Source organism: Paenimyroides ummariense, assembly GCF_900115115.1.
Classification (GTDB): domain Bacteria; phylum Bacteroidota; class Bacteroidia; order Flavobacteriales; family Flavobacteriaceae; genus Flavobacterium; species Flavobacterium ummariense.
Genome location: NZ_FOVI01000018.1, coordinates 1 through 54,475, shown reverse-complemented (window position 1 = coordinate 54,475; position 54,475 = coordinate 1). Strand labels below are relative to the sequence as shown.

The following is a 54,475-nucleotide window of genomic DNA, read 5'->3' as shown; positions in this document are numbered from 1 at the left end:
TGGTTGCTTCCAATCGGTGCTCATCCAGTTGTTTTTTGCCGAACCGTAAACCGAAGGGAAATCTAGCTGCCATTCTTCCGCACCTAATTCAAACATTAAATCAAACACTTTTTCGTGTACTTCGTCTGGGGTACAATTTTCTTTATCAACTTTATTAATAACCACGCAAGGTTTTAAACCTAATTCAATAGCTTTTTGTAATACAAAGCGCGTTTGTGGCATTGGTCCTTCAAATGCATCAACAATTAGCAATACACCATCTGCCATGTTTAATACACGCTCAACCTCTCCACCAAAATCCGCGTGTCCAGGAGTATCGATAATGTTAATTTTTGTTCCCTTGTACTGAACCGAAACGTTTTTAGATACAATTGTAATTCCACGCTCACGTTCTAAGTCGTTGTTATCAAGGATTAAATCTCCAGTATTCTCATTCTCTCTAAACAATTGACAATGATACATAATTTTGTCTACCATGGTGGTTTTACCATGGTCTACGTGTGCAATAATTGCGATATTTCTTATTTGGGTCATAAAACTAAAGTTTCTCTTATTTTGCAGATGCTATTTAACAACAAAAAGCTCTCGGTTTAGGAGAGCTTAAGTGTTATATATCTCAAAACATTAACTAATTAAAGTGCGTTAACGTGTTTTGTTAATTTAGATTTTAAGTTAGCTGCTTTGTTAGAATGAATGATATTCTTTTTAGCTAATTTATCGATCATTGAAGTAACAACAACTAATTTTTCAGCAGCTTCTGTTTTGCTTTCAATTAAACGTAAAGCTTTAATAGCATTACGAGTTGTTTTGTGCTGATACTTGTTTAATACTCTCTTTTTTTCGTTGCTTCTGATTCTTTTTAAAGCTGACTTGTGATTTGCCATTTTTTAATCTTTTTAATTGTAATTAATTATTTTTAAAACTTTTAGTTAAAAAAGAAAAACCTCCCACATTAGCCAAGGCAAACACTTTGGTTTTAACTAATAAAATAATAACCGAGACACTGACTACTATTTTACAAAACTTATTTACAACTAACTGTAGCCCGTAAGGGAATCGAACCCTTCTTACCAGGATGAAAACCTGGCGTCCTAACCGATAGACGAACGGGCCATCGTTTTTTAGGTTTGATGGAAACCTTGTAGCCCGTAAGGGAATCGAACCCTTCTTACCAGGATGAAAACCTGGCGTCCTAACCGATAGACGAACGGGCCATCGTTTTTTAGGTTTGATGGAAACCTTGTAGCCCGTAAGGGAATCGAACCCTTCTTACCAGGATGAAAACCTGGCGTCCTAACCGATAGACGAACGGGCCATCGTTTTTTAGGTTTGATGGAAACCTTTGTAGCCCGTAAGGGAATCGAACCCTTCTTACCAGGATGAAAACCTGGCGTCCTAACCGATAGACGAACGGGCCATTGTTTTTAGGTCAATGGAAAACCTTTGTAGTCCGTAGGGGAATCGAACCCCTGTTACCAGGATGAAAACCTGGCGTCCTAACCCCTAGACGAACGGACCATTATTTAGTATTTGCGGTTGCAAAAGTATTAATATTTTTAAAACCTACAAATTATTTTTTACTTTTTCTATATTTAATAAGAACTTGTTGCTTTTTATTAGCGAGTGCAAATATCAACATAAATTTTTAATTCGCAAACTAAAATCTCAAAACAAATACAATATTTTCTAATTAAATTCTATCTTAATTATTAGAATCTACGTAATTATTTCAATTCTAAAATAATAAGGTACGGTATTTGATAAAATACAAAACTAACTTTAACGCTATGCATAAAAAACTACTTCCTTTTTCAATATCATTATTTTGTCTTCTTGGCAATATTACAAAAAGCCACGCACAACGTGAGATACATCCATTGGACCCCATGTTTACGTATGACTATGCGTTGAAATATTATGGAAATTTGACTTTGTATGGTTTTTGGTCTTTAGAAAATTTTAAAGCACCTAAAGATGTTCAAAGAATTGAACAATATGAAAGTTTTTATGATTGGAATGATTTTTACAGAAATAGAGATCGCATGCTGAATGGAGAAAAAAACATCTATTATTATAACAAAGAAACTGGTTTTTTAGAGCGTTCGATATATTTAGATAGAAACCATAAGATGAAATCCACTCATTTTTATAGTTACAAAACCGATAGTTTGCATTTAACCATTAGTATTAAAAACAACTACTTTGCACGTGATTTTACTACTAACACTATGCAGTACATTTACGATGTAAAAACAGAAAACTTGTTAGAAATTAGACACAATAATGATAACAAAGATTTTATTAAATATACTTATGATAAAAACCAAAAAGATTTAACAGGAGTTGAAGATAATAGCAATTGGCGAAGACAGGAAATAACAATATCTTATGATACACTTAAGCCTATAGATAAAATAAAATATTTCTACGAAATTGGTAATAATTATAAATTTAAGAACGATAGTGTTTATCTTAATAAAGAACACAACTTTGTTAACGTATATCAAAGAAAATTTGAACTTAAGACATTTGCTACAGGACACAGATTTGTTAGAGGACAAAGGGAATACTATGATAATCTCTCTAAAATAGAAACTGGTTATAATAATTTTAGTCCTAATCATATATTTTTTAGTGTGGGACATAATGAAAACTATCCTGCTCAACAAAAAGTCAACCCTTCCTCTATTTATTATCCTCAAACAGGAACATTTTTGTTTGATGAAGACGGAAAATTGTTTTTTGTAGAAGCACCTTATAAAACTATATATCGAAATATATTTTCGAGTTTTCATTCGCCTGAATATGGAGATGAAGAAAGTTTAAGTATTCTTGAGAAAAAAAACGATAATCAATGGGGATCGAATACTTATAACAAGGTTTATCTAAAAAAGAATCCATTAAGTTTTAAGAGGTTTTCTTACCATTTTAAAACAAAAAGGAAACAAAAAAAGAATTACAAAATCAAAAACGGTAGTATTTATAAAGATAATAAACCAATAATCATTTACAATTATTACAATTAAAAAACTCCGACGAAGTTTGAAACTTCGTCGGAGTTTTTGATTTTAGCTTATTACTTAAAACTTATAATTAATCTAAACGTTCAATTTTTGCGCCTAAAGCTAATAAACGCTCGTCGATATTTTCGTAACCGCGATCTATTTGATCTATATTTTGAATAACACTTGTTCCTTTTGCTGATAATGCTGCAATTAACAACGAAATACCAGCGCGAATATCTGGCGATGACATTTTGGTTGCTTTTAACTGCGATTTAAAGTCATGACCAATGATTACGGCACGGTGCGGATCGCACAAAATAATTTTTGCGCCCATATCAATTAATTTATCAACAAAGAACAAACGCGATTCGAACATTTTTTGATGTATCAATACTTCTCCCCTCGCTTGTGTTGCCACTACCAAAAAAATACTCAACAAATCGGGTGTTAAACCTGGCCAAGGAGCATCAGCTATCGTTAAAATAGATCCGTCTATATCACCTTTAATTTCGTATCCGTTGGTATGTGCAGGAATAAAGATATCGTCTTCGTTTACTTTTTCAATGGTAATTCCTAATTTTCTAAAAGCTGTTGGTATTACACCTAAATTTTCCCAACTTACGTTTTTTATGGTAACCTCGCTACGCGTCATTGCTGCCAAACCTATCCAAGATCCAATTTCGATCATATCCGGTAAAATCTGATGCGTACATCCTCCTAATTTTTCAACACCTTCTATGGTAATCAAATTAGAACCTACACCCGTAATTCTAGCTCCCATAGAATTTAACATTCTACAAAGTTGCTGTAAATAAGGTTCGCAAGCTGCATTATAAATGGTGGTAGTTCCCTTCGCTAAAACGGCTGCCATTAATATGTTTGCTGTTCCGGTTACCGAAGCTTCGTCTAACAACATATAAGCGCCGGTTAAACCATTTGGAGCCTCTACACCGTAAAAATATTCTTCGCGGTTGTATCTGAATTTCGCTCCTAAATTTATAAATCCTTCAAAATGGGTATCTAACCTACGACGACCAATTTTATCGCCCCCCGGTTTTGGGATAAATCCCTTGCCAAAACGCGCTAATAACGGACCTACGATCATAATAGAACCTCGTAATGATTTTCCTTCCTCGCGGAATTTATCGGATTCTAAATAATCTAAATCAATATTATTTGACTGAAATGTATAAGTATTTCGGTTTAATTTTTCTACAGCAACTCCTAAATTCTGCAACAAAGCAATAAGTTTGTTAACATCTATAATATCGGGAATATTAGAAATTGTAATTTTTTCATCGGTTAACAAAACTGCGCATAAAATCTGTAGTGCTTCATTTTTAGCCCCTTGTGGTTGTACAACACCGTTTAAAGTATGTCCGCCTTCAATTTTAAAAGTTCCCATTAATTTGAATTTCTATTTGTATTTTTAGATGAATTGTTACCGTTATTGTTGTTTGTATTTGATTTTTTCACAAACCTGTTATTTGCATTTTGCGTATTTGCCTGCTTGTTGTTAGGGTTGTTACGCTGCTGATTTAGGTTATTATTTCCTGAATTATTCCGGTTTTGAAACTGATTATTTCTATTGTTTGAATTCTGTGTTGATGTATTTCGATTTTGAAACTGGTTGTTACGAACATTCGGTTTCATTAAATTAACCGTATTGTTGCTGTCATCTAAATTCGATTTTAGATCGATCTTTCCACCCGATAATTCTTTTAAATGCTGGAAAATAACAGCATCGTCAATAGACTCGTTATTCCAGTTCACATAACTTTTTTTCATGTGGTTGGCAATTACCATAATCAGCGCTTCTTTGCGTTCGCCTTCTTCCCAAGTAACTGCTTCGTTGATCATATCAACAATATTAGATCCATAAAAACGATATTTATGATTGTTTCTTGGATATTCAATTAAGATAGGTTCGTTAAAATTGGTAACTGCTTTCGGCTTTTCGTAAGGCGAATCAACATCTAACTGAAAACGAGACATTTTAAAAAGCTGATCCCACAGTTTATGCTGAAAATCTAAAACATCACGCAAATGCGGATTTATAGTTCCCATGATATCAATTACTGCACGAGCCGCTTTGTTACGTTCGGCACTGTCTTCAATTAAAATAACCTGATCGATCAGTTTTTGTAAATGACGACCATATTCCGGCAACACCAAATCTTTACGATCGGTATTGTATTCCAAATTATTTATTGCTTCGGTTGGCTTAAATTTCATAAAATTTTATAAGGAAATAATTCCTTCTATAGTTGAAACTTCTTTGTATTTATCAATAATGGCATCGGCACTTGGCATTACCACGTTTATTGATACACTTGAATAGTTTCCGTTTTTAGATTTGTTTGTTGTAATCACTGCTCCCATATCATTAAAAGCTTTTTCAATTAAAGCAATTTTCTCTTCACTGGCAGGAACAATAAATTTATATAGATATTCTGCAGGCCACTTTTCGGTTGTATTTTCTAACTCGGTTTTAAGGCGCGTATAGAATTCTTCGGTTTTCTTGTCCATAAAATAAAATTATCTACAAATATACATTAGATTAAGGTAAATATACTAATATCCGTTTTAATTGAACAATTTAATTTTTCTGTGTAAATTTGCCCTTTGATTTTTTAAGGTGGATACTAAAACTATTTTACTTATTGGAGGTCCCGGCTCTGGGAAAACATCAATTATTAACGCACTTACAGCAAAAGGATACGTTTGTTATCCCGAAATTTCACGTCAGGTTACTTTAGAAGCACAAAAAACAGGCATTGACCAATTGTTTTTAAAAGAACCACTTTTGTTTAGTGAATTGCTTTTAAAAGGACGTATAGATCAGTTTAACAACGCCGTGAAAGAAGACACAACCTGTGTTTTTATAGATCGCGGTATTCCCGATGTTTTGGCGTATATGCATTACATTGGAGATGCCTACCCACCTGCTTTTGATGATGCCTGCAAAAACCACCGCTACACCAAAATTTTTATACTGCCGCCTTGGGAAGATATTTACGTGAGCGATAATGAGCGTTACGAAAATTTTGAACAGGCAAAACTGATCCACAACCATTTGGTAGAAACCTACGAAAGTTACGGTTACCAGCTAACCGAAGTGCCAAAAGCCGATTTGGATACAAGAATTACTTTTATATTGAATAATTTATAATTTTTCTTTATTTTTAAAGAAAAAACACCGCATTTTGTTTGAAGCTTTACATATTTTAAAAAAACATTGGGGTTATGATTCTTTTAGAATTCCGCAGGAAGAAGTAATAGAATCTGTTTTTCAGGGAAACGATACCCTTGCTTTGCTGCCAACCGGTGGCGGAAAAAGTATTTGCTTTCAGATACCGGCTTTAATGACCGATGGAATTTGTCTGGTAATTTCGCCTTTAATTGCGTTGATTGAAGATCAGATTAACCAGCTAAAAGATCGAAACATTAAGGCTTTATCCATATCGGGAAATTTATCAACAGAAGAAATTTCGAATTTGTTGGATAATTCGCTCTACGGAAATTACAAATTTCTGTACATTGCTCCCGAACGTTTAAAAAATGAATGGATTTTAAGCAGAATCATTCAGTTACCAATAAATTTAGTTGCTATTGATGAAGCGCACTGCATATCGCAATGGGGGCACGATTTTCGTCCGGCTTATTTAGATATCGGTAAGTTAAAAGAGTGGTTGCCCAATGTTCCGTTTATTGCACTTACGGCATCGGCAAACAACCGAGTTCAGCAGGATATCATAAATATTCTTCAACTTAAAAATCCAAAAGTTTTTAAAAAGACTTTTTTACGAAACGAATTGTACTACGGCGTATATCAGCAGGAAAATTCGGAAGAATTGTTGTTTCAAATCCTAAAAAAAAATCCTTCACCTGCAATTATCTATGTAAAAAGCAGAAAAGCTACCATTGAAGTGGCGCAGAATTTAAAATCGTACGGAATTTCTGCCGATTTTTTTCACGGTGGGTTGGATTTTAAATCGAAAAAACAAAAACTGAATGATTGGTTGAACGAAACCGTTTTGGTCATGGTAGCGACCAACGCATTCGGTATGGGAATTGACAAACCGAATGTTCGCAATGTTATTCACTTGCATATTCCCGACAATTTGGAAAGTTATTATCAAGAAGCAGGCCGTGCCGGTCGTGATGGCGAAAAAGCGTTTGCAACCCTATTATTGAGTTCAAACAGTATTCATCAGGCAAAAGGTTTTCACGATCTGAACAATTTGGAAATCGATTTTGTAAAAATGGTGTATAAACGTTTCGTAAATCATTTTCAAATTGCTTATGGCGAAGGTTTTAATGAAACGATTCGTTTTAATTTTAAAGATTTTTGTCAGAAATACAATTTACCGGTAAGCAAAACGTTTCATGCGTTTGAATTTTTAGATCGACAGTCGGTTTTAAGTTTTGAACAAGCATTTAAGTACAAAAACTATATTCATTTCTTAATAAATTCAAACGATGCCATTGCTTATTTCAGTAATCATTCGTTAGAAGAAATTTTGTTTTTAAGCATTTTGCATCATTACCGCGGCATCCAAGACGGCGATACGGCTATTGATATCGATGTTTTATCGAAACATACAAAAATGCCCAATCAAAAGATTATCGAAACCATAGAATCTTGGGTTTTAAAAGGATTTTGCACGTTTACACAGGCTCCAAACGACACCAACGTTATTTTAACCGAAGTACGCGAAGACGATATTACCATTAACCGCGTTGCAAAAAATCTAACACAGTTTAATGCCATAAAAGATCAGCAATTTAAAGCGATGTTGCAATATGTTACCAACACAAACGTTTGCAAAAACAAAATCCTTTTAAATTATTTCGATGAAGATTATAACGAAGACTGTGGTAAATGTTCAACTTGTATTCAAAATAAAAATTCAAAAAACAGCAGCAATTTAGTCGACGAAATAAAAACGGAACTTAAAAATTATCCAAAAGATCATGTTTTTGAATTGGCAGATTTAAAGTCGATCTATATTCATAAATCAAATTATTTAGCACAGGCATTAAAAGAATTAGTCGAAGAAGGCGAATATCTGTACAAAAATGCCACATACATAAAATTATAATGGAAAAATTACGAATTGTTTTTATGGGAACACCCGATTTTGCGGTGGGAATTTTAGATACTATTTTAAAGAATAACTACGAAGTTGCTGCAGTTGTAACAGCTCCGGATAAACCAGCTGGTCGCGGACAAAAGTTAAACCAGTCTGCAGTTAAAGTTTATGCAGAAGAAAACAACCTGAAAGTTTTACAGCCAACCAATTTAAAATCAGAAGATTTTTTGGCAGAATTAGCAGCATTAAACGCTAACCTGCAAATTGTTGTCGCTTTTAGAATGTTGCCAAAAGCCGTTTGGCAAATGCCAAAATTAGGTACATTTAACCTGCATGCGTCTTTATTACCCGATTATCGTGGTGCTGCACCAATTAACTGGGCTATTATTAACGGAGAAGAAAAAACAGGTGTATCTACCTTTTTTATTGATGAAAAAATTGATACCGGTGCCATTATTTTAAAGAACGAAACAGATATAGTCGAAACCGAAACTGCTGGTGAATTACATGACCGTTTGATGTTTTTAGGTGCAGAAACAGTTGTTGAAACATTAAAGTTAATTGAAAACAATCAGGTTAAAACAACTATTCAACCTGCCGAAGAAACAAAAACGGCTTATAAATTAAACCGTGAAAACTGCAAAATCGATTTCAACAAATCAAGCAAAGAAGTTTACAATTTAATTCGCGGGTTAAATCCGTATCCATCGGCATATACTATTTTAAGCGATAACGGTAACGAATACAATATTAAAATTCACGATGTTACTTATATTATAGAAGAACACGATTTTAAACCTGGCAAATTTATCGCATCAAAAAAGACCATTCGTATTGCAACAAATGATGGATTTATCGAAATTTTGTCGTTACAATTCCCCGGAAAAAAGAAAATGAAGACCGCAGAATTGCTTAACGGAATGCAATTTTCTGACAACGCAAGCTGTAATTAGCCATTTTAGTAGCTTTTTTTTGCTATTTTTCGCACTTTTTCACAAAAAAAAGTTGTGTAAATCAATTTAACTTTTAAATTTGTATATGTTAAGATTAACTCAATTAAAAAAATTATTATGAACAAAACACAATTAATCGACGCAATTGCGGAAGATGCAGGAATCACAAAAGCAGCTGCTAAATCAGCATTAGAATCATTTTTAAAAAATGTAGGTGAAACTTTAACAAAAGGAGACAAAATTTCTTTAGTTGGTTTCGGATCATGGTCTATTTCTGAAAGAGCAGAAAGAGAAGGAAGAAATCCACAAACTGGAAAATCTATTAAAATTGCTGCTAAAAAAGTAGTTAAATTTAAAGCGGGTGCTGATTTAGATGGTGCTGTTAACACACCAGTTAAAGCTGCAGCTAAAAAGAAAAAATAATTTTCTTTTACAAATAATGAAAAACCACCTGCAAAGCGTGGTTTTTTTTATTTTTTTATTTATTTTTAAATAAAAAATTTTTATGAAGCAGCTAACACCCACTAAAGGAAAGCTATTAATATCGGATTCTTCGATTTTATTAGATGCGGTTTTTAGTAGAACGGTTTTACTATTAGCTGAACACAACGCGAAAGGCAGCGTAGGTTTTATCTTGAATAAGCCTTTAAATTTGTCGTTACAAGACATTATTCCAGAAGCACATACCAATTTCAGAATTTACAACGGTGGTCCGGTTGAACAAGACAATCTGTATTTTTTGCACACTATTCCTTCACTCATTCCGAACAGTATCGAAATTAAAGACGGTATTTTTTGGGGTGGAGATTACGAAGCTTTGTTTGATCTTTTAAAAAGCAATAAAGTTGCACAGACAGATATTCGCTTTTTCTTGGGATACAGCGGTTGGGAAGAAAGTCAGCTACAAGACGAAATTAACCAGAAAGCATGGACCTGCATTGAAAACCAGTATGGTGATCATTTATTAGAAAAAACTCCTTCCAAATTATGGAAAGAGTTAATGATTGATCTTGGGGATGAATTTATTATTTGGGCAAATGCACCTGAAGATCCCGTTATGAATTAAATTTTATCTGAGCGTTCAGTTTCATCAATAAACTATTTGCGATTGTATTCGCGAACATTTTCTTGCGATATTGCGTAATTGATTGAATTCCGACAGCAATATTGGTTAAAAAGATTTCATCTGCCTTCTGTAATTCAAAAGGTGAAATTGAACGTTCTTCAAAGGTAAGATTCTCCGTTTTATTTATAATCTCAATTAATTTCTTTCTTATAATTCCGTTTTTACAGCCATCGGCAATTGGTGGCGTACTTATAACATTATCTTTAATTAAAAAGATGTTTCCGTTAATCGCTTCAATAACATTTTTTTCATCGTTAATCAGCAAACAGTTTTCGTAACCATTTTCTTGAGCAAAAATACTGGCAGTAATATTTATTAAACAACTTGTAGTTTTCAAGGTGCTTAACAAATGTTTAGATATGTGGAAATCTTTAAAAAGTTCAACTTCGTACTTACCCGTTGTATTTACATAAACCGAACCTGTACTTTCTGCAACAATTACAAAACTCACGGTTCTTTGTTCAGGTTTGTATCTGCCCTCGCCGTTTCTAAATACGGTTAAACGTACACGTGCATTGGTTAGATTTAATGCATTAATGGTTTTTAAAATCTCGCTTTCAAGATATTCCAACGTAAATTCAAGCGGAATCTCCATGCGTAAAATACGCATAGATGCCATCAGCCTAAAATAATGATCTTCTAAAAAAAGTACTTTTCCGTCTAAAACCTTCAATGTTTCAAAAACGGCATCGGCGTATAAAAAGCCTCTATTTTGTTCAATATTTTCGTTTGACTGCGCTACTAAATTTCCATTAAAATTAATCATAAAAAAAGCTCTGAAATTTTCAGAGCAAATATAAGGCTTTAATTATGCAGACCCTAACACTTTTTTTAAATCGGCAATTTGGTTGTCCCACAATTGCGTTTGATCTTTTATTTCGCTGTCCTCGGCAAAATCGGTTACCATTAAGGTTACGTCTTTTGTAAGTTCGTCCAAAACAATTCTTAATTCAAAAAAATAGTCGGTTTCTTCTTCGTCTTCTTCCAACCAACGGAATTTTACTTTTTCATCGGTTTTCTTTGTAACTAATTTTGCTTTCTCTTCACTATCGCCCCAAATAAAAGTAAAAAATTCTCCGCGCGAATTTACATTATCGGCAAACCATTCTGTAAGTCCAGATGGTGTTGAAATATACTGGTACAATAACTGCGGTGAGGCAGTTATAGGATACTCTATATCAAATTTTGTTTTCATAGCTTATTTTTTCGAAATATATAAAAAATAAAGCTATTACCAAATATTTTTGTTAAAAATAAATCAGCCTAAATAAAACAAGCGTAATTGTTTAAAATTACGCTTGTTTTTGTCTCTTTTTTATCTAAAATTAAAATGTATAACGTGCTGTTACTCCGCCGTTAAAGAAAAAACCGTGATGATGATTAATTCCTTCTGTAATATGAGCAGTTGGACGTAGATCTACGGAAAATGCAAATGGAGCACTTTTCAACTTATAATCTACACCACCGGTTGGAAAAATCCCTACACTTAAGCCTGAATAATCATCATGATCAGAAAAAGAGTTTGCGAAAACCAAACCACCACCAACATACCATTTAAATCCATCGATATCGCCAATAGGAAAATGGTGTTGATACGCTCCAGAAAGTGAAACATTGGTCCATTTATGTTTCCCATTCCAATAAGAATTTGAATAAGGTCTAAATGCTAAATTAAATTCCAACGCTCCCGGCTGTGTAATGAATGTTTTAAATGAAGCCCCTACAGCATCATAATAACCCGATCCTAAACGAATACCAATTGAATTCTTGTAATCTTGTGCAAAAGCACCACCGGCAATCATTAAAGATGCCATTAATAAAATCTTTCTCATAATATTTCTTTTTAAAATTTAAACCAACTAGCATATTGGTACTAAATCTGCAATTTATAATTTTAAAAATAATAAAAATTCGTCATATTATGTCGCCTTTCTCACTTATTTTTACAATAAAATATAATATGACCGGCTTTTTAATTTCCGTTAGCGTGCTTTTAAGTGCAATTTGTTTGTACTTACTTTATAAAAATTCACTATTAAAACGACATTCAATTTCTTCTGAAAACGCTATTAACCAAACAAATGAACAGTTAATAAATCAAAAAAGTTTGAATCAAGATTTAAAAATTCGAAATGAAATTTTATCGAATGAACTTATCGTTTTCAAAGAAAATCAACACATATTATCAAATGATTTAAAAGTACTGATAGAAGAAAAACTGAATATTGTAGCAGAAAATAGTGTTTTAAAAGAAAAATTATTATTTCAAAAAACAGAAATCGAACATTTACACAACCAGACAACATTACAGTTTGAAAATATCGCGCAGAAATTACTGGAAGAAAAATCGGAACGGTTTACCGCTGCCAACAAACAAAATATTGATGCCATTTTACAGCCTTTGAGTGAAAATATCGAACGGTTTAAAAAGCAGGTGGAAGAAACTTATGATAAAGAATCGAAAATTCGGTTTTCTTTAGACGAACGCATTAAAGAATTAATGCTGCAAACCAATAAAATTAGTACTGAAGCTACCAATTTGGCAAATGCACTAAAAACAAACCATAAAAAACAAGGCGATTGGGGCGAACTTATTTTAGAGAATATCTTACAAAAATCGGGCTTGGTTAAAAATCGTGAATATCGTACGCAAAGTAATTTGGTTACAAACGAAGGTAAAAATGTACGTCCGGATATTATTATTGATTTACCAAATAACCGTTCTATAATTGTAGATTCAAAGGTTTCGCTGAATGCTTATGATGCTTACTGCAATAGCGAAAGTACTGAAGAACAGACTATTTATCTGAACAATCATTTAAAGGCTTTGCGTTTGCATATTGATGAATTAAGTGCGAAGAATTATAATGATTTAATTGACGGATTGGATTTCACGATGTTATTCATTCCTATTGAACCTGCGTATTTACTGGCATTACAAACCGACACTAATTTATGGAATGATGCGTACAAAAAGCGTATTTTATTGATTAGTCCCACAAACTTGATTGCTTGCTTAAAATTGATTTCAGATTTATGGAATAAAGACAAACAAGATAAATCGGCACAAAAAATTGTAAAACAAGCCGAAAAAATCTATGAAAAAACAGTTCTTTTTACCAAAAGTTTTGAGCAGGTTGGCAAGCAAATTCAACAGGCACAGGATTCGTATTTAAAAGCACAGAATCAGTTAAAAGATGGCAGAGGAAACATTCTTTCACAAACAAATCATTTGTTGAAATATGGAATTTCGCCTAAAAATGTTCTGAATGATTTTAATGATGAAGATGATTCTGAATTTATAGCATAAAAAAAATCGAACATTATGTTCGATTTTTTTTATTGTGATATTTTGTAAACTACACGTGTAACGCTCTATTTTCTGTAGCAGCCAAAGCAGCTTCTTTAATAGCTTCTGCAAAAGTTGGGTGTGCATGTGACATACGAGAAATATCTTCTGCCGATGCGCGGTATTCCATTGCAACAACTGCTTCTGCAATTAAATCTGCAGCACGAGCACCAACAATGTGGAAACCTAATATTTCGTCGGTAGTTTTATCTGCCAAGATCTTAACAAATCCGTCTAAATCAGAAGATGCACGTGCGCGACCTAAAGCTTTAAATGGAAACTGACCAACTTTGTATTCTTTGTTTTCGGCTTTTAATTGCTCTTCTGTTTTTCCAACAGCAGCAACTTCTGGCCAAGTATATACAACACCAGGAATCAAATTATAATCGATATGTGGTTTTTGACCTGCTAATTGTTCAGCAACCATAACACCTTCTTCTTCTGCCTTGTGCGCCAACATTGCTCCACGAACAACATCGCCAATTGCATAAATATTTGAAGCTGATGTTTGTAAATGATCGTTTACTTCAACCTGACCTCTTTCTGTAATTTTAACTCCGGCTTTATCAGCATTCAATCCATCAGTGTACGGACGACGACCAACGCAAACCAACGCATAATCTCCATCTAAAGAAATCACTTCGTTTTTAGTGTTTAAAGCTTCAACCAAAACAGCATCGCCGTTTCTTTCAACTTTTTGAACTTTATGCGAAGTGTAGAATTTCATTCCTGCTTTCTTCAACACTTTTGTCAATTCTTTAGAAACAGCTCCGTCCATAGTAGGTAACACGCGGTCTGCGTATTCTACAACAGAAACTTGTGCGCCTAAACGTAAATAAACCTGACCAAGTTCTAAACCAATGACACCACCACCAATAATGATTAAGTGTTTAGGTATTTCTTTTAACTTTAATGCTTCGGTAGAAGTAATAACACGTTCTTTATCGATAGTAATAAAAGGTAAAGAAGATGGTTTAGATCCTGTTGCAATGATGGTATTTTTTGCAGAAATCTGCTCTACAGAACCATCATTTTTTGTAACATTAATTGTAGTTGCATTTTCAAAAGATCCAACACCCTCAAAAACGGTAATCTTGTTTTTATCCATTAAAAACTTAACGCCACCACAAGTTTGATCAACAACTGCCTGTTTGCGGGCAATCATTTTTTCTAGATCGATTTTTACATCACCCGGTAATTCAATTCCGTGATCTGCAAAATGTTTAATTTCATCAACATGGTGCGATGATGCCAATAAAGCTTTAGAAGGAATACATCCAACATTTAAACAAGTACCTCCTAAAGTTGCGTATTTTTCAATGATTGCAGTTTTCATTCCCAATTGTGCGCAACGAATTGCCGAAACATATCCGCCCGGACCAGAACCTATTACAACTACGTCAAATGAATTCATATTTTATATTTTTTAGTGTAAAATTAAAAGTTGTACAAAAGTACGATTTATTATTTTGATTGATAATTAAATAACTGTTTTTACAGCTTTACCATATTTTGAGCCAACGTTTCAATGAACTTACCAATTGGTCCTTTAATCATCATTGCCATCATTGGGTTAAAATCGCCTTCGAAAAACAACTGAACATTAGTTTCTTCTGCAGATTTTTCATCTAATTTGGCAATTAAGGTAAATGGCAGTTTACTGCTTGCCGCACCTAAAACAACTTCGGTATTTGGTGTAGCACTTTTTTTAACCAGCTTAATTTCGGGCATTCCTTTTAAAGCAAATTCAAAGCAGTTTTCATCTATCACTTCAAACTTTGCAATGTTTTCGGGCATTAACTTTTCGAAATTTTTAATATTGCCTAAAGCATCAAACAAATACGCTGATGATTTTTGAACAGTTACTATCGGACTTTCTAAATTCATAATTTATATCTTTTTAAACTCCCCAAACAGAAGGATCTTTACTCCAATCACTCAAAGTAGCAACTTCTTCTTGCGAGATATAATTTTTTTCTACCGCCGCTTTTAACAACGTTGGATAATTGCTTAATGTTACCAACTGTATGTCTGCATTTTTAAAATTTTCTGCAGCAACATCAAATCCATACGTAAAAATAGCAGCCATTCCTAAAATATTGGCATCGGCAGCACGTAACGCATCAACTGCCTGCAAACTGCTCTTTCCGGTGCTGATTAAATCTTCAACCACAACTACGCTTTTACCAGCTTCAAACTGACCTTCGATCTGATTTTGGCGACCGTGCTTTTTTGGTTCCGGGCGAACGTAAACAAAAGGCAGTTCTAACGCTTCGGCAACCAACAAACCAATACCAATGGCACCGGTAGCAACGCCTGCGATATAATCTGGCTTACCAAATTTCTCTACAATGTTTGCAGCAAATTCGTTCTTTAAAAATTTTCTAATCTCTGGAAATGAAAGAGTTATGCGATTGTCGCAATAAATTGGCGATTTCCATCCTGAAGCCCATGTAAAAGGATTTTTAGGATTTAATTTAATTGCGTTTATTTGTAAAAGCAATTCGGCCGTTTTCTGTGCTGTATTGTCGTTAAAAATCATACTATATTATTTTTACCCCTAAGTCAATTTTGCTTTTTAAACAACTGATATTCTTTTACTTACAATTGTTGGTAGTAAATTTATTTTATCTTTCTAATTGCTTTTTATACTTTTATTGTAATTAAATTACACTATTTTACAACAAAAGTACAATAAAACTCCAATATGAAAATCGTAATAAAACTTAACAAATCAAACGGAGATCGTGGCAATGGTTATGAACTTATAATTTACTGCAATCATCTTCGTGAACGAAAGCAAAAAGTGATTGGGTTTTCAAAATTAGAACATTTTAACGAAGAAATGCAACTAATAAATGAAAAACATCCCGATTACGAAGAATTATTGCCGCGTTTAATGGATTTAAAGCTAAAAGCCCGAAAATTGCTTGCGAAAGGTTGTGTAAATGTAAATGAAGCAATGGCGGTTTTGTTTGACGAAGAGGTTGATGAAATTTCTTTTATTAAGTTTTGTGAAGATTTTATTGCCGAAGATTTAAAAGCGGTTGCCGAAGCCGAAAAGCGTGGTGATTTAATTTTACGGAACCGTATTAAGGGAAATGCAGATGCGAATAAAAACTCATTGAATCAGTTTAAGAAATTTTACCCGGATATTAAATTTGCCGAAATTGATTATAACAAGATTATGCAGTTTAGAAAACGGTATGAAAATGCCGGAGCAACCCGTAAAACCATACAGCATTATATTAGTCATTTAAAGGCAATGTATAATAAAGGAATCCGCAAATACAATTTAGAAGATAAAACACCCTTTAAAAATACTATGGACAACTTAAAGGTAAAGAGTTTTGATTCTAAAAAGAAGTACCTGGATATAAAAGATATTGCGCGTTTTGAAAATTACCAGACAGATCTGCCTGCACGCCGTAGGTATATGGATATTTTTTTGCTGCAGTTTTATTTCGGCGGTTGCGATTTGACTGATTTATACTTTTTAAAGAAAACAGCTTTATTTAAGGACCGTGTAATTATACAGCGAAGTAAAACTGAACAGGTAACCAACTTAAAGGTGCACCCAAAGGCAAAAAATATTATTAGCAAGTATAAAGCTGCTGATGGCGATTGGTTGTTTCCGTGGGGTAAAACAAGTAGAGAATACAGCACCTTTATTCATAAGTACCGCACCAGCTTAATTGCTATGCAAAAAGATTTAAAGGTAGAGATTTTGCCAACCGGTGGTAATATTGGGGTTAAAGTAGTGCGCCATACTTTTGGTAACCGCGCAAAGCAGTTGATGATCGATGCTGATATTATCCGCGAGCTTATGGGCCATGTGCGCGATGATATTGATAATTTTTATAAAGATAAGTTTAGCGAAACCGTGCGCGATGAAGCGTTGTTTAAAATTATTGATACCGATGGTATATAAAAAATCCCGCCAATTGGTGGGATTTATAATTTATAAGCGTTGTTATGTATTAATGTGCTGTGGAACATGTTGAATGTTTCGTGTGTGGTTATGTTTGTAATTGTGTAAACTGCTAAATCAATATTAAAATATGGGTTTCCTATTTGGTAGTTTGATTCCGTTACCGTGTAGATATTTTGATTATACATTATTCTATCACCTTCTAAAATTGGTGTACTGAGTGTTATTAATTCCATAGTTATTTTGTTTTTAATTAGCGTTTGTTTCTTTTAAATAATTAATAAAAGCGCTGCATGTTACTAGCATGTATTTTGCTTCGGCTAATTTTATTTTATCAGTTGTGTCGCCGGGTTTTAGCCCATGTCTTATTGCTCCAGTGTTATTTGAATAGCCGTAAATTCTCAATATGGATTCTTTAATTTGCTTATCTAAGCCGTGATTGTGTTCTAAATTGTTTAAAGAGTTTCCAAAGCTGATATTAGGGTCTTTAAAGAAAACTTTAAAATACGATTCTATTGCTGAAATTGATTCTTTTATTGAATTGCTAAAGTCCGGTGCTTTCTTATCGGATAAAAGCTCTAATGCTTTATTAAGGTGGGAAGAAACTGTGTTGTATTCATCAGTATTAATTACTGCTTCTTCTATAGCTTCTATTTCTTGTTCGTTAGTTATAGGAGAAAATAATCCATTTATAAAACGGTATCCTGATAAATTGGATTCTAACGCGTCGTTTAATAGTTCTGTCGTGTATTTTCTGTGTTCTAAATTATCAAATTCATCTGGTATTTCAAAGTTTGCAAAAATGAATTCGATTATGTCGTATATATAGTACCATCTATCAAATTTTGAATAAAGATGACTATTTATATTTTGAATATTATGTTCAATATTAATAGATTGGTTGTCTATTTTATTTTTAAAATAATACAACCATAAAAGTGTAAAAAGTTTATAATGCTCTAATCTACATTCGTCTAAAAATTGATAGTTCTTTTTTGGTTCGTCTAGATACTGTAAGTATAAAACATTCCAAAGTTCATTTTTTAATTCCAAATCCACACTTTCTGTCTGTATTGTATTGCGTGGTTCTTTAAAACCCATTCTTTCTGAAAATTTCATAAGCTTTTTTTTTTATCTAGTTATTTATCGGTGTAAGTTCTTCTTTTAGTTTGTTGTCTACCAATCTTCTCTTTTGCTTGGAATATTTTCGTTTTGAATAAATTGCTGCAGTTGCTTATTTAAATTGTTGAAATATTCGGGCATATCGCTAATGAAATGCTGATATTTCGGGCGTAATTTTCCGTTATTTTTGTACATGTTAGCTGTAACGTACTCAAAATTAACATCATCCCAGCCGTGCGGTCCGTAACCGGTATATGGAATGTATTGTTGCAATTTTATTAATTCAAATTTATACCTTCCGTCTTTGAAAGATAGTTCTACTGTAAATTTTCCGTTGTTGCAAATGGTGCCTATGGTTTCCCAGCAAACAAGATGTTCTTTCGCTCCTTCAAAACGAATGTATTCGTTTTCTATTTTTGCCATTAAAACATCATTCGGCGAATTAAACGTGTACGAAATCCAGTTAAGGGCTTTTTGATACATTTCTTCTGCTGTTTTGTTTTCACAACTGGTAATTATTGTGTTCTGAAATTCTTTACCTGAAAATGCAATCTGCGCAAATGAAATATTTACGCCTGAAACCAATAATAAAAATAGTAGTGTTTGTTTCATAATGGTAACTTTTAAACTTCGTTATTCTCTAAAAAATCTTTCTTTGCTTCTAAAGTAATATTAATTATTTCGTTCAACAAAAAAATCTGTTCTTCGTAGCTGCTTATGTATTTTTCGTAGGTTACTTTTTTGGTTGGATCCTGTTCTATTTTATTTTCGAATTTTAAAATTTCTTCTTTAATTTTTTCAATTTCTTTTTTCGATTCTGCAATTTTTTTATCAAACCCCGTTTCGTAAACCGCTTCCGGTTCGTTTACGATGTTTTTATTTTGTGCATTTTCGTTAAGCAAGTTGTTTAATATTGTGCTTTTTGAATCTGGAATTTTGCCGCCTTTTTCGTAATTTATGATTGTATTTCTACTTACTCCAATCAAATTCCCAAGTTCTTCCTGTGTTAATTGTAGTTTTTTACGAATTTCTTTTACGTCTAAAGTGTTCATTTATAGCAATTTGTATTTTATTTCGTGTTAAATTGTAAAATATTGTGCATTTTTATTGTTTAATGTAAAATATTGTGCATATATTTGACATTATAAATTTTACTGCACAATTTTACAGTGTGAAAATACAAAATTTGTACCAAACTTTTACAAAATTGTGCATTTTATTAAACAAATTGTGTAATGAAGACTTATGTTTTAATACCTAAAAATGAAAGAATGCACAGCCAAATACGTGCTGTTTGGGTTGTGAATGAATTTAGGCATAAAGGATATAACACGCAAAAGCAGTTTTTAAATATTGTGCATTTGTGTTTGCCGGAATTAAACAACGAAAAAGATACCAAAAATTTAAGGCTGTTTTGGATGTTCCGCAGTTTGAAATTTTTAGACGAATTAGAAAACTTAATTAAAAAGCTATAGCCATGCAGCCAATTAACGTAATACCGGTAACAGAATTTACCGATTTTTTAAAAACCAACGGTTTGGTAATTGGCAAGGCAAGTGAGTTTGTGGGCAATATGGAGTTTGACCTGCAAGTAAAACGTGCCAATTTAAAAAAGTTAAAGGCAGCAACTTTTAAACAGGTTTTAGATGCTAAAATTTTGCCTGTTAAAAGTAAAACAGCCCTAGCCTACTGGATATCCGAAGGAAAGTTTAAAGAAGGTGAAACTTACAAATGTGCTAAAACAAAACGCTTAATGATTTTAACCAGCGCGCTGGTGCGCTTAAACTATTTATAAAATGGGAACAAAAGGTTTTTGGCTTTCAATGATCTGGGTGGCGTTAGCTGTGCTGCCAATTTATTTTTTAAGAGCATGTGAAATTTATGACGAATACAAACACAAACGCAGAACCAACACACGTAAGTAACATACTTGCTGTGTTTATGCAGCAGCTGGTTGCGAATGGGAATAAATAAAAAAAACAGACTAGATACCTAGCCTGTTAATTTTAAGCATTACTTCTTTAATGCGACTGTTGGTACACCTTCATGTGTTTTAATAGTGCTGGTTGTTGGGTCAAACCATGTTAAATGGGCGTACTGGTTATTGTTGTAAATCTGGTAAATAGTCATGTCGATACTACCTGATTTTAACGTAACAACGTCGCCAATTTTAAATTCATTCATGATAATTATATTTTTTAGTTAAGGTTTTAAATATAATTAAAAAAACCGTTGGTTTTGAAAAAGAAACTTGCTTCGATGCTACAACGGTGCAAATCAATCCACAAAATTCATAACAACGCTTTGTTATGGCTGTTTTCGCGAAAAGGGTGTTTAAGGATTGGGCGCTGCTTTTCACACGTTCTTTGACATATCGAAATTTTTACAACAACAATTTATAATAATCATAAAACAAAATTTTTATGGAAAAATTTATGTTTCAGGACCGAAGTCCTAAAGATCGCGAACAATTGCTTCGCGATAATGCCACAAAGGTAGAAAGCCGCACGTATTTGCGTGCGCTAGATCCTGCCGAAGTTATCGAGCTTCAAAATGCTTACACGCAAAAAGCAATAGAATTATCGGCGGCTGATGATGAATTGAAAATGCATCGCGAAAATTATAAGGCAATAGCTAAACCGTTAAAAGTAGAAATGGCACAAATTATTCAAGGTGTTCGTACCAGCAGCGAAGAGGTTACCGAAGAAGTTTTTCTTTTAGCTGATATGGATGAACAAATGATGTGTTACTACAATCGTTTAGGCGAATTGGTGTACAGCCGACCGCTAATGCAGAACGAAAAACAATACAGTATAACCGATAATTTTAAAGTTGTAAAAAATGGCTAAAGAAATAAACATTTCAGTAGAAAACGGAGTAAAAGAATTGGTGATCCGTAACGGTGAAGCAGTGCCGGTGCATACCGGCAGGGATGTAAATGTTACAAACGTTACAATTTTTTCGCTATTTGAATTTTTGTCGAAAGAAAATGTTTTGTTGTCTATAATTTTAGATTCTGCATTGATTTTTTCGTACGATAATTTAGCAATGCGTTTGGTTTACGGTTTAACAGAACGTCATCCGTACAAATTAAACGGATCTATTCTTTTAAATCCCGATTTGGAAGCGTTCGAAATAAACAAAGGCAAACGATATTCTACTTTTCAATTAGCAGATTTTATCAAAATGAACCGCCATTTATTCGAAAGTAAATCGGTTGCAATGGAATTGGTTTCAACTTTGAAAAACATAAAAGCAACTGTTAACCGTGCTATCGAAGCCAATAAAGACGATCGCGGAAACAAACGCGCGTTGATTGATCAGGTAGTGCAGTCAAACATTCCGGAATCTTTCAATATAGAACTGCCAATTTTTAAAGGGCAGCCAAAAGTTGTTGTTCCGGTTGAAGTTGTTTTGGATGAAGATTTAGAATGTATGCTGGTATCGCCCGATTTAAAACAGATTATTGCCGAAGAAAGCGAACGTTTAATTGGTGGTGAAGTTGAAAAAATCCGTGAACTGCATCCGCAGCTGCGTATTTATCAGGAGTAAAATGGTTTTGTTATGAGTTACACAGGACCACTAACAATGGATGAACGTTTGTTTATCCATTGTTATTACACCACGCTTTCACGGCGCGAAATAGCTGAATATCTGCAAATACCTTTTTGGACTGTAAAAACATATTTGGATAGAAGTAATTTGCGGTTAACTAAACAGCAAATTGCTGCTAAAAACAGCAGAATACACCAGTTAAAAAATAATTCAGCGCAATTTGATGCGTTTATTTTGGCGAATTACGATAAAATTCCTGCTAAAAGAATTGGTTCTATCATTGGTAAAACAGGTGGTTTTGTAACAGACCGCTACAAGTTTTTAAACCTGGTTGTGCCTGCAGAAATAAAAGAAAAATTTAAAGCAGATTCGCTTATTAAAAAAGGATCTGTTCCGCCTAACAAAGGAAAAAAACTATCGGCTGAAATGCGGGCAAAGTTAGAACCAACATTTTTTAAAAAAGGAAACGTGCCTATTAACACAGTGCCTATTGGAACCGAACGCATTACCGATGACGGTTATATTGAAATAAAGGTTGATAATGTACCAATGGTAAAAAACTGGAAGTTAAAACACCGTATTGTTTGGGAACAGCACAACGGAGCAATTCCAAAAGGTTACAACGTGCAGTTTAAAGACGGTAACACGCAAAATGTTGTAATAGATAATTTATACATTATTTCACGAAGCGATCAGTTAAAGAAAAACGGTTACACGCCCGAAGCTTTAGCAAAAAGGTTTTTGAATTTAACGCAGGTTGAAGTTGATTATATGAAAAGTCAAAATCCTGCTTTATTAAACCTTGTGCAAAAACATTACTTGCTTAAACGTGAAATTAAACAACACGAAAATAAATGAATGTTTTAACATTTACCGAAACATTTGCTCCAGGAGTAATGTTTTCTTTTGGTATGAATGTTTTTGAAGTTGAAAAAAGCAAAGTGCTGCACGGTACCCAATTTGTAATTATTACAAAACAAAAAGTTTTTAATATGCTGGGGATTGATGCTGATGCTTTTTTAAAAACTATAAAATTTTTAGACCCCGAAGAAATTAACAGAAAACAGTTGCTTAAAATGCATAATGAAATTGAAAAAACTAAAAATATTATTACACAGATGGAAGATAATAAGTCAATTAGTATCGCTATGGCAGATAAAAAGATCTATCTGCCTAAAGTGTCAAATACAGCAACAGATGTGTTGCAAAATATGTTAGATCAGTTTAATACTGATAAGGTTACGCCTGAGTTGATTGAAAAAACAAAGGCTGTAACTGCCATTACAAAAGAAATGATAAATATTGGTAGGTTGGAACTTGACTATATCAAACTGCAAACCGATAAATCTTAAAGCATGAACGCACCCACTTATTATGCAATAATACCGGCAAATGTTCGGTATTGTAAAGGCTTAAAGGCTAATGCAAAACTGTTGTACGGCGAAATTACGGCTTTGTGTAATAAAGACGGGTTTTGCTGGGCAGAAAACAGCTACTTTGCAGAATTGTACGAAGTTTCGGAAGAAACAATTTCACGATGGATTTCTGATCTAAAAAAGCACAAATTTATTTTTATTTCGGTCGAAAATCAAGGGCGATTTATACGCAAAATATCCCTTGACGAAAAAATCAAAGCCCTTGACGAAATCGTCAAACACCCCTTGACGAAATCGTCAACACCCCTTGACGAAATCGTCAAACATAATAATACATATAATAATACAATTAATAATAAAGCAAACGCGCTCGATTTCTTATCGAAAAATTATCCTTCGGAATATGAAAGTTTGCTGATGAAATATCAGTCAAAAATTTCCGATTTCGAAAAAGCAAAAGAAAGCTTTAACCTAACCTTCGACCTTGAAAATCGGAATTACGATGCCAAAACAATCAACGCACGTGCGCAGCTGTATTTTAACAATTGGTTTACAAACCAGAGTAAATTCCGCCCCGATGTTGCAATAGTTGCAAGCAATCCGGCTAACAAACGTTTTCAAATCTAAAAACTAAAGTTTATGAGCGATTTAAAAAAAGGCTTAATACCACCCCAGGCTGTTGATATTGAAGAAGCGGTGCTGGGCGCGGTGTTGGTAGATAACGCATCGGTTATCGATCTGCTGCATGTAATTAAAACGCCCGATGTTTTTTACAAACCGGCGCACCAAATGGTTTTTGAAGCCATTGCCAGATTATCAAACAAAAACATTCCTGTTGATATTCTTTCGGTTTCGAACGAATTACGGGCGATGAAAAAGCTGGAAGAAGCGGGCGGTGATTTCTATCTGATCAATCTAACCCAAAAAATAGCATCGGCGGCGCATATCGATTATCATGCGCATATTTTAAAGCAGTACTACATCAAACGAAAGATCATCGGGCTGTCTTCCGAAGCTATTCGCTTGGCGTACGATGATGCAGTTGATTCGTTAGAGCTGATGGATTTGATTGATAACGATTTTGTTAAGCTGCACGAAGAAGTTGCATCGGGTAAAACAGATGTTAGCTGGCGCGAAACCTTACAGCAGGTTGCCCGAAATGTTGAAATGCTAACAAACGCAGGCGAAAACGATTTAATTGGTATTGAAACCGGATTTACAAAGCTTAACAAAATGTTTGGCGGTTGGAAGGGTGGCGAATTCATTGTGATTGGTGCACGCCCTGGAATGGGAAAAACAGCGTTTGTTGGCAGCAGTATGATATCGGCAGCGCGTGCGGGTCATGGTGTTGGTTTTATTTCGCTTGAAATGAGTGCGGTGCAGTTAGCTACCCGTGCGGTTGCTTTAAACAGCAGTTTGCACCTAAAGCAGCTAACGCTTAACGGTTTTGAACACAACAAATACTTTGAAACCTTACACCGTGTAACCAGCGAAATGTTTGATTATAACATTCACATAGACGATCGCCCGGCGTTGAATATCAACGAAATTAAACGCAAGGCAAGGTTACTGCACCGTAAGCACGGTATTAAACTGCTTATTGTAGATTATATCCAGCTTAGTGCTGGTGCAGGTAAAGATATTAGAACCGAAACCGGTAAAGTAACGCAGGGTTTGAAAGCTTTGGCAAAGGAACTGGATATCGCTGTGATTGGTTTGGCGCAGTTAAGTCGTGAGGTTGAGAAAACACCTACTAAACGACCTGCGTTGCACCATTTGAAGGAATCGGGCGATATTGAGCAGGATGCTGATATTGTTGCTTTCTTGTACCGTGCAGAATATTACGGGTTGAATATCGATGAAGAGTTGATCGGTCCTGGTGAGAATAGTGAGTTTATCGTTGCAAAGAACCGAAGCGGCGGTTTAGGTACCGTTGGTTTGTGGTACGATGCTAACCGAACAAAGTACATGGATTACGATCCGCTTTCGGGTATGAACGAAAACAAGTTTACTAATGTGCATGTAGATCAACCGTATGTTTATCCGCCTGTACAACCTAACGAGAATGTAGATGGAAGTATATTTTAAAACAATAAGCGATGCCAAAGAAGATACCAACAGTTAAGCGACCTTGGGTGCAAGAACGTAAACCGTTCGAGCGTACCCGCACACACGACGACTTTGATTACAACGCACGCAAGTGGCGCAAGCTACGTGCCTTGCAGTTAGAAAAGTTTCCGTTGTGTAAACACTGCGAAGAAAAAGATCTTGTAACCATTGCTACTGTTGCCGATCACATTACACCGGTAAAGAAAGGCGGCGACGGTTACAGCATGGATAACCTGCAAAGCTTATGCAAAAAGTGCCACGATAGTAAGTCGGCACGAGATAAATAATTTAATAATTAAAACAATGAGAAAAAAGTTTAATAAAGATATTCCTACTGTGTTTACAGAGAATGGATATCACAAAGTAATGTTGCCAACAGGTGAAACGTTACCACATTTAATAAAGACCGAAGTAAAATGTAAAGTTAAAAGCACTGAATTAGCGTTCGTTATCATGGTTGCTAATAAACAAGTTGAAGGTTCGGGTGTTTGTCTTTATCATCTTGAGGCTGACAGAATTGTTTTAACGCTGCCAAATGGTAAACAGATCGGTTTCTTAAACAAAAGCTTTGAACTTGTAAAGGATCGAAAGATTTCGCGCTTAAAGGTAAGGTTAACGCAGGTTAATCTTGCTTCGTGCAAGTGTGTTGCAGCAGATTTATATAATTCTTAAAATGTTAAAATTTTCTTTAACATTTAGGGGTATGGGGTCAATTTTTGAAAGGTTGACCCTAGCGTACATCGCTGTTTAACCAGATTTTTACTCCGTGCTATTTTTTAGGGAGGGGGGTATAAAACATTAATAATTAAATTTTTACCAATGGAAGTTATTCACAATTCGGGTGATGGCTGGAAAGATGCCGAAACGAAAAAAAGTAATAACAACCTTTACGAAATAATAACAAAACTGCCTGCGGCACTTGCTAAGTTTGAACTAACAAAAGACCAAAAGTTTTGGTACAAATATTACGGTGACCAATTGGTAAGCAGTAACAAACTTACCAAAACCGATTTGTTCCATTTGCACCGGTTGGCACAAAGTATTGACTATTACATACAAGCGGAGAAAGAAATTTCTAAACGGGGTTACAACGGCGGTTTGGTGCAAACTTATACAAGCGGTGCGGCAAACGTTTCTGCGCATTGGACCTTACGCGAAAAGTGCTTAAAAGACATTGACGAAATTTCTAAACACTTTGGCTTTAGTTTTAAAGACCGTGCAAAGCTTACGCAGATTAAAGAAGACCCGCAGCAGTTAGATATTTTTAATAACTTTTTTGAAAAACATGGATAGTTTATGAAAACAGTAAAACATCATATTTCTTGTAACATTGAAGGTTTATTAAGAAACTATAAAAACAAAAAAATAGATTTTCTAGAAGATGAAAACGGTGTTGTTTTAAGCGATGCTGAAGCGCGAAAAGAATTAGCCGGATTTCAAAACAAAGGTTACAAGTTAATACCGGGTGATGATTGCGAAGGTTTTGATCCTTTCGGGAATGGTTGCCCAGGGCATGAAATAATTAATCTTTAAAAAATGGCTTATGAAAATTTCAAAACAAGAACGGCAAATAGTATTTGAAAAGTACAACGGTAAATGCGCTTATTGTGGTTGTGAATTAAAAAAAGGTTGGCATGTTGATCACATCGAACCGGTGGTTAGGGATCTTAAAATCGTAAATGGTAAAGTAACTTCTTTACCAACTTGCGAGAAACCTCAAAATCATACTTTAGGAAATTTTAATCCGAGTTGTGCCAGCTGCAATATTTTGAAAAGTTCAGAATCTATCGAGCAGCTTCGAAGAAAGATCGCGCAGTTTGTAAATTCATTAAATCAATATTCAACGCAATACAAGTTTGCTAAAAAATACGGATTGATTAATGAAACGGAAATTGAAGTTAAATTTTACTTTGAAACGCTATGATCCCAACACCCGAAATGCTACAAAGCCCTGCGTTTCAGTATGCGCAAAAGGTGGAAAGCGGTGAAATAAAAACAGGGCGAAAAATAAAGTTGGCGGTTGAACGCTTTTACAAATGGATTGCCGATGCACCGGAAAGCGGTTTTCATCTCGATCACAAAAAAGGCATGTTTATACTGCACTTTTTTTCAACCTTTATAAACCACACCACGGGCGCAATGGCAGGGCAGCCTTTTGTACTGCAGCCGTTTCAGGCGTTTACCATGTACAACCTTTTCGGGTGGATACACACCGAAACCGGAACCCGCCGAATACGCACCGTGTACGACAAACGCGCAAAGAAAAACGGAAAAACAGCCGAAATGGCGGGGCTTGCACTCTACTGCATGAGTTTTGATGTTGAAATGGAAGCACAAATCTACGTAGGTGCAACAAAAGAAGCGCAGGCAAAATTGTGCTGGACCCAGGCACGGCAGTTTATCGAAAGTCCTAAAGCAAACCCGGCGTTAAAAGCAATGGGATTTCGCTGCCTGCAATCCGAAATTCAGTTTAAACGTACCGGCAGCACCATGCGTGCTTTGGGTGGCGACAGTAAAACACAAGACGGTATTAACGCGCATCTTTCAATAATCGACGAATACCACGCGCACGCGTCCGATGCTGTTAAAGAAAATTTGGAATCGTCATCGGTAAACCGTTTGCAGCCTATTACCTATCACATAACAACGGCGGGTGTTAACCTTGCAGGCGTTTGTAAAAACTACGAAGATGCTGTTAACGAAGTTTTGCAAGGCGATAAAACCGACGACCGCCTTTGGATCATGATTCACGATTTAGATGATGGCGATGATTGGATGGACGAAAGCAACTGGTTTAAGGCAAATCCGTTATTGGGTGGCGGTCTAAATTTAGAAGGAATACGGACCGAATTTACCAAGGCGGTAAACCAACCCAGTAAAATGCCCAATTTTAAAACCAAACATTTAAACATGTGGGTTGATGCGCCAACAATTTGGATTCCGCGCGAAATTTGGATGCAAAACAAAGTAGATGAGCTGCCAATGGATAAATTTGAAAAGTTAGGCAGCTTTGCCGGATTAGATTTATCTACTACAACCGATTTAACCGCGTTTGTTGCACTATCGGAACCCGACGAAAACGGCGACCGTTACATTAAGCCTTTTATATTTTGCCCCGAAGATACCGTGCGTGCCAAATCTGAAAACGATGGCGTTGATTACGAAGCGTGGGCTGCAGCCGGTTACATTATAAAAACGCCCGGTGCAACTGCCGATTACGACGAAATTGAAACCTACATTACCGAAAATTACAAGCCGCTAAACGTGCAGCGCATAGAAGCCGACCGCTGGAACTGCGAATTCATGGCGCAAAACCTTGTAAAAAAAGAAATGAATGTATCGTATTTCAGTCAGGCAATAAGTAACATGACATCGCCAACCAAACAGTTTGAAAAACTGGTGTACGACGGTAAAATAAAGCACGACGGTAACCCGGTTTTAACCTGGGCACTATCGGGTTGCGTAATTGTAGAAGATGCTTCGGGCAACGTAAAGGTGCACAAAGGCAAATCTAACTACAACGGTAAGCGTATCGATGCTATAATTGCAGCAATCATGGCGTTGGGCGGATCGCTTTCACCCGATGAACCTACCGATAAGTACGCTACAGAACAAGACGAAATTTATGTATAACCTTTTAATTGAAATAAGATGGAAGAAAAGGAAATTCAGAAAATAAGAGAAAAGTACCCAATTTCGATAGATGAAATAAATACTTACAGTTCTTTTGAACAGATTTTAGGCAAAAACCCGGAAGATTATTCACCTGAAGTAAGAAAACTCCGGTGGGAAAAGAATATGACTGAATTGGCAAAAGAAAATCCCGATTTAGCTGATTATTGGCGTTACGGTAGTGAAGAATCTTGTTCGGGTTGTATCCACAGAGATACATCTGCTAATCATTGGTGTACGCTGCAAGAATTGCCGTGTATGTACAATCCTGTACTAAAAATGTTAGGAATGGCTTGTTACGGTGCTGGTAAAACAATTTCTGTGCAATATGATTTATTTGATAATTAATAAAACTTCCCGATTGTAGCAATCGGCAAAACAAAATGACCTATCAAGAATTAAAAGATTTCTGTAACAGTTTGCCGGAATCAGAATTAAGTAAAAATGTAATTCTTTGGCGTGAAGACGAAGCAATCACAGATATTTCGGCAGAACAGTTGCAAGAAGATCATTACATAGATGTAGATAATAGCGAAGATGGCTGTTTTCCTGCATCGGAATGCAAACATCTGGATCCGGAAACAAAAATTAAAAAAGTGTACGATAAAGGCACGCCAATCTTACACGAAAACTTTTAAAATAAAACAAAATGAATTATAAAAAAGAATTCTTTAAAAAAAACGATGCAAAGTTTTTGCCTTTGGGTTTTAAGAAAATAGAAGATGATCCGATGTTTCATTATAAATACGATTTGATTGAAGATTCGGTGATTAAAGAAAACGAACTTGAAGAAGATGAAGTTCCTTGTTTGCTTGTTGGGAATACCGGTATTAACAGCGGTATTTGTTTATCGGCTGGCGATATGTTTATTTGGATAAACGCTATTGAAACGATTGAGCAAGCTATTGAATGGAGTTCACGAATTACAAATTTTGAACCTAAATAAGCGTAAAAAATGAAAAATCTATTTAAAACAATCATGGTGCTGCTGGTATTGGCAATAGTAATATCGGCAGCTTTAGAAATTAAACGTTATGCGGTAACACCTAAAGAAAAATCACCGCGTGCGGTAAGCGTGCAACCGGCACAGCAAAACCTACACCGAAATTTAGCCTGTGTACGCATACAGCGCAAAGAATTTAACCAAACTAATACACAAAGGGTATGGGTGCGGTTGTAAACATGGCAGATATTAAGGATATGGATATATTGCTGTATTCTAAATGCGGTAATTACAAAGTAAAACCTACCGAACAGCAGCGCGATTACATTTTAAACTTCCTTAAAAACAGCAGTGGTAATGGCGGCAGATTGTAAACACCCAAAACAAGTGAAAATTGTTCTGGAAAGTGTTGTAACCATAGAAAAAACCGTAATTATTTGTGCGGTGTGTAAAAAGTGGCTTTCAGAGCCGGTTATAGAAACTTAATTAAAGTTTTAGTTAAATTCTTACAAAAATCTTTTTAAAAAAGCAAATACTACATTTTAGGCAAAAAGGTGCCAACGACAAAAAGTTTCGTGACTTTTGAAATCGAAATAATAAATACACGAAAAACAGTTACAACCTTAAAAAGCTTAAAAATGAATCAGTTAGAAATTGCCCTAAAAGCAGAAAACGAAAAATTGCAGCAAAAAATACAGCTTATGCAAAGCATTAGCACCCGCGATAAGTTTCATGCCTATTTTTTTAAAATATGCAACAACTACACCACCCGCAAAGATGCTTTTGAATACCTAAATACGCTGTATGCCGAATATTTTGGCAGCGAACTTTTTGCAACCTATGCGGCTTTTAGAATGTACTACAGTAGAAAATCAATTAAAAGATAAAAAAATGAAAAACGAATTAAAAATATTTCTGTTTAACATAGCAATTATACTGCTGTGTGCCGTAACGCTGTTGTTTACATCGTTGCTGTTAGACTGGCGTTTTATTGATGCCTATTTTGCACGCCAAATGGTGGTGTATGCCTTAATGCTGGTACAGGCGTTTGTTTATATGCGAGTTTTTATGTTGTTTAATAAAGTGCGGTTATGAAAAGCGGAATAGAACTTATAGCTGATGAACGTAGACAACAAATTGAAGTTCATGCAAGAACAATTGAGTTGGATCTTAAGTATAATTCAGAAAAACAGTTAAGTGTAGCTGCTAAAAGATTATTAGAGTTTGATCCACGCGAAACTGGTAGACCTTTGTATTGGGATCGGGATATATGGAATAAACTGACTGGAAAAGATTATAAAAAACGTTTAATTATCGCCGGGGCTTTGATTGCTGCCGAAATTGATAGACTACAAAACTTTTAATATATGAAACAAAAAATATACATAGCCGGTAAAGTAACCGGTTTAGAACGTACGGTTGTAGAAAACAACTTTAATACGTTAAAAGAATACTTTACCCAAAAAGGATTTGAAGTTGTAAGCCCGATCGATATAGTTACCGATCCTGCAACCGAATGGAAAGCCGCAATGAAAATCTGCATAGCTGCTTTAATGGATTGTGATTTTATTTACCCGATGAAAAATAGTCGTAATTCAAAAGGTGCGATGTTGGAAATTACAATTGCTAAAGCATTTGGTATAACTTTTATCGATTCTGCTATTGCCGATATTACAAAGTATGTTTCTTATTTAGATAGCGCTAATGTGGTTTTGAATTTAAAATTCGCTGGTAATATGTTTAGTATTTTACGGGCTAACGAAACAGCTTTAAAATTGTTAAATCAGGTTAAAAACAAAACTTCCCACTTGTAGTAAGTGGTTAGGGTAATGAGTAAAGAAGAAAAAGAAAAGTACTTAAAAGATAATGGTTGGTTTACGCTTTGGGCGGATCATTACTGGGTGCATAGTGGTATAATGGCAGGTGCAAATTTAGATTATTGCGGTGTTGATATCGATAGTGCTGTTAAAATACAACAAAAAAGAGATGGTAGTTTTAAAGAATAAAACATAATTCTCACTTTGTAACAAATGTTACACTATTAAAAAAAGCAAGCGGTAATATTGTACAAGATTATTTCGATTTTAAAGGTTGGTATCTTTAGCTATAAGTCTGCTACCGGTTAGCAGACTTATTTTTTAAAAATCTTAAAGGTCGTTAATTGTTGTTGTGTTTTTAATTTGATAAAAAACCGGTGCTTTTCAGTATCGGTTTTTTTATGCCTTAAACTCACTTTGTAACAAATGTTACTTAATTGTTTTATGGTAAACCTATTTTTGAATTTTAAAACTTGTTTAAATCATGAAATAATGATGAAAATTTAGCAAAACGTATCGGTGAACGATATTGGAATTTAGTAATTTTTTAGGCTTTTATAAACCGATGCTTTTCAGTATCGGTTTTTTTTATGCCCTAAACGCACTTTGTAACAGATGTTACACCAAACCATTTTAGCAAAACTACTTTTACACTATAAATAGTAAGGAAATGAGCATATTAAGTAAAATTTTTAGTTTCGGTGCTCAAGACGATACCAGTACTTACAGTCCGTTTTGGGGCTTTGGTGGCGGTAACTCAAAAAGCATTGCAACGGCAAAAACCTCATTAACCTTATCTGCGTTCTTTAACGGTGTGGACCAGCTATCAACCGATATCGCTAAAATGCCCAAAGCAATCTACCGTAAAACCGACCGTGTGCGCGAAAAGTTACACATACACCCGGCAAATTACCTTATTGCAACGGCACCTAACGAAATTATGACAGCTTTTGATTTTTGGCGGGTTATTGTACTGCTTATGCTTTTAAAAGGCGAAGCGTTTGTAAAAATCTACCGAAATGCTACAACCGGCGAAGAAGAGTTCTTTGACATATTAGATAACGAGAAAGTCGATGTAAAAAAAACAGATCATAAACTGATCTATGCCCTTAAGGGCGAACAAATCAACAGTGCAGACATATTGCATTTTAAAGGCTTTACGTTAAATGGTATTCGCGGAATTTCGGTAATAAGCTTTGCGGCGGCAAATTTGGGCGTGCAGTTAGATGCGCACGATTACGGTGCCGAAATGTACAGCAAGCGCGGAATGGGTTACGGTGTTATTGAAAGTGATTCGGAAGTTAAAGACGGTAATAAGAAGTTGATTATTGAAGGATTTAAAGCCCGAATGAACGAACCCGGAGCTTTTCGTGTAGCTGCTTTAGATTTTGGATTAAAATACAAATCTATTGGCATTACACCTGCCGAAGCGCAGTTTTTAGAAACCGGTCGCTTCAGTATTGAAGATATTGCGCGCTGGTTAAACATGCCGGTGCATAAGCTAAAATCTTTAACCAATGCTAATTTCAACACTTTAGAGCAGCAAAACATACAATATGTGGTTGACTGTTTAATGGGTTGGATCGGCAAGATTGAAGCTGAATTAAACCGCAAATTGTTTCCAAAAAATCATCCAACAGATGATTACGTGAAGTTTAACGAAAAAGGTTTTTTACGTGGCGATTTAAAAAGTCAGGCAGAATTTTATACCAAAATGGTATATGCCGGAATTTACGATCGTAACGAAATACGTGAGTTAGAAGACCGAAATCCGCGTGAAGGATTAGACGAGATTTTAACGCCTGTAAACATGGAATTAATGTCACACTTGTTAACAATGAACAAAAAAGAACAAGAAGCAGATGAGTAAAATGATGGTGCGCGATGCGGTTATCCGTGCGATAACCGACGAACAAAAAGAAAAACGGCAGGCTGAATTTGTAATCAGCACCGAAGCCGTTGATACTTACGACACTGTTTTTAAAATTGATGGTTGGGATTTAGAACGCTACAACCGATCGCCTATTGTGTTTTACAACCACAAATCATGGAGCGATGATCCGGACATGATTATCGGAACTTCTGAAGTTCGTGTAGAAGGTAATCAGCTGATTGCTTTACTTACGCTGGAAGAAGGAAACCCGGTTGCCGATACCGTTTGGCGAAAGATACAAAACGGTACGTTGAGAATGGCAAGTATCGGGGCAAATCCGATTGAATGGCGTTGGGGCGATTTTGACAAAGGCGAAAATCCCGATGTAATTTATTTTATCCGTCAAGAATTGTTGGAATGGTCAATTGTTCCGGTAGGATCAAATCCCGATGCGTTAAAACGCAGTGTTGAAAGTTTAGAAGAAATCAGAACTTCTTTAAAAAAGACTGAAGAAAACGAAGAAAAAAAAGTAAGTCGATCAGTGTTTGAACGACAATTAAAAATTAACAAACAAAAGTTTTTGTAAAATGAAAAGAAAGTCTTTACAATTAAAAGAGTTAAGAACTGCTTTGTTAAGAAAACAGCAGGAAACAACCGATAAAGCAAAAGCTGAAAAGCGTGAGTTTACACCCGAAGAGCAGCAGGAATTAGATAATCAGGATGATGAAATTGCCGACCTTGATACGCAGATTGAAACTGCAGAACGTAACGAAGCGCGTGAATTGCGTATGGCATCGTTAACAGCAACATCGGTTGGACAAGGATTTCACGGTGGTGATTTAGGCGAAAGTTCTGAACAGCGCGAAGTGAATAATATTCAAAAACGTTTCTCGTTTAGTAAAGCACTTCGAGAAGCATCGGCTGGTAAGTTGGAAGGTGTTGAAAAAGAAGTAAACGATATGGCTTTGAAGGAAGCTGCAAGTTTGAATTTAGATTTTAAATCAACCGATCGTTCGTTCTCTATTCCTTCGTATATGATGCGTGCAACAACGCAATCGGTAACCGGTGATGCAGGTGCGTTTGGTGGGGCGTTGGTTCCTACCGATATTAGAATGGTTAACGATTTTGTGCCTAAGTTGTTTTTAGAAGATTTGGGTGCTAATTTATTAACAGGTTTAACGGGGAACTTATCGTTACCGATTAATAAAAGTTTTGAATTAGACTGGTTAGACGAAAACGAAGCTGTTACATTAAAAGCCAGTGAGTTTTCAGGACCAACGTTAAAACCTAAAAGAGCGGCAGCGGGTGTAATGATTTCTAACCAATTAATGTTGCAGTCTTCGGTTGATGTGGAAGCGTTAATTATCAACCAGTTTAGAAGTGCTGCGAAAAGAGCGATTGAGCGTGCGGCGATTAACGGTAACGGTCTTAAGCAGCCTTTAGGTTTGTTAAATGTTCCTGGTATCAACCTTTCTGCTGTTACCGCTGCGAAAACGCCGGAGTATGCAGATATTTTGGAATTGAAAGGTTTGGTAAGAGATGCTGATTCAACCGATATTTCTTTAGGTTTCTTGTCTGATAACGTTTTGGCATCGGTGTTAGAAGGTGTTAAAAAAGATGCAGGTTCGGGTCGTTTCTTATTGGAAGAAGGAAAATTGGGAGGAATGAAGCATGTTGCTTCGTCTTTAGTTCCGGAATTAGCAGGCAATCATCCGTTAATCTACGGCGATTGGTCGCAAATGACTGTTGGTCAGTGGGGAGGAGCGCAATTCACGGTTGATCCTTTTACACAGGCTGGTTCGGGTGCAATTGTGGTTTATGTAAACTTATACGCGAACGTAATTATTGCTTTACCAAAAGCATTCGCGGTAAACAAATTCTTAACAGCATAGTATTATGGATAAGAAAGAAAAAGCAAAAGAAACTGTTCAGCCGGAAATTACGGTTGAACAGTTACAAACCGAAAACGGTGCCTTAAAAGATCGTATTACGGAATTAGAAGCAAAAGAACTTTCGGCAACTGAAACTGCAGCTGAAAGAAATACGCTGCTAAACGAAAACCAAGTTTTAAAAGACCGTGTAACTGAATTGGAAACCGAAAACGCTGATCTTAAAACAAAGATCGAAGACTTATCTGCAGAAGAAATTGATTCATCATCATTTCGAAAAGTGGATAAAGACGGTAATGTTAAGATTAAAATTTTACTTGCGCCGGCAGGTAGATGGTTTCTTCCGTACAACGTTGGTCAGGTTGTATCGCACCCTGCTAACCAGGCAGACGAAATGGTTGAACTTAAATACGCCGAATACGTAAAGTAGTTTTTCATAATTATTTAATTTTTATGTTATGGGTTCTTTCGTAAGCAATTGCGAAAGGACCTTTTTAAAAACAAGGGTATGCAAGAAGAAATTATAAAAGAAGAAACCGGCGATGTAGTAGCGCTGGATCTTGTAAAGAAACATCTGCGCATTGAACCCGATTATACCGATGACGATGAACTGATTAAAGTTTATATAGAATCGGCAATAGATCAGGTAGTCAACTTTACCGAACGCCCTTTAGCTTTACAACGCACCGTTTATACAGCCAATAAGTTTGAAGATTTTGTTTTTGAACGCAAAGCGTTAAACGACGAAATTGAGAAAATTGCGTATCAGGAAACTGCTGAAGGTGAAGTGACGGAACTGCCTGATACTTCTTATTCTGTAACGCAGCAAGGTTCTGAATTCTTTAAGGTAGCCTTTAAAGAAAAGCCCGCAACGGTTAGCGTAAAAATCTTTATAAAGCAGGGTTACGATAACGGTACGCTGCCAAAAGTAATTAAACAGGCTATTTTTCTGTTGGTTACCGATGCTTACGAACGCAGGGAAAATAACGCAGCTGTAATTAACAGCAAAGCTAAAAACCTGTTACAACCTTACAGAAAATGGCGGGTGTAAACAAACCTTTCGTTGGTCAGTTAGATCGGCGAATAACGCTTTTTGAACAGGAAACCGTACGAAACGCAATCGGCGAAGAAAAAGAAGTCGATGCCGTGGTTTGTATTCCGTGGGCAAAAGTAGATGAAGTAAGCGGTGGCGAAGATGTTGACGGTAAAGTGTTGCACAGAACACAACGAAGTTTTATTGTAAGGTATCGTGACGATATCAGTGCAAAGAAAAACCAGTTAAAGGTAGATTTTGAAGGCACGCGCTACAACGTAACACATGTAAAGCAAATCGGCAGACGTGAATATCTGGAACTTCAATGTATCGTTTATGAGTAGTTTTAATGTAGAAGTAACCGGATTTAAAGAACTGGTAAACCGTTTAAAGCAAATTGCAGACGATCCGGGAAAACGCCGTGAAGCGTTGGTTATTTTACGACAGATCGCGCAACCAACAATGGTTGTGGCTAAAGATCTAACTCCGGTGAGTAAAGGGCGTGCGTCGTCTAATTTGGCAAGGTACAAGCGGCAAAAAGGCGATAAGCGAATGGTGAGTAAAATACCCGGCAGGTTAAAAAAATCGATCGGGCTTATAACGTCTAAAAACAAAGATAATCCTACAATATTAGTCGGACCAAGGGTGAAAGGTGCTTTTAGCGGTTACGATAAGTCGGGCTGGTACGGGCATTTTGTTCACGACGGGCATAATGTGTACCGTAAAGGTTTTAAACGTGACAGAACGGGAAATCGATTAAGTAAGAAAAAAGGCGATAATTATCTTACCAGGGCACAGTCTAAAAACAGTAAGGGAGCAGTTTCACGAACAAAGGCAAATCCTTTCTTAACGAAAGCTTACGAACGAACCGAAGGGAAAGTAACAGCCGATGCCGAAGCAAAATTTGTAAAATTCGTGCAACGCAGGTTAAACAAACTACAATGATACAGGTAAGCGAATATTTAATAGAAATTTTAAAGAACTACCCGGCGTTAGCTGCGGCGGTTCAAAGCAGGATTTTTCCGCTATTTGCGAATGAAGGTACGCGATTTCCGTTTGCGGTATATGGTTTTGGCGAAGTGTCTTCTGAAACAAAAGATGCCTGTGCCTACAATGTAAACGTGGCTGTTTGGTTTGAACCAAACAATGTAACAGAAGCTTATCAAATGGCTGATGATTTAAAAGAATTAGCGGAAAAAAATCCGTGGGAATTTATCAATACTAATGTTGGTGCTGATGAAGAAAACCGAAAAATATTTAGTGAAATTAATTTTAAAATTATAATGTAAAATGGCAGCAGGTGATCCAATTAAAGGAAAGAACCTTCGTTTGAAGGTTGAGGGTAAAACTGTTTATCATGCTACGGAATGTAGCTGGAGTACGACGAAGGATTTTGAAGAATTTGCTTCGAAAGATACTGTTGGGAAGCGGTCTATTCCCGGTGATTATGAGTTTTCTGCATCAACTGCAGCTTTGATTGTAGAAAAAGCTGCAGGTGCAACGCAAAGTGATATTTACGATCTTTTAGAGCTGTATAAATCTGACACTTTGGTGGAAATAGAGTTTACAACGGATATAGCAGGAACAAAGGTGATCAGCGGTAATTATTACATACAAGCATGTGATATATCAGCTAATAACACTGGTGTAGCAACGGCCAATTGTTCTTTTAGGGGTGATGGCGATTTTTCAATTGAAACCGTAGCGTAATGGAAATAGTTATCAACGAAAAAAAAATCCCGTTGCGCTTTTCGTACTCGTTAATTCGGGCATTGGCAGCTAAATGGAAAATGACTGATTTAGAAGTTGTTTTAAACAAAATTATGAATGCGTTAGCAGCTGCCGAAAAAGATGTTTTTACGGCGATTGATTTAATTGCTGAAATGGTTGTTGAAGCGGCGAAACTAAACGGTATTGAAGTAAGTGCTGATGATGTGGGTGATGTGGTTTTTACCGATCCACAGATTATTACCAGCGTGGTAGAAGCGTTTGTAAACAGTATGCCGAAAATTTCTGCAAGTGATGCAGAAAGCTTAAAAAAAAAGGCGGCGATACAGCAGAAGTAACATTTGATGAATTAGAGGCGTTGGCGCTTGGTGAAATTGGTATAAGTTATAACGATTTCTATGCGTTAACGCCTCGTTCATTTACCAACATTATCAACGGTTTTCGCAATAAGCAGTACACAGAAAGTAAGGAACGCTGGGAGCAGATCCGTTACTTATTTTACGCATCGTTAAAACCGCATTTAAAAGGTAATCCAACTTTGCGAAGTTTGATGCCTTTGCCTTGGGATAACGAAACCGACGATCCTGAAGCAAACGAAACAAAAATTGAAACGCCCGAACAGGCTGCTGCCATTATAAAAAGGCAAGAAGAGTTTTGGGCAGCTATAGATATAAAACGCCAACTTAAGAAATCGAAATCTAAAACAGATTTCGATGGGATTAGCACAGATTAACATTCGCTTTCGGGCGAATTTAGAAGAACTTTCTTCGCAGCTGCAAAATGCTCAGCGCGAAATAAAGAAACAAGGCGAGCAGATGCAGAAGTACGGCAAAACATTAAGTACTTATGTAACCTTGCCGTTACTGGCTGCCGGAACTGCTGCCTTTAGTATGGCTGCCGATTTTGAAGACGCGTTGGGTGCAACCGACCAAACCTTTAAAAAATCGTCTGATGCCGTGCAAAAATGGGCAGAAGGTTTGCCGACCTATTACGGTATTGCCAAAAAAGAAGCGTTAGAATATTCTAACATGATGGGTTCCATGTTGGTAAACATTGGAAACCTAACCGAGCAGGAAGCTGCCAAACAAAGCAGTAAGCTTATAGAACTTGCAGGTGATTTAACCGCAATGTACGGCGGTACTACTGCCGATGCCGTGCGTGCCTTAACCGGTGCGCTGAAAGGCAACAACACCATGTTAGACAACTACGGTATGGCTGCCAACGATGCCATGGTAAAAACGAAAGCCATGGAAATGGGTTTGCTTAAACAAGGGCAAACCATGGATTTGGCAACAAAGCAGGCGGCAACACTGGCGTTGATCTACGAACAATCGGCAGCGGCGCAAGGGCAGGCAGCACGTGAAGCTAATGGTGCCAGCGGATCGATGCGGGCTTTTAAAACCGAACTGCAAAATCTGGGTACCGAATTCGGGCAGGTTTTATTACCGGTTATTACCGAAGCAATCGGTGTTTTAAACGGTTTTATGAAACAGATTGCGGCAACCGACAGCGAGCAAAAAAAATGGATCGTTGGTATTGCGGCGGTCGCAGCGGCAGTTGGTCCGGTGTTGGTGGTTTTTGGTTCGTTCATGGCGGCGGTACCAAACATTATATCCGGATTTAAAACAATACGCACAGCTGTAATTGCAATGAATACCGCGTTTATGGCAAACCCTATTATTGCGGTTACTGCTGCGATTACCGCGTTGGTTGCCGGATCGGTTTTGTTAGATTCCCGTTTATCATCTTTAACCAATGCACAAAAAGAGCTTGACGAAGTAACCAAAAAAGCAACACAATCTATAAGCAGTGAAGTTGCCGAAACCCGTAGATTAGTTGCAATTGCGCAAAACAAAAAGTTAAGCGATGAAGAGCGTACGCGTGCGTTGGATAAGCTTATTGCAAAATCGGGCGAACATTTTGGTAAGTTAAATCTTGAAACCATTGGTACGAATGCGGCTAAAAAAGCAACCGATGCTTATACGGCATCGTTACTTAAAAATGCCCGTATTAAAGCAGCGCAGGAAAAACTTGTTGAAGTACAAAAACGCAAGATTGATTTGGAGCTGGGTGTTAGTGATGAAGCTGATCCGAGTGTTTGGCAAACCATTGGCAGCCGAATTAAAAGTTCGTTTTACCAGGGCGCTACAAATTCTGCCTATTTGCTGGAGCAATGGAAAGCGCAGGCTAAAAATACAAAAGTTGTTAGTGCCGAATTAACAGCTTTAGAAAAAAAGCTGCAGCAAATTATTGGTGTGCAGGATACCGTAACCGAAACGGTAGAAGATTACACACCTGCTGCGACCGGTGCAGCCGAAGCGACCGGGAAATTGAAGAAAGCTGCGGAAGATTTGGGTGTTGTGGGTTCTGAAAAATGGATGCAGGCGCAAATTTCTGCTATGGAAGAACAAAAATCGAAATTAGATGTTACTTCCGAAGCTTATAAAAACCTGGGTGCGCAGATCGATATCTACAAAAACACTTTAGAAGCTATTCAAAACCAAACAAAAGCACCTACGGTAACCGAAGGTTCGGAAGAATGGTACCAGCGCGAAATACAGCTGATGGAAGAGCAGGTTTCTAAATTGGATATGACTACCGAAGCTTACAGGTTGCTATCGCAGCAGATTGCTATCTACAAAAAAACGCTTGAAATGGCGCAAACCATTCCAACGCCTGTAATGCCCGAGCCTGAACAAGGTACGGTTGACTGGTACAATTACCACATTAACAAATTAAAAGAAGCCCGCGATGCTGTTGGTATAACCATTGAAGAATACAAGCGTTTAAGCAACGAAATCAACATTTTAGAAACCACTTTTAAAATGCAGGTTGATGTTGAAGGGATTGATAAAATTGTTGAAACCAAAAAGGAACTGGAAGGAATGCAAACGATTGCTTCGGGAGTTTCGCAAGGTTTAACCGATGCTTTTTCTATTATGAGCGACGGTATTGTTGGTAGTTTGGGCGATGCGGAAAACGGAATGGACCGCTTTAAGCAGGCAATGATTAAAACGGTAATTAAAGTTATTGCTATGGCATTAAGTTCGTCTATCGCCAATGCTATACAAGGTGGTACGCAGTCTGGTGCGGCAACCGGTCCGGGCGCAATTGTGGCAATACCAACAATGATTGCAACGCTGGTTGGTGGTGTAATGGGTGCGTTTGCTGCCATACCAAAATTTGCAGATGGTGGTATTGTATCAGGACCTGTTTTAGGTTTAATGGGCGAATATGCCGGTGCGCGTAACAATCCCGAAGTTATTGCGCCTTTGAACAAACTGAAAGATTTAATACAGCCTTCGGGCGGTGCAACCAACGTAACGGTACAATTAGCCGGTGGCTGGCGTGTGCAGGGTAACGATTTAATTACGGTTTTAGACCGTGTAGAAAAAATTAATCAACGAAAAAGGTAATGGAACAGGTAACCATAAAAATTATAGATACCCAAGACAACCATGTGGTACTAGAGCGTTTTGCACAGCAAGGCGCTCCGGTGCTGTCGTGGAACGGATCAGACGATAACTTTCAGACCATAATGACCAGTGAACTTAACTTTAACATGTTAAGCGACGGTGCACAAGACGGGCGTTACCTGGATTTGTTTACAGGCGACGAAAGTCGTTATATGGTTAAGGTAGAGAAAATATGGTCTTCTGATGAATATCCAGGGTTACAAACGCCGCCTGAATTACTTTGGCAGGGATTTTTACTGCCTGATCAATACAGCGAGCCTTATGAAAACGTGAACTTCTTTGTAAACTTTACCGCTACCGATTGCTTGGGAATTTTAAAAGACCATTTGTTTAACATGCTGCCGTACGATTATAACGAAACCGTTGTGCGTATTATAGCCATGTGTTTAAAGAAAACCAACCTGTACCAGGATATCTACATAAGCGAAGCTTTTAAATTAGAAAGTGTTGAGTGGCGCAATGTGTTTTTAAACTCGGCTAACTTTAGAGGTGAACCCGAACTGGGTGATATGCTAACGGATGTAACCGATTACGACAGCTGTTACGATGTGCTGGATAAGATATTGAAAGCGTTGGGTTCTACGCTTTTTAACTACGGCGGCAACTGGTATATCATTGGTTGGAATAAAAAACATTTGGTGTTAGATTCTTTTAAGGTGTATGATTTTCACGGAAACTACAAAAGTACGCAGCAGCAGGTTAAAGAGTTTCACGGTGCGGCTTATTTTGATGCGCAGCCGTGGGTTTACAGCAATGCGCCGTTAAAAGGAGTTGATTTAAAAGCCGATTTGCAGTTTGAACAAAATGTTTACCAAGATTACAACGCTGTAAGATATAGTGCTTTTAATAATTTGGAATACGATTGCCGACCGTTATGGAATGCCGGGAATTATTTTGATTTGGGTATGGGCGATGCGAATGCAGCGTTTATATTAACACAGTCCGGAATGGTATCGTTACGAAAGCCGAAAGAGCTGACTATTTTTTCGTACAAGTTAAAACCGACGGCAACGGTAAATGCAAATCGTTACATATCGATAAAATCGGCAAATCAAAAATTTGTTTCAAGAAAAGAGCAAGGCGGGTCGGTTTTTTTAGATTTTGAAATTGAAGTTTTTGCCGCCATGCCTTTTGTTGGAACAGCTAACAGCGACGTTATAAAGCAACGGTTTGATGCCGGTAACTATAACAACGCTTTTAGGATAGACATCTATATAGGCGGGGTTTTAAAAGCGTCAACCCGAAAAGAAACCGCGGTTTTTAATAACGAACGATCTATTGATCTATCGTTTACGGGTGGAAATATTATTGAAAGCAGACCGGGCGAAAACTTTAAAACCGGTAACGAAAACGTTATTGCCGGCAAATGGAAAATTAATCTGCTGGAGTACGATGTAGAAGGAAAAATTGATATCCGATTTTACCAGCCACAATTTCCTGCAGGAACTTCTATTGATTTTAACGAAGTATTTGTACGGGCTATTGAAGTTAAAGATTTGCACGGATCGCAAAAGTATTCGTATAATTCACGGGCGATCAACTTTTCAAAAAAAGAAAAAATAGATCTGGATTTTTGGGAAAGTAAAAGCGATTTAACGCATAAAAACTTTAAGGTTAATTACGGTCCGTTTAAAAACTGGCAGTTTGGTAGCGGTAAAACAAACATTGCGTTAACCAACCGGCAGGAAACCGATATTTCTATAATGTACGATTTATCTGCTGCCGATGCGGACTGGCTTACAAAAAACTACGAAGAAGCCGAAATTACCAAAAACGGTGTTACCTATTTTATGAAAGATGTGTTTGGGTTCTTTAATCTGCTGGAAGGCTATTATATGCTGCCGGTTGATGGTAATATAAGCCGTATTGTTTTTAGTAAAAAAATGATCAACAACTTGTTTTACCTGTGGCAGCCTTTTGATGGTTTTGTTATTAAAACGTATAAATACAACGCTGTTTACCTGCAAAACGCAACAGAACCAAACCGCGACCAGTCTTTAAAATGGTTACGCTACGGCAGTAATGTAGTAACCGGTTATGGTTCGGCTTACGGGCGTGCTATGTTAGATGTTAAAGCCGATATGTACACACGTGTTGATACAACCGTAAAAAAAATAGTATCGCCGTTGGATATAGTGCAGTTTAACTGGGTGGTAGAACGGGCTTTTTGGATTAGCAACCTTTCAATGGATTTTAGCAACGGAAAAACAAAAGTAATGCTGTGCGAATGCAGCTACAGAAACGTAAACGACAATGGGATTATCTGATAAATATCAAATTTGGATTAAGGTACCAACCTATACAATTAGTAATCTAAACAGCTACTACGTAACGCCTGGTTATGTAGCAACAGGATATGTTAAGGACTATTAAAAAACAGAACTATGCCATTAATATTAAGAAGTGTAAAACAAACAGAGCTTACCTGGACCGAACTGGACGGTAATTTCACATATCTAAATAACCGGATCGATGCTGTTGAACAGCTGGTTAACGGTAACGAAGTTGTAAAAGTAACGGCGCAAACTTTTTTGCCGGCGCAAGAAGATCAGGCGCGTACCAATATAAAAGCGGCATCGGTACAAGCGTTGATGGATCTGGAAGATCGTTTTAACGATTTAGAAACAATGGGTGTGGTTACCTATGCTGTACAACAACCAACTGCCCAACAACAACAAACCGCACGCGACAACATAGATTCCGTAGGAAATCCAGAAATGCAAGCAACAGCAGTTCCGGATTGGAGCGGTCAGATAACATCACTAATAAACTTTTAATAAGAACGCATTATGAATGATTTCATCACAAGATTATTTGCCGAAATGGCTGAATTGATATCGGTAATATCAACCAAATTAAATTGGCTTTATGCAAATAAGGCTGACACAACCGCTTTAAACGACTTCGTAAAAAAAGACGGATCTGTGCCTATGACGGGACGTTTTGATTTAGCAGATAATCAAGGGGCTTTTTTTACAAATAATTGGATTTTTAAACATGACACTATTTTAGGCGGTTTTAATTTAGTAAGACTAACGGTTTTAGATGGTGTTATCTTCGCTAAAGACAGTAATAATTTTGTGGGAATTCATACTACAGACCCACAAGCGGAATTACACATTAACGGAAATGCAATTGTAGATGATGCCACCGCCAACAACCACGCTGTTAATTTAGGGCAGGTTAATGGGTTTTTAGCGAATAAGTTGGAAGCTAATGATTTAGACGGTTTTGTTTATGATGTTACCTATAACAGCGCAAACCACCAGATAACTTTTTACCAGCAGAACGAACCTAACATCGTTATTGATTTACCTATTGAGCAGTTAATAAAAGGCGTTCAGTTAGTGGGTGATGATTTGGTATTTACGTTTGAAGACGGTTCGACTGTTACCGTGCCTTTAAACACGTTATTGGTAGGTGTAGTAAAATCGGTCAACGGATTAACACCAAACAGCCAAGGTGAGATAATTCTGAATATTACCGATATTCCCGGTTTAAGTAGTGCGCTTGCAGCCAAAGCAAACGTAAACGGAAATAACCTGACTAATATAGCTGATTGGAGAACTAATTTAGGAGTTTATTCTACAACCCAGGTAGATGGTTTTTTAGCTAATAAAGCAAACACAACAGGAACATATTTAGGTTTTATTTCGGGAGACTCAAAACAATGGAATGGACAAAATTACACAAACGTAGAATTACAAGCCGAACCCTATTATTTTTTAGGATATGACGCTGTAAATAACACTTGGAAACCTATTACAAGTCAATATGCTTCAATAGGGTTAAGTAATTATTTAGCTCAAATAGACGGAGGTAATTTAACAAACATTGCTAATTGGCAGAATGTCTTAGGAGTGGGTTCTTGGAATCAATATGATGGCTCAACAACCGCACAAACACCTACTTTTGTATTAATGTATGATAGTAGTGTAAATTTATGGAGACCTGCAGGAGCAAATACTTTAGGTAATTTTTTAAGTTTAGGTAGCTACGCCCAACTTTCACAAGTTTACACACAAGCGCAGGTAAATACATTGCTAAACGATAAGGTTGACAAAGTGGCAGGTAAACAATTAAGCACGGAAGATTATACATCAGCAGAAAAAACAAAGTTAGCCGGTATTGCAGCAGGTGCCGAAGTAAACGTAAATGCCGATTGGAATGCCACAAGTGGAGATGCGCAGATATTAAACAAACCAACAATTCCAAGCGCACCTAACAACGGTACAATAACATATACCGGTGTTGGTTCAATAACGGGAGGCGGAACATCTTCTGCAGATCAATCTAATGACACGGATTACGAATTCGATTTAACCCAGCAAACAAAAGACGAAATACAAGTAGGTATAGATGCAGGTAGTAAAATAGAAAGCTTATTTGGGGGTTTATCAACCTACTTTAAAGACACCGATGTAAGTGGCGGCGGTAACTTCCCAACAAACGAAGCGTTTTTTAATTTGTTCGATCCGGGATCAGCTTCTGTTACCGTAGGTGTAGGAGATCACTCAATAGATGGCGCAAGATTGGTTTTGCAAAGTCATGGCACTAATACAGTTAATTACACCGGTAATTTTATTTATCAAAACAGTGCGGTTGGCACCGTGCCGTTAGAAAATGGAAGAAAAGTTGAATTTGTCTGGAGCGCAGCTGTTGGAAAATATAAAGAGGTGTTAACAACATAATAAAATAACATGCAAGAAATTATATCAAATTTAGTATTCCCAAATCCGGCAATATTGTTTGGATTGGCGCTTTTAGTTCTGTTAGATTTAATAACCGGAATCGTTAAAAGTAAACGAAAAGGTATCGCAACCGCCAGCCAGGGCATGAAGAAAAGCGTACAGAAGCTTACAACGTATCTTTCGTTAATAACGCTGTCGTTGATCCTATCCAATTTGGCTAAAATTACCTACGATTTAGAAAATCATTTAAACGAATTGAATTTAGGAATAAACGCAGTTTGTTTTTGGCTGGTACATTTAGAAGTAAAATCGGTTTTAGAAAATTTAATCATTGCCAATACCGATGAAGACGGAAATCAAAACGAAGTTGCAAAACTTTTAATTCCCATTCATAACGCTTGGATTTTAAAGTTTAAAAACATTAGCGAGTTCAGCTATGTAGAAACCAAAAAAGATTTAGAAAAAAAGATAAAAGCATAGGTTATGAGAACAATTAAATACATTGCTGTGCACTGCACAGCCACAAAACAAAATGCAACTGTTGAAGCTATACGAAATTATTGGAAACGCAATTTAGGCTGGAAACAACCAGGTTATCACATCATAGTTAAACCGAACGGTGATCACGAACGATTAGCGTTAGATGAAACCGTGTGTAATGGTGTAAAAGGTTATAATAGAGAATCGATACATGTTAGCTACATTGGAGGTATAGACGATAATGGCAAAGCATTAGATAATAGAACTGAAGCACAAAAACGGACGCTGTTACAAATTATTTGCGGATTGAAGGCAAAATATCCAAACGCAATTATTCAAGGTCATAGAGATTTTCCAAACGTTGCAAAAGACTGCCCCAGTTTTAATGCAAAAGAAGAATATAAGCATTTATAAAAAAAAGAAAAGCACCTGCCAATAAAGACAGATGCTTTTCCATAACCTTAAAAAAAACACTTATGAGTTATAAATGTACAAAATATTATTTAATATGAAAAACATAATCTTATTATTAACGATCGTTTTCCTGACGTCAGGAATATGTTCATGCCGATCAAAAAAAAGCGCCACAGAATTAAAGCAGACCGAAACCGAAAATGTTTCAGTTACTGATAATTCAACTGTTGCAAAAACAGAAACAGCTGAAGAAAATACCATTTCGAGGACATCCTCGAAATGGTCAGATAAAAGTTTATTTGAAGCGTGGATGGAAATTAAATCTGATGAAGCAACCTTTGAAGATAAATCCGGCAACAAATGGACGTTTAAAAATCCGCAGGTTAACCAAAAATCATCACAGACAAACGATATTGGTAAAACTGAACAAACGGACATCAAAAAAGAAAAGTTAGCTATAGCAGAAGAAAACCAACAAAATAATGTTGCGGCATCAAATAGCCGTCAAATAAAAACCGATTTGCAAAAAACATCATCAAAAGGTAAAGAACCACTTTGGTTGTATGTTGTTGGTGCGGTTCTCGTTGGTGGATTTGGTTATTTAATTTTAAAACGATTTGGATTAGTTTAATTTAAAGAAAGGAGAAAACTATCTATTAAGCGATGCGGAAACGTGTCGCTTTTTTGTTTTAAAAGTTAAATATTATGTTAAAACTAATTTTATATTTGGTCGTTCATTAATAAATGTTTATTTAGAAAAAAAAGTGTTATCTTTATAAAATAATTTAGACAGAAAAAACTCCTTTACAGTCTGAATGTAAAGAAGTTAAAAAGGTCTAAGAAAATTTTTAATAATGGAGAAAAAACCAAAAAAGAAATTTTCATTTGAATCATTTATTAACATAGTAGCGTCATTCGCCAAAATTACATACTATGTAATATTATTCATTTGGAAAACTTGGGTAGATAAATAATAGTAATCTCAATCCCAATTATATATGTGCAATTTATAAAGTTATTTTAATACTGCAAAGTATTTTATGATTTAGTTTAAATTGTAGTGTATCAGAAGTGTACCGGCGGACAATTGTCCGCTTTTTTATTGTCTAAACTTTCTCAATTCCTCTATTTTTTCATAGAATATTTTATCGATCGGGCTTTTGGTGCTTAAATAAGATTTACCTAAACTGGTTAACATCTTTTCTATATCGGTAACAGTGGTGCCGGGAACTAACTCAAACGGAACGGTTAAATTCTTATCTCTTATTTCTTTGAAAGCCTTGATTAAATATTCTTCTTTGTTCATGGTTTGTAGTTTTGCTGCAAAAATACTTTTATTTTATCATTTCCTTAACCCTAAATCCAATCCTGAAACGCTTATTGTTGTGGTACATAAAAAACTCACAATCTAACAAGCTAATTCTACCGAAAATAATCTGCAATCTTTCAGGTCTTATATTCATGTCGAAAAAATCGGTCCACATGGCAATGCAGCGGTTTTTGCTGTCGTTATAACTGTATATAACGTTTAATTCAACCGGCATGCCTTTTTTCCAATCAACAATTTTGTCTTTAATTTCTGGGTTAACCGAGTTAAAATAACGTATAACTGCCCTTGCATCTGTATTTTCGATAAACATACTCAAAACTTTTTGTAAAAGTAGAAAATTAAATTGTGTCGTTTATTTGGTTTTGCTTATCTAAAATCAAATCAGTTAGTTTGGCTTTAATATAGTCATAATCGGGTTTTTCTAAAAAACCTAATGGCGCATAGTCAATATATCTTTTTCTAAAGTTTTCGAACATTTCTTTACTGTGTGCATACTTCAATTCTTTCTTTCGATTACTCAAATACAGTTCTAAATCTTCGTAGGATGTCATTGTTGGTGAATAGGCGAACGACAATAATTCGGGAATACCTTCCAAGAACCAAATTAAAAGTTCGTTGCTATCATCTTCCAATGGCGAAAACGAATAATCATCAACACTATAATTTAAAATAAAATCTGTATCGAACCTTTTATTGAAATCTTCTAAATTTATCGAAATGATATTTATGTTAGATATATGCTCCGATTCAATATCAACGTTGAAATCCAATTGCAAACAAACTATATTTTTTGGCGACTTCATTTTTAAATCTTTATGGTATAAATTTAATAACTTTGATATAAAAATATAGCTATGTGCAATTATTATGGAGTTAACAAAAAGGAAAAAGGTATTGAATTAAAATTTAATGCAAAGTTTGACCAGCAGGGGTTTGAACCTATGCAGGAAGTAAACGGTTTTGCGCATCCGTTTATGCCGATCATTGTTGATCAACGTCCGGATTTAATAACCGGTGCAAACTGGGGATTGTTACCTACATGGGCAAAAGATACATCATTCCAAAAAAATACTCTAAACGCACGTATTGAAACTTTGGATGAAAAGCCATCATTTAGAAATTCGATTAATAATCGGTGTCTAGTACCTGCATCACATTTTTTTGAATGGCATTGGAACGATGAAAAAGGAAAGGTTAAGCAGAAGTATCAAATTAGCGTTGCCGATGATGAACTGTTTGCTTTTGCCGGTTTATATTCTGTTTGGAACAATCCGCAAAACGGGCAACAAATGCTAACTTATACCATACTTACAACAGAAGCCAACGAACTAATGGCAGAAATACATAACAACAAAAAAAGAATGCCCGTTGTATTAAACAACGAGCATCATAATTTGTGGTTACAAGGTGAGAATATTAAGACATTTGCTTTTCCTTATCAATCTAATTTGGTGGCAAATCCTGTTCCTTAACTTTCTCTACTAAATCTTGGTAACTTAGATTCTCTTTGTAATTAACGTCGATGCGTTTTTCTCCGTCGATGATAATTACAAAACTTTCATGATTTACAGTATTGTCAATCTCGTAAACAAATTGATCAGATAGCTCATCATCCAAAACATTGAAAGGTTCATATTCAAATACGAAATCAAATTCTCCTTCCGTGTGAATATTGATGATTAATTCTGCGAATCGGCAGCACTCTTCAAATGATATATTGTGGTAGAAGAATTGAGTGGCCACGATTTCAACCATGTATTCAAATTCCAAAGGAATATCGATCCAAGTTGAAAATACAAACTCCATTACGTTGCTTATATACTCGTATAATTTCATAACAGCTATTTTTATTTAAAAGTACAAAAATATACTGTATTAAAGCGATATTTTAAATTATCGGTTAAATAAGCGATAAGATAATTTTTACGAAATATAGTTTTAGTTTGAATACTTTTTTGCAACTTGCATTGTTTGTATAGAAGTTGTTAGTGCATTTACCTTTTTAAAAGAAAATGGTATGAAAAATCCAATAAAAATCCAATGTATTTTTTAATTAACAATGCAAATGATTATATTTCAGACACTTGTGTTTAATATTATAATGATTAAAAATCATACTACAAATGTATAAAGTTTTTATTAATGATAAGCCACTTTTTTTAACAAGTACGTTAGAAAAAGAACGCGATTTTAAATATTTTTTGTTGGATACCGTTGATATGCAGAAACTAATTGCACAATATTTCGCAGATCAGCTTACAAATGCGTACTTGTATCACGCCGATGAAGAGTTGTTGCTTAAGTTATTTAAGGAGAAAATTACCATAAATAAAGCGGGCGGCGGTTTGGTTGAAAATGATAAAGGACAAGTTTTGTTTATTTACCGAAACGGAAAATGGGATTTGCCAAAAGGCGGTATTGAAAAGAATGAAACCATTGAAGAAACATCGATCCGTGAGGTGGAAGAAGAAACCGGTTGCCGAGATTTAAAAATTACTAAACGATTAGAAAAAACCTTTCATATTTTTAAGCGCAACGGCGAATATCGTTTAAAAATAACCTACTGGTTTTTAATGAATACTGTTTACTCTGGCGATTTATACGGACAAATTGAAGAAGGCATAGAAAAAGTTGTCTGGGTTGATAAAAAGGATATTCCGGAACTGCTTAAAAATTCGTACCAAAATATTAAGCTGTTGTTTAATGACAGTATTTACTGTAAAACAGCTTTAGAAAAAGAAAAAGGAATCGTTTAAGATTCCTTTTTTAATCAATATTATTTCCTTGTTGTTCGTCTTCTATGAACAGTTGGACTTTACTTACAATGCTTCGCAGAATTTCTTCGCGTTTGTTTGCTGTTCCAATTTCCTGTAACGACATTTTGTTTGGTAATGTGGTGCTGTCATTGGTAAGTTGTTTTGCCATGATATTTACCCTGATACCCACGGTTGCATCTTCCGGAACATCTTTAAAAACATTGGTTAAATGCGTACGCCAATCAAAACCTTTTAAATCTTGAAAGCGGTCTGCATTAACCGTCATAAAAACTGTTTTAACCTTATCAACAATTTCAATGTCTGTTTTAACTTCTTGTGCACGAACAGCAGTTGACGCTGTTAATAAAAGTGCTATTACTACAAATTTTTTCATGATTCAATTCTTTTTATTAAAGATATAAAAAAAATCATTAAAAAATCACATGTTTATGATATGTAATAATAATGAAATCAATTGGAAATAATTATTTTATCTTTTTAATTTCTCCTTTTTGTTTGTTAGCATCTCCCACAATACTGTATTCAAAGGTATATCCGTTTTCGTTTGTTGATAGAATTTTCATTTGTACCGCTTTTTTCTCCGCCATATTTTTTGGATGTAATTTTTGCAGAATATACTCACAATCGTTTACCCAACGAATGCTTGCAGTATCGGTTTTACCGTTGTATGTTTCAATCTCGTATTTATCGGTTCTAACAAAAGTAGAGGTATGTTTTTGTCCGTTGATTTCTTGTTCAAACAAAAAATTACCTGTTTTAAAATCGGTACAATTTCTTTCTTGATTATAACAACCCATCAAACAAAACGGAATTGCCAGTAAAATTAGTTTCTTCATAAATTAATCGTTAAATAAACCGCTGACTAAAGTTCGTAATCCCCTAAAAAAAAGATACATGGAATACAAACAGATTAAACATCCTAAAATTAAAACGGGATAGTATAAAAAATGTTCCTGATTTTTAAAAGACGAATAAATAATGATCGGCCCAACAAACATTAACGGTATGGCAATGAAAACTTTTTGTAAGCCTTTGTAAATTTTTGTTTTATCTGCTTTAGGTGTTTCCATTATTTAGTGTAATTATTTATGGCATTTCTTACGTTGCCGTATTGGTTTATCAGTTCAGTCGCTTTTTCTTCGGATACATTTAGTTCGTTCATAACCATTTGTATGGCTCTGTTTACCAATTTATGGTTCGATAGTTTCATATCGACCATTTTATTGCCTTTTACGTGCCCCAACTGAATCATTGATGCAGTAGAAATCATGTTTAAAACCAGTTTTTGTGCTGTTCCTGCTTTCATGCGCGAACTTCCAGTTACAAATTCTGATCCTACAACAACTACCATTGGGAAATCGGCTGCCAACGCCAATGGACTTTCGGCATTACAGGTAATTCCACCTGTAGGAATATTGTTTTTTCTGCAAAAATCTAATCCGCCTAAAACATACGGAGTTGTTCCTGATGCTGCGATTCCAATTACAAAATCGTTCGAATTGATCTGATATTCTTTTAAATCTATTTCGGCTTGATTGGTATTATCTTCGGCATTTTCAACTGCTTTTCTAATAGCCGTATCGCCACCGGCAATTAATCCGATGACTTTATCATACGAAACTCCAAACGTTGGCGGACATTCCGAAGCATCAACAATTCCCAATCTGCCTGATGTTCCTGCGCCAATGTAAAACAATCGACCGCCATTTTTTAGTTGCGATACAATTTTGGTAACAGCAGCTTCGATCTGTGGAATGGCTTTTTGAACGGCGAAAGGCACTGTTTGATCTTCTTTATTGATATTTGTAAGTAAATCTGTAACACTCATCTGCTCTAAATGGTTGTATTTAGATTCAGATTCGGTGATTTTATCAAAAGACATAATTTGTATTTTAAACAAATTTACAGAAAATTTAATAAGCGTTGGTAATTATAAGGATAAAACAAATATTCGTAGTATTTTTGCAGCAAGTAGACCGCCTTATCGCTGGCTTTTTGTCAGAGGAAAGTCTGGGCACCATAGAGCAGAATAGCGGGTAACGCCCGTCCGCCGTGAGGTGAGGACAAGTGCAACAGAAAGTATGTACAGTTAGGCTGTAGTGAAACCAGGTAAACTCTATTCGGTGAAATGCCATGTAAACCAACGCTAAGTGCTGCTCGCGCAAGTTGGAGGGTAGGCAGATAAAGTGTATGGGTAACCGTGCACGTAGATAAATGATAAGGACACGCTTTTGGCGATGTACAGAACCCGGCTTATAGGTCTACTTTTTTTAAATTAAGTAAATTAAAACTTTCTTTTTAAACATTTTTTTAAGTACCGTGTAAGAAGTATACATTTATCTCAAAAGCGCATTAACTTAAATTAAGTCTTCTATCTAACAAAAAAATCATTTCTCAACTATATTTTTATATAACAAGTGATATAAAAAATAATCCCTAATCATATTAACTAAAATATTATCATAAAATTATATTAAAGTTTAAATGTTATAGTGTATATTGCAATGATTTTTTTTTAAACAACTATTATGAAATTCATTTTTAGTATGATAACAAGATTGCATTTAGGAAAGGTTCATTGGGTTACAGCCTTTTTTTTGCTGATAAACTTTTTAGGTTTTAGTCAACAACCCAGTTATGTGGATGTTGATGACACATATACTACAGATCAACTTATAAAGGACATATTAGTAGGTTCTAAATGCGACTTGGTATCTAATGTAAGATACC

The 54,475-nt window shown here is 35.8% G+C and carries 77 protein-coding genes, 5 tRNA genes and 1 other RNA gene (1 of these 83 cut by a window edge); 55 read left to right on the top strand and 28 right to left on the bottom strand.

From position 1 onward, the window contains the following. From typA to BM253_RS12370, 7 genes are all read right to left on the bottom strand, one after another. Positions 1-534, bottom strand: the 5' end (the start) of a protein-coding gene (typA, locus tag BM253_RS12400; RefSeq protein WP_091524780.1) for a translational GTPase TypA. 1,266 nt of this gene lie to the left of the window's left edge; only the first 534 of its 1,800 coding nucleotides appear in the window; the start codon lies at positions 532-534; its stop codon lies off the left edge, out of view. 98 nt (positions 535-632) lie between these two features. Beyond that, a complete protein-coding gene (rpsT, locus tag BM253_RS12395; protein WP_091524777.1) occupies positions 633-884 on the bottom strand; it encodes a 30S ribosomal protein S20 in 252 nt (83 codons plus the stop codon). Between the two features lie 157 nt (positions 885-1,041). After that, positions 1,042-1,113 (bottom strand) — tRNA-Glu (locus BM253_RS12390). Positions 1,114-1,142: 29 nt separating this feature from the next. Next, a tRNA-Glu gene (locus BM253_RS12385) sits at positions 1,143-1,214 on the bottom strand. A 29-nt stretch (positions 1,215-1,243) separates the two neighbouring features. Then, positions 1,244-1,315, bottom strand: a tRNA-Glu gene (locus BM253_RS12380). 30 nt (positions 1,316-1,345) lie between these two features. After that, positions 1,346-1,417 (bottom strand) — tRNA-Glu (locus tag BM253_RS12375). Positions 1,418-1,446: 29 nt separating this feature from the next. After that, a tRNA-Glu gene (locus BM253_RS12370) sits at positions 1,447-1,518 on the bottom strand. Positions 1,519-1,787: 269 nt separating this feature from the next. Here BM253_RS12370 and BM253_RS12365 point away from each other — a divergent pair. Next, positions 1,788-3,026 carry a hypothetical protein gene (locus BM253_RS12365; RefSeq protein ID WP_143095651.1) on the top strand — a complete coding sequence of 413 codons (1,239 nt, stop codon included), beginning with the start codon at positions 1,788-1,790 and terminating at the stop codon, positions 3,024-3,026. Positions 3,027-3,093: 67 nt separating this feature from the next. Here BM253_RS12365 and murA read toward each other — a convergent pair whose 3' ends face one another. From murA to BM253_RS12350, 3 genes are read right to left on the bottom strand one after another with little or no spacing between them, the layout of a single operon-like run. Next, positions 3,094-4,410: a UDP-N-acetylglucosamine 1-carboxyvinyltransferase gene (gene murA / locus BM253_RS12360; RefSeq protein WP_091524769.1), complete on the bottom strand. Its 1,317-nt coding sequence runs from the start codon at positions 4,408-4,410 to the stop codon at positions 3,094-3,096. After that, positions 4,410-5,240, bottom strand: a complete 831-nt coding sequence (locus BM253_RS12355; RefSeq protein WP_091524765.1) for a DUF4290 domain-containing protein — start codon at positions 5,238-5,240, stop codon at positions 4,410-4,412. The genes murA and BM253_RS12355 overlap by 1 nt, the downstream gene beginning before the upstream one ends. Positions 5,241-5,246: 6 nt before the next feature. Beyond that, positions 5,247-5,534: a DUF493 family protein gene (locus BM253_RS12350; protein ID WP_091524762.1), complete on the bottom strand. Its 288-nt coding sequence runs from the start codon at positions 5,532-5,534 to the stop codon at positions 5,247-5,249. Between the two features lie 109 nt (positions 5,535-5,643). Between BM253_RS12350 and BM253_RS12345 the strand changes: the two genes are divergently transcribed. The 5 genes from BM253_RS12345 (at position 5,644) to BM253_RS12325 (ending at position 10,120) form a co-directional block, all read left to right on the top strand. Further along, a complete protein-coding gene (locus BM253_RS12345; protein WP_091524759.1) occupies positions 5,644-6,177 on the top strand; it encodes an AAA family ATPase in 534 nt (177 codons plus the stop codon). Between the two features lie 34 nt (positions 6,178-6,211). Beyond that, a complete protein-coding gene (locus tag BM253_RS12340) occupies positions 6,212-8,110 on the top strand; it encodes a RecQ family ATP-dependent DNA helicase (protein ID WP_091524756.1) in 1,899 nt (632 codons plus the stop codon). Further along, complete coding sequence (fmt, locus tag BM253_RS12335) at positions 8,110-9,054, top strand: methionyl-tRNA formyltransferase (protein WP_091524754.1); 945 nt, start codon at positions 8,110-8,112, stop codon at positions 9,052-9,054. The genes BM253_RS12340 and fmt overlap by 1 nt, the downstream gene beginning before the upstream one ends. Positions 9,055-9,171: 117 nt before the next feature. Next, complete coding sequence (locus BM253_RS12330; RefSeq protein WP_091524751.1) at positions 9,172-9,477, top strand: HU family DNA-binding protein; 306 nt, start codon at positions 9,172-9,174, stop codon at positions 9,475-9,477. Between the two features lie 82 nt (positions 9,478-9,559). Beyond that, complete coding sequence (locus tag BM253_RS12325; protein WP_091524748.1) at positions 9,560-10,120, top strand: YqgE/AlgH family protein; 561 nt, start codon at positions 9,560-9,562, stop codon at positions 10,118-10,120. Here the strand turns inward: BM253_RS12325 and BM253_RS12320 are convergent. From BM253_RS12320 to BM253_RS12310, 3 genes are all read right to left on the bottom strand, one after another. Next, positions 10,110-10,946, bottom strand: coding sequence for an aminotransferase class IV (locus tag BM253_RS12320; RefSeq protein WP_091524744.1), 837 nt, complete (start codon positions 10,944-10,946; stop codon positions 10,110-10,112). The two genes, BM253_RS12325 and BM253_RS12320, sit on opposite strands and share 11 nt — an antisense overlap. Positions 10,947-10,988: 42 nt before the next feature. Then, entirely contained in the window at positions 10,989-11,375 is a 387-nt protein-coding gene (locus BM253_RS12315) for an START-like domain-containing protein (protein ID WP_091524741.1), read from the bottom strand. Positions 11,376-11,505: 130 nt separating this feature from the next. After that, the gene (locus tag BM253_RS12310; RefSeq protein WP_143095650.1) at positions 11,506-12,012 is read right to left on the bottom strand and encodes a hypothetical protein; all 507 of its coding nucleotides are present in this window, start codon (positions 12,010-12,012) and stop codon (positions 11,506-11,508) included. Between the two features lie 275 nt (positions 12,013-12,287). Between BM253_RS12310 and BM253_RS12305 the strand changes: the two genes are divergently transcribed. Continuing rightward, positions 12,288-13,490: a DNA recombination protein RmuC gene (locus BM253_RS12305; protein ID WP_177205779.1), complete on the top strand. Its 1,203-nt coding sequence runs from the start codon at positions 12,288-12,290 to the stop codon at positions 13,488-13,490. Positions 13,491-13,539: 49 nt separating this feature from the next. Here the strand turns inward: BM253_RS12305 and lpdA are convergent, their stop codons facing one another. From lpdA to pyrE, 3 genes are all read right to left on the bottom strand, one after another. Continuing rightward, positions 13,540-14,943: a dihydrolipoyl dehydrogenase gene (lpdA, locus tag BM253_RS12300; protein ID WP_091524731.1), complete on the bottom strand. Its 1,404-nt coding sequence runs from the start codon at positions 14,941-14,943 to the stop codon at positions 13,540-13,542. 80 nt (positions 14,944-15,023) lie between these two features. Beyond that, a complete protein-coding gene (locus tag BM253_RS12295; RefSeq protein WP_091524728.1) occupies positions 15,024-15,416 on the bottom strand; it encodes an orotate phosphoribosyltransferase in 393 nt (130 codons plus the stop codon). Positions 15,417-15,429: 13 nt separating this feature from the next. Beyond that, positions 15,430-16,071, bottom strand: a complete 642-nt coding sequence (gene pyrE, locus BM253_RS12290; RefSeq protein WP_091524725.1) for an orotate phosphoribosyltransferase — start codon at positions 16,069-16,071, stop codon at positions 15,430-15,432. Positions 16,072-16,236: 165 nt separating this feature from the next. On the opposite strand from pyrE, the gene BM253_RS12285 reads away from it, so the two are divergent. After that, positions 16,237-17,460 carry a tyrosine-type recombinase/integrase gene (locus BM253_RS12285; protein ID WP_091524722.1) on the top strand — a complete coding sequence of 408 codons (1,224 nt, stop codon included), beginning with the start codon at positions 16,237-16,239 and terminating at the stop codon, positions 17,458-17,460. A gap of 249 nt (positions 17,461-17,709) precedes the next feature. Here BM253_RS12285 and BM253_RS12275 read toward each other — a convergent pair whose 3' ends face one another. From BM253_RS12275 to BM253_RS12265, 3 genes are read right to left on the bottom strand one after another with little or no spacing between them, the layout of a single operon-like run. Next, positions 17,710-18,579: an AbiJ-NTD4 domain-containing protein gene (locus BM253_RS12275; protein ID WP_091524716.1), complete on the bottom strand. Its 870-nt coding sequence runs from the start codon at positions 18,577-18,579 to the stop codon at positions 17,710-17,712. Positions 18,580-18,636: 57 nt separating this feature from the next. After that, positions 18,637-19,194, bottom strand: a complete 558-nt coding sequence (locus BM253_RS12270) for a DUF4468 domain-containing protein (RefSeq protein WP_091524712.1) — start codon at positions 19,192-19,194, stop codon at positions 18,637-18,639. 11 nt (positions 19,195-19,205) lie between these two features. After that, entirely contained in the window at positions 19,206-19,634 is a 429-nt protein-coding gene (locus tag BM253_RS12265) for a helix-turn-helix domain-containing protein (protein WP_091524708.1), read from the bottom strand. Positions 19,635-19,817: 183 nt separating this feature from the next. Between BM253_RS12265 and BM253_RS12260 the strand changes: the two genes are divergently transcribed. From BM253_RS12260 to BM253_RS17600, 3 genes are read left to right on the top strand one after another with little or no spacing between them, the layout of a single operon-like run. Beyond that, positions 19,818-20,057: a hypothetical protein gene (locus BM253_RS12260; RefSeq protein ID WP_091524703.1), complete on the top strand. Its 240-nt coding sequence runs from the start codon at positions 19,818-19,820 to the stop codon at positions 20,055-20,057. Between the two features lie 2 nt (positions 20,058-20,059). Continuing rightward, positions 20,060-20,377, top strand: coding sequence for a hypothetical protein (locus tag BM253_RS12255; protein WP_091524700.1), 318 nt, complete (start codon positions 20,060-20,062; stop codon positions 20,375-20,377). A 1-nt stretch (position 20,378) separates the two neighbouring features. Next, positions 20,379-20,507 carry a hypothetical protein gene (locus tag BM253_RS17600; protein WP_262487592.1) on the top strand — a complete coding sequence of 43 codons (129 nt, stop codon included), beginning with the start codon at positions 20,379-20,381 and terminating at the stop codon, positions 20,505-20,507. Between the two features lie 88 nt (positions 20,508-20,595). Here BM253_RS17600 and BM253_RS12250 read toward each other — a convergent pair whose 3' ends face one another. After that, positions 20,596-20,766, bottom strand: coding sequence for a DUF2158 domain-containing protein (locus BM253_RS12250; protein WP_091524697.1), 171 nt, complete (start codon positions 20,764-20,766; stop codon positions 20,596-20,598). 239 nt (positions 20,767-21,005) lie between these two features. Between BM253_RS12250 and BM253_RS12245 the strand changes: the two genes are divergently transcribed. From BM253_RS12245 to BM253_RS12060, 40 genes are all read left to right on the top strand, one after another. Beyond that, a complete protein-coding gene (locus BM253_RS12245) occupies positions 21,006-21,431 on the top strand; it encodes a hypothetical protein (RefSeq protein WP_091524694.1) in 426 nt (141 codons plus the stop codon). Next, on the top strand, positions 21,424-22,134 hold the full coding sequence (locus tag BM253_RS12240; RefSeq protein WP_091524690.1) for a hypothetical protein: 711 nt from the start codon (positions 21,424-21,426) through the stop codon (positions 22,132-22,134). Before BM253_RS12245 ends, BM253_RS12240 begins: the two co-directional genes overlap by 8 nt. A 12-nt stretch (positions 22,135-22,146) precedes the next feature. Beyond that, positions 22,147-22,995 carry an HNH endonuclease signature motif containing protein gene (locus BM253_RS12235; RefSeq protein WP_218154378.1) on the top strand — a complete coding sequence of 283 codons (849 nt, stop codon included), beginning with the start codon at positions 22,147-22,149 and terminating at the stop codon, positions 22,993-22,995. Continuing rightward, complete coding sequence (locus tag BM253_RS12230; protein ID WP_091524684.1) at positions 22,992-23,489, top strand: hypothetical protein; 498 nt, start codon at positions 22,992-22,994, stop codon at positions 23,487-23,489. The genes BM253_RS12235 and BM253_RS12230 overlap by 4 nt, the downstream gene beginning before the upstream one ends. 3 nt (positions 23,490-23,492) lie before the next feature. Further along, entirely contained in the window at positions 23,493-24,140 is a 648-nt protein-coding gene (locus BM253_RS12225; protein WP_091524679.1) for a helix-turn-helix domain-containing protein, read from the top strand. A 12-nt stretch (positions 24,141-24,152) separates the two neighbouring features. After that, positions 24,153-25,601: a replicative DNA helicase gene (locus BM253_RS12220; protein ID WP_091524676.1), complete on the top strand. Its 1,449-nt coding sequence runs from the start codon at positions 24,153-24,155 to the stop codon at positions 25,599-25,601. 11 nt (positions 25,602-25,612) lie between these two features. Beyond that, positions 25,613-25,909, top strand: a complete 297-nt coding sequence (locus BM253_RS12215; RefSeq protein WP_091524672.1) for an HNH endonuclease — start codon at positions 25,613-25,615, stop codon at positions 25,907-25,909. 16 nt (positions 25,910-25,925) lie between these two features. Then, complete coding sequence (locus BM253_RS12210) at positions 25,926-26,294, top strand: hypothetical protein (RefSeq protein WP_091524668.1); 369 nt, start codon at positions 25,926-25,928, stop codon at positions 26,292-26,294. A gap of 147 nt (positions 26,295-26,441) precedes the next feature. Continuing rightward, a complete protein-coding gene (locus BM253_RS12205; protein ID WP_091524665.1) occupies positions 26,442-26,915 on the top strand; it encodes a P27 family phage terminase small subunit in 474 nt (157 codons plus the stop codon). Positions 26,916-26,918: 3 nt separating this feature from the next. Further along, positions 26,919-27,155, top strand: a complete 237-nt coding sequence (locus BM253_RS12200) for a hypothetical protein (protein WP_091524661.1) — start codon at positions 26,919-26,921, stop codon at positions 27,153-27,155. Positions 27,156-27,165: 10 nt separating this feature from the next. Next, positions 27,166-27,546 (top strand): HNH endonuclease, encoded by a 381-nt coding sequence (locus BM253_RS12195; RefSeq protein ID WP_091524657.1) that lies wholly within the window; start codon positions 27,166-27,168, stop codon positions 27,544-27,546. Then, complete coding sequence (locus BM253_RS12190) at positions 27,543-29,255, top strand: terminase large subunit (protein ID WP_091524653.1); 1,713 nt, start codon at positions 27,543-27,545, stop codon at positions 29,253-29,255. The genes BM253_RS12195 and BM253_RS12190 overlap by 4 nt, the downstream gene beginning before the upstream one ends. An 18-nt stretch (positions 29,256-29,273) precedes the next feature. After that, positions 29,274-29,642 (top strand): hypothetical protein, encoded by a 369-nt coding sequence (locus tag BM253_RS12185; RefSeq protein ID WP_091524650.1) that lies wholly within the window; start codon positions 29,274-29,276, stop codon positions 29,640-29,642. 35 nt (positions 29,643-29,677) lie between these two features. Next, complete coding sequence (locus BM253_RS12180) at positions 29,678-29,932, top strand: hypothetical protein (protein ID WP_091524647.1); 255 nt, start codon at positions 29,678-29,680, stop codon at positions 29,930-29,932. 11 nt (positions 29,933-29,943) lie between these two features. Beyond that, a complete protein-coding gene (locus BM253_RS12175) occupies positions 29,944-30,240 on the top strand; it encodes a hypothetical protein (protein WP_091524644.1) in 297 nt (98 codons plus the stop codon). 9 nt (positions 30,241-30,249) lie between these two features. After that, positions 30,250-30,474, top strand: coding sequence for a hypothetical protein (locus BM253_RS12170; RefSeq protein WP_091524640.1), 225 nt, complete (start codon positions 30,250-30,252; stop codon positions 30,472-30,474). A 2-nt stretch (positions 30,475-30,476) separates the two neighbouring features. After that, on the top strand, positions 30,477-30,611 hold the full coding sequence (locus tag BM253_RS17595; RefSeq protein WP_262487591.1) for a hypothetical protein: 135 nt from the start codon (positions 30,477-30,479) through the stop codon (positions 30,609-30,611). 264 nt (positions 30,612-30,875) lie between these two features. Beyond that, positions 30,876-31,124 (top strand): hypothetical protein, encoded by a 249-nt coding sequence (locus BM253_RS12165; RefSeq protein WP_143095649.1) that lies wholly within the window; start codon positions 30,876-30,878, stop codon positions 31,122-31,124. A 4-nt stretch (positions 31,125-31,128) separates the two neighbouring features. Beyond that, positions 31,129-31,332: a hypothetical protein gene (locus tag BM253_RS12160; protein ID WP_143095648.1), complete on the top strand. Its 204-nt coding sequence runs from the start codon at positions 31,129-31,131 to the stop codon at positions 31,330-31,332. Next, positions 31,329-31,601 (top strand): hypothetical protein, encoded by a 273-nt coding sequence (locus tag BM253_RS12155; protein ID WP_091524630.1) that lies wholly within the window; start codon positions 31,329-31,331, stop codon positions 31,599-31,601. Before BM253_RS12160 ends, BM253_RS12155 begins: the two co-directional genes overlap by 4 nt. A 3-nt stretch (positions 31,602-31,604) precedes the next feature. After that, complete coding sequence (locus BM253_RS12150; protein ID WP_091524626.1) at positions 31,605-32,051, top strand: DUF4406 domain-containing protein; 447 nt, start codon at positions 31,605-31,607, stop codon at positions 32,049-32,051. Positions 32,052-32,066: 15 nt separating this feature from the next. Further along, on the top strand, positions 32,067-32,243 hold the full coding sequence (locus tag BM253_RS17355) for a hypothetical protein (RefSeq protein ID WP_177205778.1): 177 nt from the start codon (positions 32,067-32,069) through the stop codon (positions 32,241-32,243). Positions 32,244-32,724: 481 nt separating this feature from the next. Next, complete coding sequence (locus BM253_RS12145) at positions 32,725-33,924, top strand: phage portal protein (RefSeq protein WP_091524623.1); 1,200 nt, start codon at positions 32,725-32,727, stop codon at positions 33,922-33,924. Beyond that, positions 33,917-34,513 (top strand): HK97 family phage prohead protease, encoded by a 597-nt coding sequence (locus tag BM253_RS12140; RefSeq protein WP_091524620.1) that lies wholly within the window; start codon positions 33,917-33,919, stop codon positions 34,511-34,513. The genes BM253_RS12145 and BM253_RS12140 overlap by 8 nt, the downstream gene beginning before the upstream one ends. A gap of 1 nt (position 34,514) precedes the next feature. Further along, entirely contained in the window at positions 34,515-35,819 is a 1,305-nt protein-coding gene (locus BM253_RS12135) for a phage major capsid protein (RefSeq protein WP_091524616.1), read from the top strand. 4 nt (positions 35,820-35,823) lie between these two features. After that, complete coding sequence (locus tag BM253_RS12130) at positions 35,824-36,246, top strand: hypothetical protein (RefSeq protein WP_091524611.1); 423 nt, start codon at positions 35,824-35,826, stop codon at positions 36,244-36,246. Between the two features lie 78 nt (positions 36,247-36,324). Beyond that, positions 36,325-36,867, top strand: coding sequence for a head-tail connector protein (locus tag BM253_RS12125; protein WP_091524608.1), 543 nt, complete (start codon positions 36,325-36,327; stop codon positions 36,865-36,867). Beyond that, on the top strand, positions 36,855-37,193 hold the full coding sequence (locus BM253_RS12120) for a head-tail adaptor protein (RefSeq protein ID WP_091524605.1): 339 nt from the start codon (positions 36,855-36,857) through the stop codon (positions 37,191-37,193). The genes BM253_RS12125 and BM253_RS12120 overlap by 13 nt, the downstream gene beginning before the upstream one ends. Next, positions 37,186-37,794, top strand: coding sequence for a hypothetical protein (locus tag BM253_RS12115; RefSeq protein ID WP_091524603.1), 609 nt, complete (start codon positions 37,186-37,188; stop codon positions 37,792-37,794). Before BM253_RS12120 ends, BM253_RS12115 begins: the two co-directional genes overlap by 8 nt. After that, a complete protein-coding gene (locus BM253_RS12110) occupies positions 37,791-38,138 on the top strand; it encodes a gp17 family tail completion protein (RefSeq protein ID WP_091524598.1) in 348 nt (115 codons plus the stop codon). The genes BM253_RS12115 and BM253_RS12110 overlap by 4 nt, the downstream gene beginning before the upstream one ends. A gap of 1 nt (position 38,139) precedes the next feature. Then, positions 38,140-38,559, top strand: coding sequence for a phage tail tube protein (locus tag BM253_RS12105; RefSeq protein ID WP_091524596.1), 420 nt, complete (start codon positions 38,140-38,142; stop codon positions 38,557-38,559). Beyond that, positions 38,559-38,915 carry a hypothetical protein gene (locus tag BM253_RS12100; RefSeq protein ID WP_091524593.1) on the top strand — a complete coding sequence of 119 codons (357 nt, stop codon included), beginning with the start codon at positions 38,559-38,561 and terminating at the stop codon, positions 38,913-38,915. Before BM253_RS12105 ends, BM253_RS12100 begins: the two co-directional genes overlap by 1 nt. 20 nt (positions 38,916-38,935) lie before the next feature. Further along, a complete protein-coding gene (locus tag BM253_RS12095) occupies positions 38,936-39,310 on the top strand; it encodes a hypothetical protein (protein ID WP_091524590.1) in 375 nt (124 codons plus the stop codon). Next, positions 39,291-41,993, top strand: coding sequence for a phage tail tape measure protein (locus BM253_RS12090; protein ID WP_091524586.1), 2,703 nt, complete (start codon positions 39,291-39,293; stop codon positions 41,991-41,993). The genes BM253_RS12095 and BM253_RS12090 overlap by 20 nt, the downstream gene beginning before the upstream one ends. Then, on the top strand, positions 41,993-44,320 hold the full coding sequence (locus tag BM253_RS12085; protein ID WP_091524583.1) for a hypothetical protein: 2,328 nt from the start codon (positions 41,993-41,995) through the stop codon (positions 44,318-44,320). The genes BM253_RS12090 and BM253_RS12085 overlap by 1 nt, the downstream gene beginning before the upstream one ends. 117 nt (positions 44,321-44,437) lie before the next feature. Next, positions 44,438-44,830: a hypothetical protein gene (locus tag BM253_RS12080; protein ID WP_091524580.1), complete on the top strand. Its 393-nt coding sequence runs from the start codon at positions 44,438-44,440 to the stop codon at positions 44,828-44,830. Positions 44,831-44,842: 12 nt separating this feature from the next. Then, positions 44,843-46,744 carry a hypothetical protein gene (locus tag BM253_RS12075; RefSeq protein ID WP_091524577.1) on the top strand — a complete coding sequence of 634 codons (1,902 nt, stop codon included), beginning with the start codon at positions 44,843-44,845 and terminating at the stop codon, positions 46,742-46,744. A 9-nt stretch (positions 46,745-46,753) separates the two neighbouring features. Then, positions 46,754-47,224: a phage holin family protein gene (locus BM253_RS12070; RefSeq protein WP_091524574.1), complete on the top strand. Its 471-nt coding sequence runs from the start codon at positions 46,754-46,756 to the stop codon at positions 47,222-47,224. Between the two features lie 3 nt (positions 47,225-47,227). Then, entirely contained in the window at positions 47,228-47,638 is a 411-nt protein-coding gene (locus tag BM253_RS12065) for an N-acetylmuramoyl-L-alanine amidase (protein ID WP_091524571.1), read from the top strand. A 94-nt stretch (positions 47,639-47,732) separates the two neighbouring features. Next, complete coding sequence (locus BM253_RS12060; RefSeq protein ID WP_143095647.1) at positions 47,733-48,269, top strand: hypothetical protein; 537 nt, start codon at positions 47,733-47,735, stop codon at positions 48,267-48,269. Positions 48,270-48,737: 468 nt separating this feature from the next. Here BM253_RS12060 and BM253_RS12055 read toward each other — a convergent pair whose 3' ends face one another. From BM253_RS12055 to BM253_RS12045, 3 genes are read right to left on the bottom strand one after another with little or no spacing between them, the layout of a single operon-like run. Next, complete coding sequence (locus BM253_RS12055; RefSeq protein ID WP_091524565.1) at positions 48,738-48,944, bottom strand: hypothetical protein; 207 nt, start codon at positions 48,942-48,944, stop codon at positions 48,738-48,740. Between the two features lie 28 nt (positions 48,945-48,972). Then, positions 48,973-49,278 carry a hypothetical protein gene (locus BM253_RS12050; RefSeq protein WP_091524561.1) on the bottom strand — a complete coding sequence of 102 codons (306 nt, stop codon included), beginning with the start codon at positions 49,276-49,278 and terminating at the stop codon, positions 48,973-48,975. Positions 49,279-49,306: 28 nt separating this feature from the next. Further along, a complete protein-coding gene (locus BM253_RS12045) occupies positions 49,307-49,771 on the bottom strand; it encodes a hypothetical protein (protein WP_091524558.1) in 465 nt (154 codons plus the stop codon). Positions 49,772-49,822: 51 nt separating this feature from the next. Here BM253_RS12045 and BM253_RS12040 point away from each other — a divergent pair, with 51 nt between their 5' ends. Beyond that, complete coding sequence (locus tag BM253_RS12040; RefSeq protein ID WP_091524555.1) at positions 49,823-50,440, top strand: SOS response-associated peptidase; 618 nt, start codon at positions 49,823-49,825, stop codon at positions 50,438-50,440. Here BM253_RS12040 and BM253_RS12035 read toward each other — a convergent pair. Beyond that, on the bottom strand, positions 50,412-50,804 hold the full coding sequence (locus BM253_RS12035) for a hypothetical protein (protein ID WP_091524553.1): 393 nt from the start codon (positions 50,802-50,804) through the stop codon (positions 50,412-50,414). The two genes, BM253_RS12040 and BM253_RS12035, sit on opposite strands and share 29 nt — an antisense overlap. Before the next feature lie 287 nt (positions 50,805-51,091). On the opposite strand from BM253_RS12035, the gene BM253_RS12030 reads away from it, so the two are divergent. Further along, positions 51,092-51,724 carry an NUDIX hydrolase gene (locus BM253_RS12030; RefSeq protein WP_091524550.1) on the top strand — a complete coding sequence of 211 codons (633 nt, stop codon included), beginning with the start codon at positions 51,092-51,094 and terminating at the stop codon, positions 51,722-51,724. 10 nt (positions 51,725-51,734) lie between these two features. Here BM253_RS12030 and BM253_RS12025 read toward each other — a convergent pair whose 3' ends face one another. From BM253_RS12025 to murQ, 4 genes are all read right to left on the bottom strand, one after another. Beyond that, positions 51,735-52,118: a hypothetical protein gene (locus BM253_RS12025; protein ID WP_091524546.1), complete on the bottom strand. Its 384-nt coding sequence runs from the start codon at positions 52,116-52,118 to the stop codon at positions 51,735-51,737. A 91-nt stretch (positions 52,119-52,209) separates the two neighbouring features. Then, positions 52,210-52,581 carry a DNA topoisomerase IV gene (locus BM253_RS12020; protein ID WP_091524543.1) on the bottom strand — a complete coding sequence of 124 codons (372 nt, stop codon included), beginning with the start codon at positions 52,579-52,581 and terminating at the stop codon, positions 52,210-52,212. Between the two features lie 3 nt (positions 52,582-52,584). Continuing rightward, complete coding sequence (locus BM253_RS12015) at positions 52,585-52,815, bottom strand: DUF6095 family protein (RefSeq protein WP_091524539.1); 231 nt, start codon at positions 52,813-52,815, stop codon at positions 52,585-52,587. Beyond that, entirely contained in the window at positions 52,815-53,627 is an 813-nt protein-coding gene (gene murQ, locus BM253_RS12010; protein WP_091524536.1) for an N-acetylmuramic acid 6-phosphate etherase, read from the bottom strand. The genes BM253_RS12015 and murQ overlap by 1 nt, the downstream gene beginning before the upstream one ends. An 86-nt stretch (positions 53,628-53,713) precedes the next feature. Between murQ and rnpB the strand changes: the two genes are divergently transcribed. Beyond that, an RNA gene (rnpB, locus tag BM253_RS12005) (RNase P RNA component class A) lies at positions 53,714-54,017 on the top strand. Positions 54,018-54,273: 256 nt separating this feature from the next. Further along, a partial coding sequence (locus BM253_RS17435; protein ID WP_218154377.1) for a hypothetical protein occupies positions 54,274-54,475 on the top strand: 202 nt, incomplete at its 3' end.

Coding starts and splice junctions, on each gene's coding strand:
- BM253_RS12125 (WP_091524608.1), top strand. CDS start 36,325: ATGCAAGAAGAAATTATAAAAGAAGAAACCGGCGATGTAGTAGCGCTG.
- BM253_RS12155 (WP_091524630.1), top strand. CDS start 31,329: ATGAAAAGCGGAATAGAACTTATAGCTGATGAACGTAGACAACAAATT.
- BM253_RS17595 (WP_262487591.1), top strand. CDS start 30,477: ATGGCAGATATTAAGGATATGGATATATTGCTGTATTCTAAATGCGGT.
- BM253_RS12235 (WP_218154378.1), top strand. CDS start 22,147: ATGAGTTACACAGGACCACTAACAATGGATGAACGTTTGTTTATCCAT.
- BM253_RS12195 (WP_091524657.1), top strand. CDS start 27,166: ATGAAAATTTCAAAACAAGAACGGCAAATAGTATTTGAAAAGTACAAC.
- BM253_RS12065 (WP_091524571.1), top strand. CDS start 47,228: ATGAGAACAATTAAATACATTGCTGTGCACTGCACAGCCACAAAACAA.
- murQ (WP_091524536.1), bottom strand. CDS start 53,627: ATGTCTTTTGATAAAATCACCGAATCTGAATCTAAATACAACCATTTA.
- BM253_RS12135 (WP_091524616.1), top strand. CDS start 34,515: ATGAAAAGAAAGTCTTTACAATTAAAAGAGTTAAGAACTGCTTTGTTA.
- BM253_RS12275 (WP_091524716.1), bottom strand. CDS start 18,579: ATGAAATTTTCAGAAAGAATGGGTTTTAAAGAACCACGCAATACAATA.
- lpdA (WP_091524731.1), bottom strand. CDS start 14,943: ATGAATTCATTTGACGTAGTTGTAATAGGTTCTGGTCCGGGCGGATAT.
- BM253_RS12020 (WP_091524543.1), bottom strand. CDS start 52,581: ATGAAGAAACTAATTTTACTGGCAATTCCGTTTTGTTTGATGGGTTGT.
- BM253_RS12090 (WP_091524586.1), top strand. CDS start 39,291: ATGGGATTAGCACAGATTAACATTCGCTTTCGGGCGAATTTAGAAGAA.
- BM253_RS12040 (WP_091524555.1), top strand. CDS start 49,823: ATGTGCAATTATTATGGAGTTAACAAAAAGGAAAAAGGTATTGAATTA.
- BM253_RS12105 (WP_091524596.1), top strand. CDS start 38,140: ATGGCAGCAGGTGATCCAATTAAAGGAAAGAACCTTCGTTTGAAGGTT.
- BM253_RS12250 (WP_091524697.1), bottom strand. CDS start 20,766: ATGAATGAATTTAAAATTGGCGACGTTGTTACGTTAAAATCAGGTAGT.
- BM253_RS12265 (WP_091524708.1), bottom strand. CDS start 19,634: ATGAACACTTTAGACGTAAAAGAAATTCGTAAAAAACTACAATTAACA.
- BM253_RS12230 (WP_091524684.1), top strand. CDS start 22,992: ATGAATGTTTTAACATTTACCGAAACATTTGCTCCAGGAGTAATGTTT.
- BM253_RS12180 (WP_091524647.1), top strand. CDS start 29,678: ATGACCTATCAAGAATTAAAAGATTTCTGTAACAGTTTGCCGGAATCA.
- BM253_RS12170 (WP_091524640.1), top strand. CDS start 30,250: ATGAAAAATCTATTTAAAACAATCATGGTGCTGCTGGTATTGGCAATA.
- BM253_RS12245 (WP_091524694.1), top strand. CDS start 21,006: ATGGAAAAATTTATGTTTCAGGACCGAAGTCCTAAAGATCGCGAACAA.
- BM253_RS12055 (WP_091524565.1), bottom strand. CDS start 48,944: ATGAACAAAGAAGAATATTTAATCAAGGCTTTCAAAGAAATAAGAGAT.
- BM253_RS12045 (WP_091524558.1), bottom strand. CDS start 49,771: ATGAAGTCGCCAAAAAATATAGTTTGTTTGCAATTGGATTTCAACGTT.
- BM253_RS12365 (WP_143095651.1), top strand. CDS start 1,788: ATGCATAAAAAACTACTTCCTTTTTCAATATCATTATTTTGTCTTCTT.
- BM253_RS12150 (WP_091524626.1), top strand. CDS start 31,605: ATGAAACAAAAAATATACATAGCCGGTAAAGTAACCGGTTTAGAACGT.
- BM253_RS12270 (WP_091524712.1), bottom strand. CDS start 19,194: ATGAAACAAACACTACTATTTTTATTATTGGTTTCAGGCGTAAATATT.
- BM253_RS12220 (WP_091524676.1), top strand. CDS start 24,153: ATGAGCGATTTAAAAAAAGGCTTAATACCACCCCAGGCTGTTGATATT.
- BM253_RS12355 (WP_091524765.1), bottom strand. CDS start 5,240: ATGAAATTTAAGCCAACCGAAGCAATAAATAATTTGGAATACAATACC.
- BM253_RS12215 (WP_091524672.1), top strand. CDS start 25,613: ATGCCAAAGAAGATACCAACAGTTAAGCGACCTTGGGTGCAAGAACGT.
- BM253_RS12225 (WP_091524679.1), top strand. CDS start 23,493: ATGAACGCACCCACTTATTATGCAATAATACCGGCAAATGTTCGGTAT.
- BM253_RS12070 (WP_091524574.1), top strand. CDS start 46,754: ATGCAAGAAATTATATCAAATTTAGTATTCCCAAATCCGGCAATATTG.
- BM253_RS12350 (WP_091524762.1), bottom strand. CDS start 5,534: ATGGACAAGAAAACCGAAGAATTCTATACGCGCCTTAAAACCGAGTTA.
- BM253_RS12315 (WP_091524741.1), bottom strand. CDS start 11,375: ATGAAAACAAAATTTGATATAGAGTATCCTATAACTGCCTCACCGCAG.
- BM253_RS12205 (WP_091524665.1), top strand. CDS start 26,442: ATGGAAGTTATTCACAATTCGGGTGATGGCTGGAAAGATGCCGAAACG.
- BM253_RS12130 (WP_091524611.1), top strand. CDS start 35,824: ATGGATAAGAAAGAAAAAGCAAAAGAAACTGTTCAGCCGGAAATTACG.
- BM253_RS12320 (WP_091524744.1), bottom strand. CDS start 10,946: ATGATTAATTTTAATGGAAATTTAGTAGCGCAGTCAAACGAAAATATT.
- fmt (WP_091524754.1), top strand. CDS start 8,110: ATGGAAAAATTACGAATTGTTTTTATGGGAACACCCGATTTTGCGGTG.
- BM253_RS12185 (WP_091524650.1), top strand. CDS start 29,274: ATGGAAGAAAAGGAAATTCAGAAAATAAGAGAAAAGTACCCAATTTCG.
- BM253_RS12075 (WP_091524577.1), top strand. CDS start 44,843: ATGAATGATTTCATCACAAGATTATTTGCCGAAATGGCTGAATTGATA.
- BM253_RS12325 (WP_091524748.1), top strand. CDS start 9,560: ATGAAGCAGCTAACACCCACTAAAGGAAAGCTATTAATATCGGATTCT.
- BM253_RS12175 (WP_091524644.1), top strand. CDS start 29,944: ATGAATTATAAAAAAGAATTCTTTAAAAAAAACGATGCAAAGTTTTTG.
- BM253_RS12100 (WP_091524593.1), top strand. CDS start 38,559: ATGGAAATAGTTATCAACGAAAAAAAAATCCCGTTGCGCTTTTCGTAC.
- BM253_RS17600 (WP_262487592.1), top strand. CDS start 20,379: ATGGGAACAAAAGGTTTTTGGCTTTCAATGATCTGGGTGGCGTTAGCT.
- BM253_RS12165 (WP_143095649.1), top strand. CDS start 30,876: ATGAATCAGTTAGAAATTGCCCTAAAAGCAGAAAACGAAAAATTGCAG.
- BM253_RS12210 (WP_091524668.1), top strand. CDS start 25,926: ATGAGAAAAAAGTTTAATAAAGATATTCCTACTGTGTTTACAGAGAAT.
- BM253_RS12160 (WP_143095648.1), top strand. CDS start 31,129: ATGAAAAACGAATTAAAAATATTTCTGTTTAACATAGCAATTATACTG.
- BM253_RS12080 (WP_091524580.1), top strand. CDS start 44,438: ATGCCATTAATATTAAGAAGTGTAAAACAAACAGAGCTTACCTGGACC.
- BM253_RS12025 (WP_091524546.1), bottom strand. CDS start 52,118: ATGAAAAAATTTGTAGTAATAGCACTTTTATTAACAGCGTCAACTGCT.
- BM253_RS12145 (WP_091524623.1), top strand. CDS start 32,725: ATGAGCATATTAAGTAAAATTTTTAGTTTCGGTGCTCAAGACGATACC.
- BM253_RS12190 (WP_091524653.1), top strand. CDS start 27,543: ATGATCCCAACACCCGAAATGCTACAAAGCCCTGCGTTTCAGTATGCG.
- BM253_RS12330 (WP_091524751.1), top strand. CDS start 9,172: ATGAACAAAACACAATTAATCGACGCAATTGCGGAAGATGCAGGAATC.
- BM253_RS12200 (WP_091524661.1), top strand. CDS start 26,919: ATGAAAACAGTAAAACATCATATTTCTTGTAACATTGAAGGTTTATTA.
- BM253_RS12115 (WP_091524603.1), top strand. CDS start 37,186: ATGAGTAGTTTTAATGTAGAAGTAACCGGATTTAAAGAACTGGTAAAC.
- BM253_RS12060 (WP_143095647.1), top strand. CDS start 47,733: ATGAAAAACATAATCTTATTATTAACGATCGTTTTCCTGACGTCAGGA.
- murA (WP_091524769.1), bottom strand. CDS start 4,410: ATGGGAACTTTTAAAATTGAAGGCGGACATACTTTAAACGGTGTTGTA.
- rpsT (WP_091524777.1), bottom strand. CDS start 884: ATGGCAAATCACAAGTCAGCTTTAAAAAGAATCAGAAGCAACGAAAAA.
- BM253_RS12120 (WP_091524605.1), top strand. CDS start 36,855: ATGGCGGGTGTAAACAAACCTTTCGTTGGTCAGTTAGATCGGCGAATA.
- BM253_RS12240 (WP_091524690.1), top strand. CDS start 21,424: ATGGCTAAAGAAATAAACATTTCAGTAGAAAACGGAGTAAAAGAATTG.
- pyrE (WP_091524725.1), bottom strand. CDS start 16,071: ATGATTTTTAACGACAATACAGCACAGAAAACGGCCGAATTGCTTTTA.
- BM253_RS12255 (WP_091524700.1), top strand. CDS start 20,060: ATGCAGCCAATTAACGTAATACCGGTAACAGAATTTACCGATTTTTTA.
- BM253_RS12260 (WP_091524703.1), top strand. CDS start 19,818: ATGAAGACTTATGTTTTAATACCTAAAAATGAAAGAATGCACAGCCAA.
- BM253_RS12050 (WP_091524561.1), bottom strand. CDS start 49,278: ATGTTTATCGAAAATACAGATGCAAGGGCAGTTATACGTTATTTTAAC.
- BM253_RS12085 (WP_091524583.1), top strand. CDS start 41,993: ATGGAACAGGTAACCATAAAAATTATAGATACCCAAGACAACCATGTG.
- BM253_RS12030 (WP_091524550.1), top strand. CDS start 51,092: ATGTATAAAGTTTTTATTAATGATAAGCCACTTTTTTTAACAAGTACG.
- BM253_RS12035 (WP_091524553.1), bottom strand. CDS start 50,804: ATGAAATTATACGAGTATATAAGCAACGTAATGGAGTTTGTATTTTCA.
- BM253_RS17355 (WP_177205778.1), top strand. CDS start 32,067: ATGAGTAAAGAAGAAAAAGAAAAGTACTTAAAAGATAATGGTTGGTTT.
- BM253_RS12295 (WP_091524728.1), bottom strand. CDS start 15,416: ATGAATTTAGAAAGTCCGATAGTAACTGTTCAAAAATCATCAGCGTAT.
- BM253_RS12140 (WP_091524620.1), top strand. CDS start 33,917: ATGAGTAAAATGATGGTGCGCGATGCGGTTATCCGTGCGATAACCGAC.
- BM253_RS12285 (WP_091524722.1), top strand. CDS start 16,237: ATGAAAATCGTAATAAAACTTAACAAATCAAACGGAGATCGTGGCAAT.
- BM253_RS12310 (WP_143095650.1), bottom strand. CDS start 12,012: ATGAGAAAGATTTTATTAATGGCATCTTTAATGATTGCCGGTGGTGCT.
- BM253_RS12015 (WP_091524539.1), bottom strand. CDS start 52,815: ATGGAAACACCTAAAGCAGATAAAACAAAAATTTACAAAGGCTTACAA.
- BM253_RS12110 (WP_091524598.1), top strand. CDS start 37,791: ATGATACAGGTAAGCGAATATTTAATAGAAATTTTAAAGAACTACCCG.